This is a genomic window from Gammaproteobacteria bacterium (genome assembly GCA_030680605.1).
Classification (GTDB): Bacteria; Pseudomonadota; Gammaproteobacteria; order SURF-13; family SURF-13; genus JAQBXX01.
Map to the genome: position 1 here is coordinate 1 of JAUXUQ010000009.1, position 55992 is coordinate 55992.

Consider the following 55992-nt stretch of genomic DNA (forward strand, 5'->3'; position numbering starts at 1 on the left):
AGCCATGAAGATCGAAATTGGCTCATATGAGGCGAAAACAAGGCTCCCTGAATTGCTGCGGCAGGTAAAAACCGGCAAAAGCTTTACCATCACCAATCGCGGCGTAGCCATTGCGGATTTGGTGCCCAGTCTGGGCGCACGGGTGAAGGACAAGGTTGCGGCGGCAGAAAATCTCAAAGCCTTCATGCGGGCCGATCCGGTGCGTGGTGTAAACATCAAGGCTCTCATCGAAGAAGGGCGCGCGTGAGCTTCGTCCTTGATAGCTCGGTGACCATGCGCTGGTACTTTGGTGACGGCAGGCCACAAGAACTCGCCTACGCCGGCAAGGTGCTTGATGCGATGAAAAAGACCAACGCCCTCGTACCCGTGACATGGGGGCTGGAAGTGGCAAACGTCATTGCCAGAGCGGAAGCGAAAGACCTTGTGACAGAAGCGCGGAGCGGGGCGTTTCTTGAGATGCTGGAAGGCGTGGATATTGAGGTGGACGCGGCCACATTCCAGCACGCGCTGTCTGATACCCTGCAACTGGCGCGGCGCTACAAACTGTCTGCTTACGATGCCTCCTACCTCGAACTGGCCTTAAGACTGGGCATACCGCTGGCCACGCTCGACGAAGATTTGCAGAAGGCGGCAAAGAAAGCTGGCGTGAAAAAGCTTGCTTGAAACTCCAAACATAGTGATAAATAAGGGTAGCGTCCCCTTATCACTCGGTCGCTGGACGCTGCGCGATAAAGACGCGCAGCGCCGTTTAGCTTCACGTTCGGCGTCGCACACATGACCAAACCACAATGAACGCAGTTAACAATCCGGATTACCCAGGAGGTTCTAAAGCGCGGGTAAACCGTGCAGGCGATAACGTTCGCGCCAATATGCCTACGGTCGATGATCTTCAGGTTATTGATGACTGGCGCGCGGCTCACCGGGGCGTCCTTAATACGTTTCAGGCGATTTTGAGAAATCGTACACGTGGCACGCGAATAACCGTCGCACAGAGACATAAACGTAAGTTAACGATCTTCGATAAGCTCACAAGACTTCCGGGAATGAATCTTTCCCGTATGGATGACATCGCGGGATGTCGGCTGATATTCCGTAGCATAAAGTAACTGTATTTATTTCGAGATAAGTTTCATAAAGCCCGCTTCAATCACAAGCATCGAAATGACATTGACAAGTACGACTACATAAAAAGCCCCAAGCCTACCGGTCACCGCGGGGTTCATGATGTGTACGAGTACGATGTCAATTCTGAAGTTGGTAAAAGACTTGCCGGGCTATACGTTGAGATTCAATATAGAACGCTAGTACAACATTCATGGGCCACGGTGGTCGAAGTTATTGGTTTCATTACAGAGAGCCAGCCTAAATTTGAGAGAGGCGACAAACGCTACGAGCAAGCTATGGCGCTAGCAAGCGAAATTCTGGCTAGGGCTTATGAGAGTATGAAAGGGCCATTTCCTGCGCTGGAAGATCGTGAAATTGTAAAACAATTTCTTGCGCTCGATAACGAACTTTCAATGTTAGATACGTTGCGCGGGCTTAATGCGGCGGACAAAGCCATGTCGGACAATCGCAACGCGATTCTAATCTTTTCAGAATCAGGTGAACTTGAAATCAAGACATTCCGAGACTCTACCGATGCCGTACGTGCATTGTTCGAGCTTGAAAAGCAGATGCCTGGCCAAGATATCGTTCTGGTGCGCGCGGATACCAGTGACGAAGTGAGGTTGGCGTTCAAGAACTACTTCTCTGACGCGCGTGACTTTATTCGTATGGTTGAAGATGGGTGCGAAAAGCTCACAAAGGTCAGGCAACTTGTTCACCCCGCTCGTAGGCTAAAGAAGAAGAAGAAGCGTACATAATTCACGAACTTGCTTCTTCGCAGGAGATCGACCGGCTGGTTAGGGCCGAAACCGGCTATGCGCTAAAGGCCCTTCGACTTGTTTCAACACTGATCAGCCAGCCATCGAGGAAGCTTGGCGCACACGCAGATTCCGGATACCCTTTTTATTCGATACTAGTCACTAATCGAGCAGAAAGGTGATGCTGGCATTGATGCGGTATTTGGTGATCTTGTTGCCTTCCACCTTGGCCTCAAAATTCTTGATGTAGATTGACTTGATGCCATGCAGAGACTTGGAGGCGCGCGCGACGGCCTGTGCCGCTGCGTCTTCCCAGCTTTTTTCAGACTCTGCGAGCACCTCGATTACTTTCAGAACGTCCGGCATGGTGCGCTCCTCGTTTCCCGTGGTTGTATTTTATATCGTGATTGTAATATATCCGACGAAGGATGGAAGGAAATTGATCTATATCAAACTCGCGCGGAGAATATCTGGAGTATCTTAAGCAAAAGTATCTTCGAACCAAGGAGCAGCGCCCATGTCCACCCTGACCAATGCCCAATTGAAGCAACTCCGGCAACTGCTGAACAGCCGCCTCACTGAATTGCTCGAGGAGGTGCGCCAGGAGATGATCGCCTCGGGCGATCAGCACTATATCGACCTCGCCGCAGGCGTGATGGACGTTGGCGATGAATCCGTGGCGGACATGCTGACGGACATGAATGCCGCTCTTTTCGACCGTCATATTCAGGAAATACGCGATGTTGAAGCGGCACAACTGCGTATGGCCGACCTGAGCTACGGTGCGTGCATCGACTGTGGCGCCACGACCGGCTACGACCGGCTCGCGGCGTATCCGACCGCGAAACGCTGCTACGAATGCCAGAGCCAGCACGAAAAGCGCTATGCCCACGAGGCAACGCCGCGCCTTTAGCGATAGCGTCCCGCGCGGCACCTGCGCTCGTGCAGAGCCAGGTCGTCAATTTCTTTTACACCCTGCAGGGCGAGGCGGAGGGGGCGCAGGCCTTTTCCAATTTCGACACGCTGCTGGCGCCGTTCATCAGCTACGACGGCCTGGCCTACGCCGAGGTGAAGCAGGCGTTGCAGGAATTCATTTTCAACATCAACGTGCCGATGCGCGTCGGCTTTCAGGCCCCCTTCACCAACATCACGCTGGATTTGCAGGCGCTGAACTATCTTGCCGAACAGGGCGTCATCATCGGCGGTAAATTGCAGGACACCCGGTACAAGGATTTCCAGCGGGAAATGGACCTGTTCAATCGCGCGTTGTTCGAGGTGATGCTGGAGGGCGACGCCGCCGGCAGGGTATTTACCTTCCCCATCCCGACCTACAACATCACCAAGGGATTTGACTGGGACAATCCGAACCTCGACGGCCTGTGGCGCATGACGGCGTGCCGTATTTTTCCAACTTCGTCAATTCCGGCATGAAACTGGAAGACGCGCGCAGCATCGGGCTGATCATGAAGTCCGGCGTTGATTACGAATTTCGCACGACCGTGGTAAAGTCACAACTGGATATCACAGACATCGCAAGCATGGCGCGGCTGATTAAAGGCGCGCACCGGTATATCCTGCAGCGGTTTGCCAGCGGTGAGGTATTGGACCCGGCCTTTCGTGACCGGCAGACCTGTTCCGGCGCGGAGTTCGAGCAGATGCGGCGCGCCGTGCAGCCGTTTGTGGCACACTGTAGCGTGCGTTGAGTGCGGGCCGCAATGGGGAGGTGTGCATGGATATCGACGTGATCCAGGAGGTCTGCCAGCACTGCGCGCGCGGGCCATGACTTGATCAAGCTCGCGCGGTAATACTCAACGCCCGCATGCTCCGCTATGCCGATCTAGACAAGGGCATCATATTGCCCATGATGGAGAGGCAGTCATCCTCGATGTGCTCGGCGCATCCGTGCCCGCGCATATGTAAAGATTGGCAACCTGCTAATTGCACACGGTGCGAATCTGATGGATATCAGTGTTGCCTTGCAGGACTTTCTCTATCCCGTCCTGCTTCAGGGTGCGCAAACCCTCGGCAAAGGCCGTGTTTCGCAGTTCCTCTACGGTTGCGCGCCTCTGGACCAGTCGCTTAATCGTGTTGCTGCCGATAAGCAGTTCATGCAGGCCAAGACGTCCCTTGTAGCCGGTGTTTCCGCATTCTTCACAACCGCATGCCTTGTAAAGAATAAACTCACCCTTAACGGTGTAGGTGCTTTTCCAGTGTTGCAATACAGTGGCCGGATCGATAGGCATGTCCAGGCAATATTCCTGCAACAATTCATCAATTTCGTCACTGCTTGCGGTGTAGGATTCTTTGCATTTTTTACACAAGCGCTTGGCGAGTCGCTGCGCCAGAACGCCCAATAATGCATCGGAGAAATTGAAGGGATCCATGCCCAAATCGAGGAGCCGCACGACACTTTCCGGGGCGCTATTGGTGTGCAGGGTGGAAAACACAAGATGACCTGTAAGGGATGCCTCAATGCCGGTTTTGGTGGTCTCGGCATCGCGCATTTCGCCGACCATGATAACGTCTGGATCAGCTCGCAAGAATGCACGCATCGCAGCTGCAAAGGTTAATCCAATTTTTGTATTTACCTGCACCTGCCGCAGTCCTTGCTGCGTGATCTCGACGGGATCTTCCGCAGTCCATATCTTGCGCTCCGGCGTGTTGATGTAGCTGAGTACGGAGTGTAGCGTAGTGGTTTTGCCTGAGCCTGTGGGACCGCATATCAGAAATAAACCATGCGCCTTGACAGCGATATTTTTAATGGCTTCCAGGAGTGTTGAGTTAAGTCCAAGATCATCTATGGGAACCGGTTTGGCCCCGGCCAATAGTCTCATCACCACGTCTTCCATGTTCCTGGTGGTTGGTATGGTGGCCACACGTAATTCTATTTTTGCCGGGCCAAATTGCTGAAAATCGATCTTGCCATCCTGTGGCTTGCGCCGCTCGGAGATGTCGAGCCCACACATGATCTTGATCCTGGAGACCACGGCATTTCTATAATTAGCTGGAATTTCAAAATAATCAGACAGCGTGCCGTCGTTGCGAAAACGGACACGGGTATTTTGTTTGCCTGGGTAAGACTCAATATGGATATCGGAGGCTCCCTGTTGCAGGGCGTCCATTATCATTTTGTTGACTAGCCTGACGAGGGTGTTGTCAGATTCCGCAATGGTCTCATCAGGTTCGTCGTTGTCAGATTCGGACACCAGTTGTGATGTGAGTTCACCAATATCCCCGCCGCCTCCGTCATAACCATAAAAATTATCTATCGCAAGAGAGAGGTCTTCCTCGGTTGCCATGACAGGCTCAATCGCTAATTTTGTATAGAAACGTAATGCGTCCAATGGCTCCCACTTCATGGGATCCGATACGGCTACCACTAATGTTTCTCCCGCCCGGTACAGCGGCATAATCTTGTGCTTGCGCAGGATATTTTCGGGGATCAGCTTAATGACATTCGGGTCAACATTGAATTTGCGCAGATTGACAACCGGAATGCCAAGCTTTCGCGCCAGCGCACGTTTGATGGTGTCCCTGTCCACAAGGCCCATGTTGACCAGAATTTCACCCAGGGGCATTTTGCGGTCTTTCTGCTGGCCACCCAGTGCCTCATCCAGTTGCTGCTGGGTAACCAACTTCTCGTTAACCAGCATTTCACCCAATTTCAGGCTGGGCTTGCTCTTCTGCTCTTGTAGCGCCCGGATGATCTGCTCTCGTGTGACGAGTTGTTCGTCGGCCAGGTAATCACCTATGCGCTGGTTGCGCAGTTGCTGTTGTTTCTTCAGACCGAGATCAATATCTTTTGAAGTCGCGGACTTTTCCTTGACGAGCAACTGGCCTATGGGTGTGCCAATCTGACAGTTTTTAATGGCATGGCTGGGGATGAAGTAGCGAATGATTTTCCCTTCACGGTTCAATATGAATAAATATAGGCCGGCCTTTTTCCGGATGGACCCCATGGTCTCACCAGTAAGCTTGTCGCCGTCCGTAAACTCTATATTGCATTTTTGCTTGTCTGAGCCAGAAATTACCTCATCCCCAAGTTGCGTCTTGAGCAGGTCATCCTGTTTTTTTGGGGGGAGTGGCTGGGCCAATCGCAGGTATTTGAGGCTGTTCAGGTCAACGGTGGAGTTGGCGCCGGATTCGCTGGCGCGTATTTCAAGCGCTGATTCATCAGGGGAAAAGCGGATCAACTCACCTGATATTTGTTTGCCATTGGCAAGAAAGGCGATACAGGACTCGGGGGCATCGCCAGCTGCCTTGGGCGGCAATGTAAAGTGCAGTGGGGTGGGCCAATTCACTTGTTTTGTCATGACATTGTCCATGCGAATGGAGGATGTGTGCCTGCAGTTATACACGAACTCGAGGGGCCAAGCCTTGTACTGCAGCGTCGCCAGGGCCCAAATCGGTCTGCCCAGCCGAGGCCCTGGTGGCGGCAGCGGCTATTTTCGTTAATTGTGAGCTCTAGTTTTGGTGACGACATATGGCGGTCTTGGTTGAGGTGGCGTATATGCCATGGTTTCTTGTCGGCAGCATGGTGCTTATACAAGTCACGTTAACATTTTATTGCGTCGGGCCTGGCGCATTATTCGGGACTTATCGGAACAGGTAGACGACGTAACGATGTTCTTGATTGCGCAGTGGCGTGCACTGCAGGCAGGGGCAGCGCGTTGCAGGGCCTGCTGGATCAAAATCTTCCATCTATTTATTAAGCATCCCGTAGTTCGACACGTTTTCCGGCTCTTTCGATTTCATCGGCAAGCGGGAGTGGCGTGTCGAAATAGTAGCGCTTTTCAGGAAAATAGGAAAGTCCCGTTATAAGGAGCTTCCGGCCTCGGGTTGAGTTCCCGGCTGATCCATTTGCCGGTCCCCGTGTGTGTGCGTCCCCGCCAAGGGTGCCTCAGGGCGACGTGAGGTTTGCAGCAGTATCCCGCGTATCAGCTGACAGTACGGTTTTGAAATGCTGCGGTCATGTCGCTGTGGTCGGGGTTCGGGGTGACAAGGGGCTGACGGCCAGCATGCGCTCCACCGCGCGGCGCGCGGCGTGGATGATGCTTTCATCCACTTCAACTTGCGGTGACAGGGTTTCGAGGGCAGTCAGTATTTTTGGCAAGGTGATGCGCTGCATGTGGGGGCACAGCACGCAGGGCCGCACAAAATCCACGGCGGGATTTTCTACGGCGACATTATCCGCCATGGCGCATTCGGTCACCATGACGACCTTCGCTGCGCCGGAGTTTTGCACATCACGAATCATGCCGGAGGTGGAGCCGACAAAATCGGCTTCGTCGCAGACCTCGGGTGGGCACTCAGGATGCGCCAGCACGCGTACGCCGGGGAATTGTTCACGCAAGGCACGGATCTGGTCGGGCGTGAAGCGCTCGTGCACCATGCAGGCGCCATGCCAGGCGATGATTTCGACAGCGGTTTGTCGCGCGACGTTGGCGGCCAGATAGCGGTCGGGCAGAAAGATGACGCGTTGTACACCAAATGCGCGCGCCGCCGCTTCGACCACGCGCGCCGCATTACTGGAGGTGCAGCAGTAGTCGGATTCCGCCTTCACTGCGGCGGAGGTGTTCACATAGCTCACCACCGGGACACCGGGATAGCGCTGTTTGAGGAGGCGCACGTCGGCAGCAGTGATGGATTCGGCGAGCGAGCAGCCCGCCGCAGTGTCGGGTATCAGCACGGTGCGTTCGGGCGCCAGCACCTTCACCGTCTCGGCCATGAAGTGTACGCCACACATCACCACCACCGGCGCATCCTCCTGGTTGAGGGCGGCCGCATACTGGGCCAGTTGCAGTGAATCACCCACCTTGTCGGCCACGCCATAGGCGATCTCCGGCAGCTGGTAATTGTGCGCCAGAATGAGTGCGCGCTTTTCCTGTTTGAGCTGGTTTATGCGGTAGATGAGTGGCGCCTTGAGCAGCCAGTCCACGTCGGCGATCAGGCCGTGCAGTTGCTCCCACACCGGCTGGGTTGCGTGCGCAACTTCATCGGTGAACTGATCGTCGCGCCAGGTCAGCACCGGTGCCGTGCCACGCCCACCCTGCGCTACGCGGGTAGTGATTGCAGTAGGCGCTGTGGTTGCGGTGGGGGTCATTGCTCGTATTCCCGGGCCGATAAGCATTTGACCCAAAAGCTAGCGTGTCAGTTCAGGCTACGGCACTGTGCCGTCAGGTTGCGGCAGGCCTGGGCTGACGGTCATTCGGGCGCAATTGGATAGAGAGTTCACGCAACTGTGCTTCCGAGGCGGGCGATGGTGCGCTGGTGAGCGGGCAGGCGGCCGTCTGTGTCTTGGGGAAGGCCATCACCTCCCTGATCGAGCTGGCGCCGGCCATGAGCATGGTGAGGCGATCGAGCCCGAAGGCGATGCCGCCATGTGGCGGGCAGCCGTATTGCAGGGCATCAAGCAGGAAGCCGAATTTTTCCTGCGCCTGCTCATCGCTGATGCCCAGCAGGCGGAAGACCGCGCTCTGTATTTCGGGCCGGTGAATACGTACCGAGCCGCCGCCAAGTTCGGTGCCGTTCAGCACCAGATCATAGGCGCGCGACAGGCATGCACCGGGGTCACGCTCCAAGGCACCAATGTCATCCACTGCGGGCGCGGTGAAGGGGTGATGCAATGCCTGCCAGCGCTGGTTGTCTGCATCGTGCTCGAACATCGGGAAGTCCACCACCCACAGCGGCCGCCAGCCATGTTGTAGCAGGTTGCAGTCGTGGCCGAGCTTGATACGCAGCGCGCCGAGTGCGTCGCAGACAACCTTGGCCTTGTCGGCACCGAAGAAAATGAGATCACCGTCGGCAGCGTGTGTGCGCTGCATGATCTGGCTGATAACGGTGTCCGGCAGGAATTTGAGGATGGGTGATTGCAGGCCATCACGGCCCTTGGCCCATTCGTTGACCTTGATGTAGGCAAGCCCCTTGGCGCCATAAATGGTGACGAACTGCGTGTAGTCGTCAATCTCCTTGCGCGTGAGTGCGCAGCCGCCCGGCAGGCGCAGTGCGGCTACGCGTCCGGCGGGGTCATTGGCCGGTCCGGAGAACACCTTGAATTCAACATCGCGCATGAGGTCGCCGATATCCACCAGCTCAAGCGGTATGCGCAGATCAGGTTTGTCGACACCATAGCGCGTCATGGCATCGCGCCAGGTCATGCGCGGGAATGGTTTGGGCAATGCGATCTCGAGTGTTTTCGCGAACAGCTCGCGCATCATGTCTTCCATCAGCGTAGTGATGGCGTGTTCGTCCATGAAAGAGGTCTCGATGTCGATCTGGGTGAATTCCGGCTGTCGGTCGGCGCGCAGATCCTCATCACGGAAGCAGCGGGCGAACTGGTAGTAGCGCTCCAATCCCGACATCATCAGCAGTTGCTTGAACAGCTGTGGTGATTGCGGCAGCGCAAAGAAGCTGCCCGGATGAGTGCGCGAGGGCACCAGATAATCGCGCGCACCTTCGGGCGTAGCCTTGGTGAGCATCGGTGTTTCGATGTCGAGGAATCCATGCGCATCGAGAAAACTGCGCAGGGTGCGGGTGATGCAGGCTCGTAGCTGTAAACGTCCCAGCATTTCCTTGCGGCGCAGATCGATATAACGATAGCGCAGGCGGGTTTCCTCGTGCACGCCCTCCTCATCGAGCTGGAACGGCAGTGGCTGGGCGGCGTTGAGTATTTCAACTTCCACGCTCAATACTTCAACCATGCCTGTCGGCAGGGAGGTATTTTCCGTGCCCGGCGGACGTTTGCGCACGCAGCCCTTGATGCGCAGTACGTATTCGTTGCGCACGCGCTCCGCCAGCCTGAAGGCCTCGACCTGCGCCGGGTCGAAGACGACCTGCACCAGTCCCTCGCGGTCGCGCAGGTCGATGAAGATCACGCCGCCGTGGTCACGCCGCCGGTGCACCCAGCCACAGAGGGTGAGATTCTGGTCGAGCAGGGCTTCGTTAACCTGCCCGCAATAATGGCTGCGCATGACGGGGTTCCTGATAATGTAGGGGCAGCGCGGTCTCAGGCGCCGGGTGTGGCGACCGGTGCCGTGCTGCCAAGGGGTTTGGTACGCGGGCCGGGTACGATCACGCCCATCGAGATGATCATTTTGAGCCCTTCGTCGACGCTCATGTCGAGCTCGATGGTGTCTTGCTTCGGCACCATGAGAAAGAAACCCGAGGTCGGGTTGGGCGTGGTGGGCATGTAGACATTGACCACCTCGTCACGGGTTTTGGTCTGTGCCTCACCTACCGTGGTGCCGGTCTGGAAGGCCACAGTCCACAGCCCACGGCGCGGATATTCGATCAGCAGCACCTTGCGGAAGGACTGGCCGCCGGGCGCAAACAGCGTTTCAGAAACCTGTTTGGCGCCGGAGTAGATGGAGCGTACCAGCGGGATGCGCGCAAGCAGACGCTCCCAGGCATCTACCAACTGTTGCCCGAAGAAGTTGGCAACTACGATGCCGGTGACCAGCACCACAGTGATGGTAAGTACGACCCCGAGGCCGGGAATGTGCAGGCCGAGAAGGACATCCGGATGATAGGCGGCGGGCAGCAGCAGCAGGGTGCGATCCATGATGTCTACCATGAGCTTGATGACCAGCACGGTAACCGCGAGTGGCACCCAGATGAGCAGGCCGGCGATGACGTAACGACGCAGATGTGACATGGTGCGCGAGGTCAGGCGGCAGAGTCGGTGCTGGGCGCCGACGGTTTGGCCGTGCTGTCAGCAGCGGACTTTTCGGCCGGCGTCTTGGTGGCTTCGGCAGTGTCGGAGTTTGTACTCGCTGGCTTCTCCGACTCAGATTTCGCAGGATCGGCGGGTTTTTTCTGCCCTGCGTGTTTGAAGTCGGTCTGGTACCAGCCGCTGCCTTTCAGGTGAAAGGAAGGCGCCGAGAGCAGTTTGCGCAGTGTGGGTTGGCTGCAGGCGGGGCATGCGGCGGGCGGGGCGTCACTGAATTTCTGCATTACTTCAACGCGGTGTCCGCACTGGGTGCATTCATAGTCGTAAATGGGCATAGGACGGGCCGCAGTTGCGTGTGTCGATTAAATAAACAGGTGATGAGAAAAGTTATTGCCGTATTATACTCTAAAGAAAGCCCCGGAAAATCCTCAGGTTGAGCTTTTCGGGGGCGGCAATAGAGGCAGGCCGGGCTTTTGCGGGAGCCGCCTTGCAGCCGCAGCCACAATGGAGCACGAGCGGGCCGCATATGGGCCACAACCACGATAGAGTGCGGGTAAGCCCGGAGACCCTCTCCGGCCCAATGGCGCGACGATAACAGCATGCACGGTTTTACCACCCCACCACCCCCCCCGGGGCACCGCTCTGACTGGAAGACGGTGCGCAGCCTGTTGCCCTACCTGTGGGAGTTTCGGGGCCGGGCGCTGTTTGCCATTGGCTGCCTGATATTAGCCAAGTTCGCCAATGTGGGCGTGCCGCTCATGCTCAAGGAGATCGTGGATCGGCTGGATGTGGCGCATAACCCGGTGCTGGTGTTGCCGCTCATGTTTGTGCTGGGTTATGGCCTGTTGCGCCTGAGCGCGGCATTGCTGGGCGAGCTGCGTGATGCCGTCTTCGCCAAGGTGACGCAACGCGCCATCCGTCGCATCGCGCTCAAGGTGTTCCGCCACCTGCATGCCCTGGCGCTGCGCTTTCATCTGGATCGGCAGACCGGCGGGCTGTCGCGCGACATCGAGCGCGGCACGCGTGGTATCAGCTTTCTGCTGTCGTTCATGCTGTTCAATATTCTCCCAACATTGCTGGAGATAACGCTGGTAGCGGCCATCCTGCTGGGGAAGTATTCGGCCTGGTATGCGCTGGTGACGTTCGGCACATTGGCGATGTATGTTGTATTCACGCTGGTCGTTACCGAGTGGCGGTTGAAATATACGCGCGCCAAGAATGAAATGGATTCGAAGGCGAACACGCGCGCCATTGACAGTTTGATCAACTATGAAACAGTCAAGTATTTCGGCAACGAAGAGTACGAGTCGCGCCGTTATGACGAGAATCTTGCTGCACTGGAGCGTGTGTCAGTCAAAAACCAGACCTCCATGGCGCTGCTGAATTTTGGCCAGAGCGCGATCATCGCAGTGGGCGTCACTGTGTTGATGTGGCTGGCGAGTGCCGATGTGGTAAGCGGCGCAATGACCCTCGGTGATCTGGTGCTGATCAACGCCTTTTTGTTACAGATATTTATCCCGCTCAATTTTCTGGGCTTTGTCTACCGTGAGATAAAGAATTCGCTCGTCGACATGGAGCGCATGTTTGGCCTGATGGCGGTTGAGACTGACATCAAGGACAAGCCCGATGCGACAGCACTGGCCGTGGGTGACTGCCGCGTCCGCTTTGAGGGCGTGAGCTTCGGCTATGACATGGAGCGCAATATCCTGTCCGATGTTGATTTTGAAATTGCCCCCGGCAGTAAGGTAGCTGTAGTAGGGCCGAGTGGGGCCGGCAAGTCTACACTGGCGCGGTTGTTGTTCCGCTTCTACGATGTCAGTGCGGGTCGCATCATGGTCAATGGTGTTGATATTCGTGATGTCAGTCAGGCCAGCCTGCGTGCGGCCATCGGTATCGTGCCGCAGGACACAGTGCTGTTCAACGACACTATTTATTACAACATCGCCTATGCCAAACCCGAGGCATCGCGGGAGGAAGTCGTGCATGCCGCGCAGCAGGCGCATATCCACGACTTTATCGAGACCTGGCCCAAGGCGTACGACACGGTCGTCGGCGAGCGCGGGCTCAAGCTTTCCGGGGGCGAGAAGCAGCGCGTCGCGATCGCGCGTGCGATTTTGAAGGGGCCGCAGATTCTTATCTTTGACGAAGCCACTTCGGCGCTGGATTCACGTTCGGAGCGCGCCATTCTCTCGGCGCTGGATGAGGTTGCTGCCCGCCATACCACACTGGTGATTGCGCACCGCCTCTCCACGGTGATAGATGCCGACGAGATACTGGTGATGGAGCACGGCCGCATTGTCGAGCGTGGCACACACCGCAGCTTGTTGGCGCAGGCTGGGCATTATGCGCATATGTGGGCGTTGCAGCAGGAAGAGCGGCGCAGACAGAGTGAACAACAAGCCGTACCCGATGCGGGATGAGTGTTTCCAACATGACAGGTGCCAGTGCGCAAACCATTCTGATTACAGGCTGTTCCAGCGGTATCGGCCTGTGCCTGGCGGAAAGCTTGCATGAGTTGGGCCACCGTGTGTTTGCCACGGCGCGTAAACCCGAAGATGTGGCCCGTCTTGCGGCACAGGGTATCGAAAGCCTGCAACTCGATCTGGACGATTCTGTTTCCATACGTTGCGCCGTGGACGAAATTCTGCGGCGTACCCACGGGCGCCTGGATGCGCTCATCAATAATGGTGCCTACGGCCAGTCCGGGGCGGTTGAGGATTTGCGGCGCGAGGTATTGCGCGCCCAGTTTGAAACCAATTTGTTCGGCTGGCTGGAGCTGACTAACCTGCTGCTCCCGGTCATGCGCCAGCAGGGTCATGGCCGCATCATCAATATCGGATCGCTACTGGGTTTTGTTGCCCTGCCTTACCGTGGTGCGTATAACGCCAGCAAGTATGCGCTGGAAGGCCTTACCGATACCCTGCGGCTGGAGTTGGCGGACACCGCCATCCATATTTCCCTCGTCGAGCCCGGCCCGATTAGCAGTCGCTTTCGCGCCAATGCTTTTGCCAGCTACCAGCGCAACATTGACGCCGAGCACAGCGCGCACCGCGAGCGTTATGCTGCACTTGAGCGGCGCCTGACCCAAGCCGGCCCGGTGGTGCCTTTCACACTGCCGCCCGAGGCCGTGCTGCGCAAGGTGCTGCATGCGCTGACCAGCCGCCGCCCGCGCTTGCGCTACTATGTCACCTTCCCGAGTTATCTTTTCGCCGTGCTGCGGCGGCTGTTGTCTGCACGGATGCTGGATAGGATATTGTTGCGTGTTGCCGGAGGTGAGCAGCGCTGAAAAAAGCCCTCCCGTGGGAGGGCCAAGATGCAGGGCATCGCTCTTAATTACGCGGTTGGCTGAAAACAAAACCTGATTTTTCCTGCGGTGCATGACAGGCGAAGCAGGACTTGCCGCCATCGGTGACCAGACGCTGGTCGTGACTGTTGCCGGCGAAGCCTTCAAAGCCCCAGCCGCCCGTCTCCTTGTAGCGCTTGGCGTTGCGTTGCATGACGCCCACCAGTTTGCGCTCACCTTCCTGCAGGGCATGGCCACCCTCGTTGTATTGCAGTAAATCAAACACCAGCACGGCACCATCGGCATAATTGCCGGTTTTCAGTCCCTGTTGAGCCTTCTTGTTGGCGTATACGTGATGGATGCCGCCGAACGGATTTTCCAGCGCGTGGCCGGGCTGAATCACCATGCTTTTGACGTGATGCCAGTCTCGATAGCCATCCGGGTAGCTTACGCCGGCATCACCCGCCCAGACGGCGGTACACATAAGTCCGGCAACCAGTACAGCGGGAATACGGTAGTTCATGACGGGAGCCTCCTGTATTATGGTATCGAGTCGATACTATAAGACGGGACATCAGCGTTTGTCAATACAGTATGGAGGCGCTACTATATCGCCATGAGCGGACTGCGTGACTATGAACTGGTGGAGCGTATCAGCAACCTGCTGCGGGTCGAGTTGCGGCAGGAGGGTGCGAAGCATGGTCTGCAACCGGCGCACCTGCAGGCGCTGGCGTATTTCGCGCGCGCCAACCGTTACAGCAATACCCCGGCAGCGCTGACTGACTACCTGGGTGTGACCAAAGGCACGGCCTCGCAGACCCTGATGGTGCTGGAGGGGCTGAGGCTGGTGACCAAGCGCGAAGACAAGGATGACCGCCGCGTTACCCGCGTGGCACTGACCCCCAAGGGCAGCAGTCTGCTGGATAAGCTGTTGCCACCTGCTGTCTGGGGGCGTGCCAATGCCAGTCTCGGTGTGGCGGCAACACGCCAGATAGATGAGGCCATGGTAGAACTGCTGCGCGCCCTGCAAGTGGCCAACCAGTCACGCACCTTCGGCGTCTGCAATACCTGTACCCACCTTCTCCGGGAGGGTGGCAGAAAATTCCGCTGTGGTCTGACCGGGGAAGCGCTGGATAACGAGGATATCAGCCTGATCTGCCGCGAACATGCCGTAGGCTGAGATGGCGATATATGCCATAGGTGATGTGCAGGGCTGCCATGTTGAACTGCAGGCTCTGCTGACGCATGTGGAATATGCGCCCGGGCGTGATCAGCTCTGGTTTGTGGGTGACTTGGTCAACCGCGGCCCGCAGTCATTACAGGTGCTGCGCTTCGTCAAGAATCTTGGCCCTACTGCCCACTGTGTGCTCGGCAATCATGATCTGCATCTGCTGGCCGTGGCGGCAGGGTGCGAGCGTTACCGGGACAGCGACACCTTCGCCGATGTGCTGGCCGCGCCAGACCGCGATGAGTTGCTGGACTGGTTATCTCATTTGCCGCTGCTGCACCACGATGCAGCGACGGGTTTCACCATGATTCATGCCGGCTTGCCACCGCAATGGGATTTGGCGCAGGCCAGTGCCTGCGCCACCGAGGTGGAAACCGTGTTGCGTGGGCCAGCACGCGAGGCGTTTCTGCGCCAGATGTATGGCAGCGAGCCGGATAGCTGGTCGGATGCATTGAGTGGTATGTCCCGGCTGCGGTTTATCACCAACTGCTTCACCCGGTTGCGTTATTGTGACGCGCAGGGACGCCTTGCGCTGCAGGTGAAAGGGCCGCCGGGCAGCCAGCCCGCGCCCTGGCTGCCGTGGTTCGAGGTGGCGGAGCGGCGCAGCCGCAATCTGAATCTCGTCTTTGGCCACTGGTCAACGCTGGGGGTGTCCAGCGCACCCGGTGTGCATGCGCTGGACACCGGCTGTGTATGGGGTGGCAGCTTGAGTGCACTGCGTATCGATGGACGGGAGCACAGCCGGGTGCACGTAGCGTGCGGTACACAGCGCCGCCCCCTGCCAGCCAACACAAAGTAGATTCTTAATGTAACACTGCGACCAGTGCGGCGGACGCGGATACGGCATCCTGCTGTTGCAGCGTGTGGCTGACCAGATAGGCCTTGTCATCCTTGAAGGCGACGTAATGCAGCCCTTCGCTGCCATCAAATCTGACGCTATTGAGAATCAGGTCGTACGGTGGGCCCGGGGTGCCGTCCACCACCACATACATTGTGGTGCCCGCCAGGGCACGGTAGGCAACATGTTTGCCGTCCGGACTGAAGGCCGGACTTTCCTCGCCGATGGCATCGTAGCCCTGTTGCTGCTCGCCATCCACGACCGCGAATACCTTGTCGCTGGCGCCTGCGCGATAGGCGAAGCGCGTGTTGTCCGGGCTGAAGGGCTCTGCCAGTGCGCCGATGTAATCGTGCGTGGCATAGGTTTTGCCATCCATCACCAGCAGGTGCTTGTCGCCGCGCTTGCCGACAAAGGCGACATGCTTGCTGTCAGGGCTGAAGGTCAGGCCGCCGATAGTGATGGTGTCGTATTTTCCGCCGGGCTGGTCATCCATTACGATGTAGTACTGCTCGTTGTGCTGGGCGATAAAGGCAATGTGGCGACTGTCGGGGCTGAACTGTGGCAAGGCACTCTGGATGCTGCCGTGGGCGGAGCCTTCCTTGCCATCCAGCACGACAAACTGACGACTACCCCGTTCAGCGATGTAGGCCACGTGTTTGCTGTCAGGGCTGAAGACCGGGTGGATGGTGTTGATACCGTCATAGCGCGGTTGTTCCTTGCCATCAATGACCGCAAATTCCTTTTCATTCAGCATGGCGCGGTAGGCCACCCGCTGTCCATCCGGGCTGAAGCTGAGGGTGTCTTCGCCGATGGCGTCATACGGGCTGCCTTCAGTGCCATCGACGACAACAAACTCTACCGGTGCTCGCCCTGATTCTTGCCGGCGCGCGACATAACCGATACGGCGACTGTCGGGGCTGAATACGATGGAGCGAATGACAATACTGTCATAAGGTTTGCCCGCCACCCCGTTGATGATGACCGAGATATTGCCGTCGGCGGTCATGGCCTTGTAGGCGACACGTTTGCTGTCCGGACTGAACAGCGGACTGACCAGCGCCTCGTAGGGGCCTTCTTCCTTGCCGTCGATTACGGCATACCATTTACCCTTTTGCTGCGCTATGTAGGCTGTGCGCCTCCTGTCAGGGCTGAAGAAGTTGGCGTATACCCCGATGTCGTCGTAGGCCTTGCCCCTGGCGCCGTCCAGAATCACCCGTTGTTTATTGCCGTCCTGCAACACATAGGCAATATGTCTGCTGTCGGGGCTGGCCCGGAATGAGCTCTGTTTCCAGGCGCGGGTGTTGATATTGTCTACCAGGACTTCCGTAACCGCCTGTGTGGCAGGCGCAGCAGACGTCGCATCCGCAGCGATAGCCGCGGATGCGAGTACGGACAGAAATATCACGACACAGGATGTGCGTAACACAATACCACCTCTGCAGCAGTTCGGACAGCGTTGAAATGCAGCGTCCAGCGTCTCAATTCACTCGTGCGTGCATTGTCCCGCCGGGCAGGTATTGATGCCCAGCAACTTCCAGGCTGGGCACCAGCGCACGGCGGCGGTGGCGAGTGGTATGAGACCGAGCAGCCCCCAGTAACTTGCGTTGCCTTCCAGAATAAATAACAGTGACAGCAGCGCAAGACCTAGGATGATGCGGATGAGTCTTTCGGTGTTTCCGATATTGGCCTGCATGAGACACCTCCGTGACCTGATGTAGTGGATGGGCGTGGCTATTGCGGTCAGCTTTGTAACATTTTCAGCATAGCGCCAACAGTAAGGCGGGGCAAGGGCCCTAAGGGTGGTCAGGCCCGCTCCAGCGTTAAAAAGCTGCAAGCATGCGGGTTCTCTGTATCCGCCGCATGCTCTGTGCGCTCGGTCTCTACCCAGGCATCGGTGTCAAAAGGGGGGAAAAAGGCATCGCCGTCAAAGTCGCCATGCACACAGGTGAGGTAGAGGCGCGCGGCATGCGGCAGAAACTGGGAAAAAATATCCGCCCCACCCAGCACCATGATTTCGTCACTGCCTCCGGCCGCCGTCAGCGCCTCGGCCACCGAGTGCACCACGCGGCACTCAGGCGCGGTGTAGGTCGGATCGCGGGTGATGATGATATTGGTACGACCCGCGAGCGGCTTGCCGAGCGACTCGAAGGTCTTGCGTCCCATCAGTACCGGCTTGCCCATTGTGACGCGGCGAAAATGGCGCATATCGGCGGGCAGTCGCCACGGCAAGGTGTTGTGCTGGCCGATGACGCGATTACGCCCCATGGCGGCGATGAGCGAGATCATGCCGTATCAGATCGCCACCGGCGCCTTGATGGACGGGTGGGCCTGATAGTTTACGATTTCAAAGTCATCGAATGTGTAATCAAAAATAGACGCCGGTGTGCGCTTGATGACAAGCTGTGGCAGCGGGTAGGGTGTGCGCGTCAGTTGTAGATCCACCTGCCCAAGGTGGTTAAGATAGATGTGGCAGTCGCCGCCACACCAGATGAAATCACCTACCGCAAGATTACATTGTTGCGCCACCATGTGGGTGAGCAGTGCGTATTCGGCGATGTTGAACGGCACGCCGAGCAGGGCGTCGCACGAGCGTTGCGTGAGCTGGCAGGAGAGCTTGCCTGCGGCTACGTAAAACTGGAAAAATGCATGACACGGCGGTAGCGCCATATGAGGCAGCTCACCCACGTTCCATGCGCTCACTATCAGGCGCCGTGAATCCGGGTTGGTCTTGATCTGATGGATGAGCTCGCTGATCTGGTCGATGCGGTCGCCCGCTGCGGTTTTCCACGCCCGCCACTGTGCGCCATACACCGGGCCGAGTTCGCCGTCAGGGCCGGCCCACTCGTTCCAGATGCGTACGCCATTGTCGTTGAGATATTTGATGTTGGTGTCGCCACTCAGAAACCACAGCATTTCATGGATAACGGACTTGAGGTGCAGCTTCTTGGTGGTCACCAGCGGAAAGCCGGCCTCGAGCGGAAAGCGCATCTGGTAGCCGAATACACTGAGCGTACCAGTGCCGGTACGATCCTCCTTGCGAATGCCGTGGGTGCGGATGTGCCTCAGAAATTGTAGATATTGCTGCATGGGGAAATCTTACCCGATCACGTCCTGCGCCGGGCAAATAACAGCATGCCTGCACCCGCGAGCAGCATGGGCAGCGATAACAACTGGCCCATCGTTACCCAGCCAAGCGCGAGATAGCCAAGATGCGCATCCGGCAGGCGCACAAATTCGACTGCAAAGCGAAACAACCCGTACAGCAGGAGAAACATGCCGGACACTGCCATTACCGGGCGCGGCTTGGCAGAATACAGCCACAGGACAATAAACAGCAGCACACCTTCCAGCGCCACCTGATACAGCTGAGACGGGTGGCGCGCCAGCGGACCGCCACCGGGGAAGACCATGGCCCACGGCACATCGCTCACCTTGCCCCATAACTCACCGTTGATGAAGTTGCCGATGCGCCCGGCGCCGAGACCAATGGGCACCAGTGGCGCAACGAAATCCGTCAACACAAAGAAGCCAAGTCGCAGCTTGCGCGCATACAGCCACAGGGCGAACAGCACACCGGCCAGTCCACCGTGAAACGACATGCCGCCCTGCCATAATTTGAGGATATTTAACGGTTCGGCAAGATGGCTCGCCAGATCGTAAAACAGGATGTAACCGATACGCCCGCCCAGCACCACGCCCAGCGCGCCATAAAAAATGAGGTCATGGACATGCTGGGGCGTGAGCGCCGAGCCCGGTTGCCGGGCACGGCGCATACCGAGCCACCAGGCCGCAGCAAAGCCGGTGAGGTACATGAGGCCGTACCAGTGAATCTTGAGCGGTCCCAGCTGCAGGGCAATGGGATCAATGGCGGGATAGGTCAGCATGGACTGGAATTATGACTCAGCCGGCCGGCGGCGTGAAGTGGAATACGCGTCAATCGCAGGTGACATTATGCACTGCTGGGCTCAGGCAGACGTGGGTGGGCAGGAGGAGTGCTGAAGAGCAGGCGCACCCGGGTGCCAGCCCGGCAATGGCGGGGGGTATCCCGAAACGGTTGTCACCGCGGGCCTGCACCTGCGGGCGTGACTCCAGCTCCTGCAATGCAAACGGCTTGACCAGATAATCATCCGCCCGCTGTCGAGCCCCTTGAGCTTGTCCGGGAGCGTATCACGCACAGTGAGCCTCAGAACCGTGGTGGATTTGCGCCCGTCATGGCACAGTTTGCGGCAGATCTCGGTGCCTGTCAGCTTGAGATCAAGCACGATAGCGTCGTAGTTATTGACAACCGCGAAATGCAGGCCTGTGACACCATCACCGGCGGTGTCTGTGACATGTCTCCTCGCTTGCCAAGGAAGTCGCGAACATTAGCTGCGATATGGGGTTGTCTTCTATAATCAGGACGCGCATGTTTACCCCGCATGCGTGTTACCCATGCAGGCGGGGCGAGCGCCCAAGCCCAAGCGTATAGTTAACTATAAGGTAGTACGAAAAGGTCAATGACCATGACAGCTCCGTCCGTAAACCGGCTGGCCCATGAAACCAGCCCCTATTTACTACAGCATGCCCATAATCCGGTGGACTGGTATCCATGGGGGCAGGAGGCGTTGGCACGTGCACGCCATGAGGACAAGCCGATATTGCTATCGATTGGATATTCCGCATGTCACTGGTGTCACGTGATGGCGCATGAGTCATTTGAAGACAGTGCCACGGCTGCTGTCATGAATGCGTTATTTGTGAATATCAAGGTTGATCGCGAGGAGCGCCCTGACCTTGACCGCATATACCAGGAAGCCCACCGCCTGCTCAACCGGCGTGGCGGCGGTTGGCCGCTCACCATGGTGCTTGCCCCCGACAGTCGCACGCCGTTCTTTGGGGGTACCTATTTCCCGCGTGAGGCACGCTATGGGTTACCAGCGTTTGCGGATCTGCTGCAACGCATCGCAGGCGCCTGGCAAGACCAGCGTGACGAGATTGAGGCGCAAAACAAGACTCTGCTGGCGGCGCTTACAGTAGTTCCGACACAGTGCGGGCAGGTGCAACTCAGCGCGGCACCACTGGCAGCCGCACGGCAGCAGCTGGGGTCGAGTTTCGATGAGCGTCACGGCGGCTTTGGTGCTGCGCCAAAATTCCCGCACCCACCACACATCGAGCGCCTGCTGCGGCATCAGGCATACAGCAGCGAGCCGGATCCTGAGGCGTTGCACATGGCCACCGCCACATTGCAGGCGATGGCGCAGGGCGGCATCTACGATCAACTCGGTGGCGGTTTCTGTCGCTATGCAGTCGATGAACGCTGGTTGATTCCACACTTTGAAAAAATGCTGTATGACAATGGCCTGCTGCTCGGGCTTTACGCACAGGCTTACGCACGTACACAGAATGACTTGTTCAAGCGCATTGCCATAGAAACCGCGCGCTGGGTAGTGCGTGAGATGCAGGCCGCCGAGGGCGGCTATTACTCCGCGCTCGACGCCGATTCGGAAGGTCACGAAGGGAGGTTTTACGTATGGACGCGGGAGGAGGTGCATGCCCTGCTGGATGAGCAGGCGTATGAGGTCATCGCGCGCCGCTTCGGGCTGGATCAGGCGGCCAATTTTGAAGGCAATGCCTGGCACTTCTACGTGGCGGAGGACAGCACCGCCATCGCGCGCGCTTTGAATTTGACCGAAGCACGGGTGGCGGAAATTATGGAGCTGGCGCGCAACAAGCTATTCACCGTGCGCGAGGCGCGCGTGCGCCCCGGGCGCGATGATAAAATTCTTACTGCGTGGAGCGCGCTTATGGTCAAGGGCATGGCGTTGGCAGGGCGTCTACTCAATGCGCCTGCGTGCATCGTCTCTGCTGAGCACGCCCTCGACTTTATTCGCACTACGCTCTGGGTCGATGGCCGACTGCTTGCCACCAGCAAGGATGGCCGTGCCCATCTGTCGGCCTATCTGGATGATTATGCATTTCTGCTGGATGCGCTGCTCGAGATGTTGCAGGCACGCTGGCGCAGCAGCGATCTGCATTTTGCGATCGAGGTGGCCGATGCCATGCTGGCGCATTTCAGTGACAAGGCGGATGGCGGATTTTTCTTCACGGCGGACGATCACGAGCAGCTGATTCAGCGGCCCAAACCGTATGCTGACGAGGCGACACCGTCCGGCAACGGCATTGCGGCCCAGGCGCTGGGGCGACTGGGCCATCTGCTGGGGGAGCCGCGCTATCTGGAGGCCGCCACGCGCACGCTTGAATCTGCCTGGGGGGAGATTGTGCGCATGCCCTACGCCCATGGCACCTTGCTCAGCGCGCTGGAAGATCATCTGTCACCGCCGCAGATGGTGATTCTGCGCGGCGATAGCGAGGCTATGCAGCCATGGGTGGAGTATTGCCGGGAAAATTACGCGCTGCGGCGACTCTGCTTTGCCATACCTGCTACCGAACAAAATCTGCCCGGCATACTGGCGCAGCAGTGTGCGGATACAGGCGTCACGGCCTATGTGTGCGAGGGCGTAACGTGTTCGGTGCCGCTTAAAACGCAGGCGGCGCTGGCGGCAAGGCTGGCGCTATAGCGCGTAACCGAAATTTTCCTTGAAACGCGCCGCAAATTCATCGCGGCTGTAACTGTGGTTTTGGGTGCCCGCCCACTCTACCTTGATGGCACCCATGAGTGCCGCCACCCGCCCGGTGGTTTTCCAGTCCATGCCGTTCATCAGGCCGTAGAGCAGGCCGGCGCGGTAGGCGTCGCCGCAGCCCGTGGGATCAACGACTTTACTCACCTTCGCTACCGGAATTTCCAGGTGGGTGCTGTCGGCATAAATGCTGGAGCCTTTGGCGCCGTGGGTAACAATGAGGGCATCGACGAGCCTTGAGAGTTCTTGCAGCGATTTTCCGGTGCGCTGCTGCATGAGCTGCAGTTCATATTCGTTGAATGCGGCCCAGGTCGCCTGTTGCATGAAGGTCATCAGCTCCTCACCGTTGTACATGGGCAGGCCTTGGCCGGGGTCGAAGATGAAAGGGATTGCGGCGGCGTGGAATTGCGCGGCATGTTCGATCATGCCCTCGCGGCCATCCGGGGCAACAATGCCGTGGGTTACCCCGGTCGCATCAGTCACACGGTTGGCATGGGCAAAGTTCATGGCGCCAGGATGGAACGCGGTAATCTGGTTGTCGTCCATGTCGGTGGTGATGAACGCCTGTGCGGTGTAGCTATGGTCAATGAGTTTGATATGCGTGCTATTGATGCCGCAGCGACCGAGCCAGTCCTCATACGGCCCGAAATCATTGCCAACCGTACCCATAGGTAATGCCTTGCCGCCAATCAGGCTGAGGTTGTAGGCAATGTTGCCAGCACAGCCACCGAGCTCGCGTCGCAGCTCCGGTACCAGAAAAGATACGCTCAGGATATGAACCTGCTCGGGCAGGATGTGGTTTTTGAACTGGTCCTTGAACACCATGATGGTGTCGTAGGCGAATGAGCCGCAAATCAGCGCAGACATATAAACCTCTTATAGTTAAAAATGCAATCGATCCAGCAGCACCAGCGCCCAGATCAGGGCTGCGTTGACAAGGGTGAGTAGTACCGCACCCGAGCCCATGTCCTTGGCGCGTCCGGCGAGCGTGTGCTGCTCGGTGCCGATGCGGTCGACGACGGCTTCGATGCTGGAGTTGATGACTTCCGCAATCAGCACCAGCATCAGGCTACCCAGCAGGAGAGCACGTTCCGTGCCATTATCACCCAGCCACAGTGCAAGTGGCGCCAACACGGTGAATAATGCCACTTCGAGCCGGAATGCGGCTTCGTTTTGAAATGCCGATTTAATGCCTGCCAGTGAATATCCGAAGGCGCGGATAAGGCGTGCGATTTCACCACCTTTCGATATTTTATTGTTCATGGCTGGGTGCTTGCATGGTTGACTGACGCAAATCAACACGTTGAACAGGGAGATAAAAGTGTAACACAGTGGAGGGTGCAGTCAGTTAACGCGCAGGCCAGAGGCCCTGTTACGGTGCTACCCGATACTGAATGCTCGAGGTGCCTTCAGAGAGGCATGTCAGGCGGGTGAGGTACTTGCCCGCTGTTCCCGTATTACGCAATCAGATACCGGCGGTCTTTACCGGGGCCGGTTACGGTTTCCAGGCGAGGTCGAGATCACGCGCTGCCTTTACATCATCGAGGCGGCGTACCGGTGTGGTATAGGGCGCCCCCTTGACGGTAGCCGCCGATGTGCGAGCTTCGTCCAGAATTTTTTTCATGGCGTCGATGAAGCCGTCCAGCTCTTCCTTGCACTCAGTCTCTGTCGGTTCGATCAACAGGCATTCCGGCACCAGCAGCGGAAAGTAGGTCGTGGGGGCATGGTAGCCATAGTCCAGCAAACGCTTGGCTACATCCATCGCGATGACGCCGGTCTCATCCTTGAGCTTTTTCAGGGTAAGAATGAATTCGTGTGTGGCGCGCCGATTGGCATAGGCGGCGGTGTAGCCTGCCTGGGTGAGGCGGGCCATCAGGTAGTTGGCATTGAGAGTCGCATAGTGGGCGACACGGGGCATGCCTTCACGCCCGAGCAGGCGCGCATACACATAGGCACGCAGCAGCACGCCCGCATTGCCCATGTGGGCTGACAGTCGGCCGATGCTTTGCGGGCAGTCTTTTTCGGTGAGCCAGCGGTAATGGCCGCTCGCTTCCTTGCCCACGATGGGGATGGGTAGAAAGGGTTTCAGGCGCTCGCTCACGCCCACCGGGCCAGCGCCGGGGCCACCGCCACCGTGTGGGGTGGAGAAGGTCTTGTGCAGGTTCATGTGGATGACGTCGAAACCCATGTCGCCGGGTTTGACCAGTCCGAGAATGGCATTGAGGTTGGCGCCATCGTAATACAGCAAACCACCTGCGTCGTGCACAATGTTACGTACATCCAATATGTCTTTTTCGAACACGCCGAGTGTCGAGGGGTTGGTGAGCATCAGGCCCGCCGTGTGCGGGCCGACGGCGGCGCGTAACAGCTCCAGATCGATGTCGCCGTCGGCGTCGGTCGGGATCTCGCGCACCGTGTAGCCGCACATGGCGGCAGTGGCGGGGTTGGTGCCGTGGGCGGCATCGGGTACCAGGATTTCGGTGCGTGCCGTGTCGCCACGCGCATCGTGATAGGCGCGGATCATGGCCACACCGGCGAACTCGCCCTGCGCGCCCGCCATCGGTGTGAGCGAGATGGCCTGCATGCCGGTGACGTCTTTCAGAATTTCCTGCAAGTCATACATGCAGGCGAGATAGCCCTGGCTGAAATTCTCCGGCGCCTGCGGGTGACGGCCCGTAAAGCCCGGCAGCAGCGCGAGTTTGTTGCAGGCGCGCGGGTTGTACTTCATGGTGCAGGAGCCGAGCGGGTAAAACTGGGTGTCGATGGAGAAGTTCTTCTGCGACAAACGGGTGTAATGGCGCACCACCTGCATCTCAGACAGCTCCGGCAGCAGCGGGCGCTGCGTGCGGCGCAGGTGTGCGGGTATGCCGCTGACCGCCGCCCTGGTGAGCGGCGACTGCGATGCATTGAAGCGACCGGGTTGTGACTGTTCAAAAATCAGCATGGTGTGTTCGCGGCCAGCTTGACCGCACTCCTGATGGCGCGTAGTGTGCTTAGTGGTTAATGGAGGTTATCTATCATGACGACTGATCGCATCGTGCTCGCCTTTGCAGGCAGTGTTATTCTTGTCAGTCTGGTGTTGTCGCAATGGCACTCGCCTTACTGGCTCTGGGTTACTGCATTCGTCGGGGCCAATCTGCTGCAAACCGCGTTCACGGGATTCTGCCCGCTGGCCAGAATCCTGGTCGCCTGCGGCGCCAAGCCCGGCCCCGGCTGCATGTAGGCGCTTACTTCAGCGCTGCCAGCGCCTTGTCGTAGTCAGGCTCCTGCCCGATCTCGGGCACCAGTTCCGTGTATGTCACCTTGTCGTTTTCATCCAGCACCACTACTGCGCGTGCGGTGATGCCGGCGAGCGGGCCGTCCTCAATCAGTACCCCGTAGTCCTTGGCGAAATGCCGGTCGCGCATCATGGAGAGGGTGACGACATTCCGGGTGTTCTCTGCGGCGCAGAAACGGTTCATGGCAAACGGCAGGTCGGCGGAGATCATCAATAGCACGGCACCGCCGTTGGTCTGGGCATGCTCATTGAATTTCTTGGTGCTGAGCGCACACACCGGGGTATCGAGGCTGGGCACGATGTTAAGCAGTTTTTTCTTGCCGCGAAAATCGGCCAGGGTCTTGTTGGCCAGATTGACATCGGCGAGGCTGAAATCAGGTGCCTTGGTGCCGACCTTGGGCAGGTCGCCATTGGTGTGTATCGGGTTGCCTTGCAGGGTGATGGTCGCCATCGTATGTTCCTCCTTTGTTGGGGTGAGGCAGAAGTGTCAGGCCAGTCTGCGCCGCAGACTGGCCGCATAGGCATCCAGATCGGTATCGAGTTTGGTTTCGGTGACACAGACCAGTATCGCTGACCCCAGCTCGGGGTAGTCGGTACTTAAATCGTAACCGCCGAGGATGTTGTCTGTGGTGAGCGCCTGCAGTATTTCCTGTGCCGGTTTGTCAAAGCGCAGCGCCGTTTCATGAAACGTCGGGCGCTGGAATACCCGGCTGACACCGGGGATGGCGCAGAGCATGTCCACCAGCCGTTGGGTATTGGCGTGGCTCTGTGCCGCGACGCGTTCCAGGCCTTCAGGTCCCAGCAGCGCCATGTGGATGGTAGCGGCGGTGACCAGCAGACCCTGATTGGTGCAGATGTTGGAGGTCGCCTTGGAGCGGCGGATATGTTGCTCGCGTGCCTGCAGCGTGAGTGAGTAACCCGGTTTGCCATCGAGGTCGACGGTACGGCCGATGATGCGCCCCGGCATCTGGCGCACATATTTTTTCTTGCAGCACATGAAGCCGAAATAGGGGCCGCCGGAGGACAGCGGTGCGCCCAGCGGTTGACCTTCACCACACACGATATCGGCGCCGGTTTCACCCCACGTACCCGGTGGCTTGAGCAGTGCGAGCGACACCGGGTTGACCACGGCAATGACCAGCAGATTGTGCTGGTGTGCCCAGTCGGTGAGCGCATCGACTTCTTCCAGTACGCCGAAAAAGTTCGGTTGCGGGATGACCAGTGCGGCGAATTCGTCCGGGTTAAACCGTTGCAGCGAATCCGGCACGGTGTAGCCGTCGTCTGTGCAATAGGCAAGCTCAACCAGCTCGATGTGCTGGTGCTGCACAATGCTGCGCACGACTGCCCGATAGGCCGGATGCACCGTGGCAGGCATCAGCACGCGGCGTGATTTGCCGTGGGTACGCACCGCCATGAGTACGGACTCGGCCAGTGCCGAGGCGCCGTCGTAGAGCGAGGCATTGGAGACCTCCATGCCGGTGAGCTGGGTCATCATGGTCTGGAATTCGTACAGCAATTGCAGTGTGCCCTGGCTCGCTTCCGCCTGGTACGGTGTGTAGGCGGAATAAAATTCGCCGCGCGTAGTAATCTCCCACACCGCAGCAGGGATGTGGTGCTCGTACGCCCCAGCGCCGATGAAGCACAGCGGTGCGCCATCCTGCGCGGCACGCGCCGCCATCAGGCGGCCGGCTTCCATTTCCGGGAGGCGCGTGGGTACCGTGTTCAAGCTTGAGTTGCGCAGCTGCGCCGGAATTTCCTCAAACAGTTCGTCGATGCTTTTCGCGCCGATGGCGTCGAGCATCGCGCTGACATCTTCCGGGGTGTGTGGAATGAAGGGCATGATGTGGCTGCTTAATGGGCGTCGGCGGCGATCAACGCTGCATAGCCCGCTGCGTCCAGCAGGCCATCGATGTCCGCTGCATTGGTGGGCGTGAGGTGCAGTATCCAGGCTGCACCGTAGGCATCTTTATTGACCAGCTCGGGTTGGTCGGCGAGTGCCGGGTTGGCTTCGATCACTTTTCCCGCAAGGGGGCTGTAGATATCCGAGGCGGCCTTGACCGACTCGACCACGGCGCAGGCGCCGCCGGCTGCGACCTGCTTGCCGACCGAAGGTACATCGATAAAGACAACGTCGCCGAGCAAGTCCTGGGCATGATCCGTGATACCGATGGTGGCCGTGCCGTCTTTGTGCAGCTCCACCCACTCATGGGTTTTGGTGTACTTGAGATGTTTTGGAATAGTGCTCATGTCTGATCCTCGGGAAATTTCAGATTAAGGATTTGCCGCCACGTACAAAAGGTGGTTTCACCGCGCGCGCCGGATGCAGCGTGCCGCGAATGTCGACGGCCACCTGTGCGCCAGTGGTGGCGGGTACACGCGCCAGTGCGATGGCCTGGCCCAGGGTGGGGGAGAAGCTGCCGCTGGTGATTTCACCTTCGCCAACACCCTCGACGATGACCTTTTGATGGTTGCGCAGTACGCCTTTGTTTTCCAGTACCAGCCCCACCAGTTTACGTGTAGCACCTTGTGATTTTTGAGCTTCCAGTGCACTGCGCCCGATGAAGCCCCGCTCTTTGGGTTCCCACGCCACAGTCCATTCCAGCCCGCACTCCAGCGGTGAGATAGTTTCATCCATATCGGTGCCGTAGAGATTCATGCCGGCTTCCAGTCGCAGCGTGTCGCGCGCGCCCAGCCCGACAGGCTTCACACCCTGGGCCAGCAATGCGCGCCACAGTGGTACTGCTGCCTGCCCCGGCAGCAGTACCTCGAAGCCGTCTTCACCGGTATAGCCGGTGCGGCCGATGAAGATATCGCCGCTGCAGGCGGCATAAAAAGGTTTAAGTTGCAGGGCAGCATCACGCAGGGTGTGCTCGCCACTGTCGGCCAGCACGTTCGCCACGCGTTCGCGCGCCTGCGGGCCTTGTACGGCAATCATGGCCAACTCGGGTCGTTCCGTTACGCTGACGCCGAATGCCGCCGCCTGGGTGTTAATCCAGGCCATGTCCTTGTCGCGGGTGGCGGCATTCACCACCATCCGGAACCACTGCTCTTCCATGAAGTAGACGATGAGATCATCGATGACACCTGCCTGCTCATTCAGCATACAGGTGTAAAGTGCCTGTTGTGGTTTGAGCTTGTCGACGTTGTTGGCGATGAGATGTTGCAGAAAGGCACGTGTCCTGGCGCCGCGCAGGTCAACGATAGTCATATGCGAGACATCAAACATGCCGGCATCGCGCCGTACCTGATGATGCTCTTCGACCTGTGAACCATAGTGGATGGGCATGTCCCAGCCGGCGAAATCAACAATCTTGCCGTGCAGCGAGAGATGCTCGTTGTAAAGCGGTGTCTGATGGCCCATGGCAGTAGTTGTCCGTACGCAAAATAAAAAAGGCGATGGCCGCGCGCGGAATGCGTGCTGCCATCGCCCCTCTGTCCTGTGACCTGAGAGATTGAACCCCTTCGGTGTCAGTCAGGTGTGCACCTGGCCGAGCTCTCCAGAATTGTGGGATGCCTAAGATTGCGGCGGCATCCTGTTGTCTCGCGGTCCTTTTGCCTGAGCGTTTCCGGGCGGTTTGCGCCGTCGGCGGTTGTCGCTGCTTGTGCCGCGACAACTCTCTCCCGCAAGACCTCACTACTATACCGTGCGCTGTGGGTGAATCCAAGCCAAATTGCGTGGTTTGATGTGAACAACGCACCACCTTGGGCGCTGCCACGCCGGGCCAGCGTTGACAGACGCCAGCTCGCCGTTGATGATGGATGAAATTCTGCCTAGGGGGCTCTCTAAATGGATATGCAGCGGCCGGCATCGCGTCGGGTCATGCGCTCTTTGCACATCATTGAGTGGGTCGGCCTGCTGCTGATCACTATGGCCACCATGGTGGCGGTGTGGCAGGAAGTCATGCTGATGGTGCACCGGCAGGAAGTGCTGTTGCAGGACATCCTGCTGCTGTTCATCTATCTTGAAATCTTTACCATGGTTGGCCTCTATTTCAGCAGCGGCAAGTTGCCGGTGCGTTATCCGATTTATATCGCCATGGTGGCGATAGCGCGTTATATCATCATCGGCCTCAAGGATTTGGACGGTTGGTCGATGGTGGCGCTATCGCTCGCCATTTTGGTGCTTGCACTCGCGGTGCTGGCCATACGTTACGGCCACACGCGCATGCCTTATGCGGAGTAGCTGCGCGGTGACTCAGCCCTGAGGGCGGGTGGCGCGCATCAGCAGTCGCACCGGCACCAGGCCGACCAGCACCAGCGCCAGCGCGGGCAGTGCCGCGCGCTCCCACTCGCCTTCCGAGGTCAGTTCGAATATGCGTACCGCCAGTGTGTCCCAGCCGAAGGGGCGCAGCAGCAGTGTCGCCGGTAGCTCCTTCATCACCTCCACCAGCACCAGCAACGCGGCCGACAGCAGGCCCGGACGCAGCATCGGCAGATAGATGCGCCAGAGAATTTCCTTGTGCGCCGCACCCAGGCTGCGCGCGGCTTGGGCAATGGACGGCGTGATGCGTTCCAGCCCGCTGTCCACCGGGCTGTGTGCTACGGCGAGAAAGCGCACCAGATAGGCAAACAACAATGCTACCAGCGAGCTTGCGAGCGCGAGCCCCACTGGGCCGCCAAACCACGCCTCGCTGAGGCTGTCGATGCCTTGATCAAGCCAGGTCAGCAGCAGCATGATGCCGACGGCGAGCACGGTGCCGGGCAGGGCATAGCCCAAGGTGGAGAGCCGTAGCAGCATGTCGCTCAGGCGGTTTTGCGGCTGGAGCCGCCGCACGGCGGCCAGCAGCAGCGCAACGCTGACGGTAATAAGCGCAGCCAACGCGCCCAGTGCCAGGGTGTGCAGCACAAACTCAAGGTAGCGTGCATCCAGATCGTCCAGCGCAGATTCTCCCGCCCACAGCAACAGTTGCCCCAGTGGAATGAGAAAGGCGACCAGCAGAACAGTGGTGGCCGCCGCCGTGGCACCCCATGCGCGGGCGCCGGTGAGTTGCAGCCGCCGCTCGTGGGCCGGTTTGCCACTGTTGTAATAACGCGCTGCGCCCCGAAAGCGCCGTTCCAGATACAGCGCGAGCGCGACCAGTAGCAACAGCAGCGTAGAAAGCTGGGCCGCCGCCTCGAGACTGAACAGCCCGAACCAGGCCTTGTAGATCGCGGTGGTAAAGGTGTCGTAATTGAAGATGTACACGGCGCCAAAATCGGCCAGTGTCTCCATCAGCGCCAGCGCCACGCCTGCGGCCAGCGCAGGCCGTGCGGTGGGCAGCGCCACCCGCAAAAAGGCCTGCCAGGGCGTGAGCCCCAGCATGCGGCCGCACTCCATCATGGTGCGGCCCTGGGAGAGAAACGCAGTACGGGCCAGCATGTAAACGTACGGGTAGAGTGCCAGCACCATCACCGTGATGACGCCGCCGGTTGAGCGGATCTGCGGTAACCGCAGATCATCGCCAAACAGGCTACGCAAGGCAGTTTGCAGCGGACCGCTGAAGTCCAGCAGGCCAATGGCGACAAAGGCCAGCACGTAGGTGGGCACCGCCAGCGGCAACATCAGCGCCCACTCGAACAGGCGGCGGCCGGGAAACTCGCACAGGGTGGTGAGCCAGGCCAGCCCCGCGCCCAGTACCAGCACGCCAATCCCGACACCCAGTGAGAGCACCAGCGTGTTGTAGAGCAGTTCGCCCAACACGGTGTCTGTCAGGTGGCGCCAGACCTCGGCCTCCGGCGTCAGCCAGGCGAAGAAGGGGACCAGAATGGGCAATACCACCAGCGCCGCAATGCACAACGATGCCACGTGCCAGCGATTGCACCGACTGCGGCGGCGTGCCGTATGTGTGACGGCGGTGCTGGACAGGGCACTCATGCGGGTCTATGGAGGCAGAATAAGCGTGCGGTTGAGGTTATCAGTCGCCCATACCTGCCGACTTACTTGTACCCGGCACGATCCATCAGTTTTACCGCTGCCACCTGACGCTTGCCGGCCTCGGCGACGTTGATGGTATTGTGCTTGAACTCACCCCAGGACGCCACCAGTGAATCGGGTGCTACGTTCGGGTTGGCGGGAAACTCCAGGTTGGAATCGGCAAACAGGTGTTGCGCCTGGTCGCCCGACAGCCACTCGAGGAACTTGACGGCGGCCTGTGCGTGTTTGGCGTGGGCGGTCACACCGGCGCCGGAAATGTTTACATGCGCACCTTGCTGATCTTGGTTGGCCCAGAAGATGGACACGGGCGCGTCGGGCTGGTTGCGCTTGAGGCGGCCAAAATAATAGCTGTTGACGATACCCACATCGCATTGACCGGCAATAACGGCATTGAGTACGCTGTCGTCATCTGAAAATGCCGGTGCGGCAAGATTGGCAACCCAGGCCTTGACGGTGGCCTCGGTCGCGGCTTCGCCTGACTGGGCGATCATCATGGCAACCAGCGACTGGTTGTACACCTTCTTGGAGCTGCGCAGGCACAAACGCCCCTTCCATTGTGTGGCACCCAGGGCTTCATAGGTGGAGAGCTCGCCGGGTTTCACCTTGTTGGGGTTGTAGACGATGGTGCGTGCGCGCACCGAGAGGCCGTACCAGTAGCCATCAGGGTCGCGCAGGTGGGCGGGAATATTGCTGTTGAGCGTCTGGGAGTTGACCTTGGCCAGCACCCCCTCCTGCACAGCTTGCCACAGGTTGCCAGCGTCTACTGTGATCAGCAGGTCGGCAGGGGTCTTGGCGCCCTCGGCCTTGAGGCGCTCGAGCAGGGGGCCTTCCTTGCCGGTGATGAATTTTATGGCGACGCCGGTTTCCTGGGTGTAGGCATCAAACAGCGGTTTGATGAGTTGCTCGTTGCGCGCCGAATAGACCACGATCTCGTCGGCGGCCTGCACCGGTGGCAGGGCGAGTGGCAGCAAGGCCAGTAGCGACAACAGGGTACGATACACAGATTTCATTTTCGGGCTCCAGGCAGGAGGTCTAATGTTTAGTAATGATAATTATTATCATTTAAATGCGCAAGTGCCGCCTGAGAATTTTTTTACAGCCAATTCCCCTTGATCAGTTTGAAGCCTGCCATCAGCAGCACCAGCGCGAGCACGCGCAGCAAAACAGGTGATGACAGGCGGAAGGCCCCACTGTAAGAGCCCAAGGCCCCACCGAGCAGCACGGCCGCGCCAAGCCACCCAGCCAGGCTCCAGTCGGGCAGTACCTTGCCCGTTTGCGCCAGCAGGCCGGCGGCTGAATTCAGGAAGATGAAGGCGGCGGAGAGGGCGGCTGTTTTTTTTGCATCCGCCCAGCCCAGCACCAGCAGCAGCGGGCTGAGGAAAATTCCACCGCCGATGCCAAGCAGCCCGGCCATAAACCCCAGCAGCAAGCCCACCGGGACACCCACGCCATACAGGCGTGCTGGCGTAATGGCGGTCAGGGTCGCGATGGGGCGGGGTAGCAGAAAGCGCAGGGCGGCAGCCAACAAGGTGAAACCCAGCAGCAGCGAGAAGGTCTCGGGTGTCAGCTGTGTGGCGCCGCCGACATAGGCGGCCGGAATGGAGGCGATGATAAACGGCAGCAGCAGCCGTGGTTCAAAATGCCCGGCCCGCTGATAGTTGAGGAAGGCCAGCCCGCTCACCAGCAGATTGAGCGCCAGCACCGTGGGTACGATATCCGCGCGCGCAAAGCCGAACAGGGCAAAGATGGCGAGGTAGGTGGTGGCACCGCCGTGGCCTACCGAGCTGTAGGCCAGCGCAGCAAGGAAAAACAGCGGCACCAGCCACAGTACGGCATCATGATCCATAACGCAGGGTGGGCAACTGGCGGCTAATCGTCGTCACAATGTAGCATGCCTGTGTCTACCTGCGACATCCGCAGAACCCTTCGCTACGCTCTTCCCTGCGCAGCCGTCGCTCCTGCGCATCCATGCGCCCGCGACATTCGCACGTCCATGTGCAGCACAAAAAAAAGCCAGCGGTTAAGCTGGCTTTTAGTACCGGATGGAGCGGTGTGACTATTTGGCCAGGGAGATAATGAAATCAGCCAGGGCGTCGATGTCGGCATCGGCAACGCGCGGCGAGTAGGCCGGCATCACACCCATCTGCCAGCGGCCCGTGCCGCCCTTCTTGGTCCACTCGACCAGGCTGGCCTTGGCGCCGGCATCGCCTGCGTACTTGGCGCTAATATCTTTCCAGGACGGTCCGACACGCTTCTGGTCGATGTTGTGGCAAGCAAAGCAGCCGCTCTTCTTGGCCAGTTCCGAGCCTGCTGCCATGTCCAGTGCGGCGCTTGCCTGGCCTGCGAATAACAGGGCGGCGGCAGCGGAAGCAATCAACAAATGTGACTTCATGAATCTTCTCCTTTTACGTGATGAATTAAACAAATGTAAGGGTTCTGTTTACAGGGTTGTGGCCCTCGGCAAGCACCCGACGCCGTATTATCTCATTCATTAACGCAGAAATAGCAAGCGCGTAGCAAAAAATGCTGGCGCATGTACTGCGCGCAGGTGATAGTCTTGGGCACGCAAGAACTATGCCGTTTGCAGATTGGCATAGGCCACCATCAGCCATTTGCTGCCCGCGCGCGCAAAACTTACCTGAACCCGTGCCTGCTCGCCTCGCCCCTCATAATTCATGATCACACCTTCGCCGAAAGCGGCGTGACGCACATGCTGGCCCAGCCGGAGACCGGTAGGCGTAACTTGGTTATCGGTCGTGGCGGAGAATACTTGAGTGGCAGTGACCGGAGTGGAGGCAGCCACTGTGCCGTGCAGGCGTACCTCGCGCATGAGTTCGGCAGGAATCTCGTTCACGAACCGGGACGGATTGGGATAGGTGTCGGTGCCGTGCAGGCGGCGGCGTTCGGCGTGGGTGACGTAAAGCTGGCGTTTGGCGCGTGTCAGCCCGACATAACACAGGCGGCGCTCTTCTTCCAGGCGGCGGTCTTCCTCAATGGAAAGCCGGTGCGGAAACAGCCCCTCTTCCATGCCGCAGAGGAACACCAGCGGAAATTCGAGCCCCTTGGCCGAGTGCAGCGTCATGAGCTGCACACAGTCATCCCAGGCATTGCCCTGGCCTTCGCCTGCTTCCAGCGCGGCATGCGAGAGAAAGGCCGACAGGGGATCCAGGCCCTCCTCCGGCTCATGGCTGAACTGGCGCGCGGCGCTGGAAAGCTCTTCCAGATTTTCCACCCGCGCCTGGCCCTTTTCGCCCTTGTCCTTGCGGTGATGGTCAAGCAGACCGCTGCACTGCACCACGTGATCAGTCTGCTCATGCAGTTCAAGATGGGCTGTGTCACGCGCCAGTGCTTCGATCAGATTGAGAAAGGCCGCCAGCGCCGAGGCCGCGCGCGCACTCAGTTTGGCTTCCGTGGTGAGTGCAAGTGCCGCCCGCCACAGCGGGATTTGCTGGCTGCGGGCATGAGCGCGCAGTACCTCCAGCGTGGTGTCGCCGATGCCGCGCGTCGGCATGTTGACCACTCGCTCAAACGAGGCATCGTCATCGCGGTTGGCAATCAGGCGCAGATAGGCCAGTGCGTCCTTGATCTCGGCGCGCTCGAAGAAACGCAGGCCGCCATAGACCCGGTACGGCATGCCGACCTGTAGCAAGGCCTCTTCAAAGTTGCGCGACTGTGCATTGGATCGGTAGAGAATGGCGGCCTCGGCGCGTTGCCCGCCCTGTGCTACCCACTGGCGGATCCGTTCGACCACGAAGCGCGCCTCGTCCAGATCATTGAATGCCGCATAACGCAGGATGGGCTCGCCGTCGGCATCGTTGGTCCACAGGTTTTTGCCGAGACGTCCGCTGTTGTTGGCAATGAGCGCGTTGGCGGCCTTGAGGATGGTGCCGGTGGAGCGGTAGTTCTGCTCCAGCCGCAGTGTTTGCGCGCCATGGAAGTCGCGTGCGAACTGCTGGATATTTTCGATGCGTGCGCCGCGCCAGCCGTAAATCGACTGGTCGTCATCGCCGACTGCAAACATGCGCCCGTGCGCGCTTGCGAGCATGCGCAACCAGGCGTATTGAATCGCGTTGGTGTCCTGAAATTCGTCCACCAGAATGTGCTGAAAACGATTCTGATAGTGCGCCAGCACCTGCGGCTGTTTGAGCCATAACTCATGTGCGCGCAGCAACAACTCGGCAAAATCCACCAGGCCGGAGCGCTCACACAATGCTTCATAAGCCTGATAGATGCGGATCATCTGGCGTGCATAGGGGTCGCCGCGGTCATCGATGTGCTGCGGACGCACGCCCTCGTCCTTGCGGGCATTGATGAACCATTGTGCTTGACGCGGTGGCCACTTGGCCTCATCAAGGTCGAGCGCCTTCAGTACACGGCGCAGCGTACGGTATTGGTCATCGCTGTCGAGAATCTGGAAGGTCTGGGGCAGGCGCGCCTCGCGCCAGTGCGCGCGCAGCAGGCGGTGTGCCAGCCCGTGAAACGTGCCTACCCACATGCCGCCCGCCGGGCGTTGCAACAGGCCTTCAATGCGTCCACGCATCTCGGCCGCAGCCTTGTTGGTGAAGGTGACGGCGAGGATGGAAAACGGCGTGGCGTGTTCCACCTCCATCAGCCAGGCGATGCGGTGCGTGAGTACCCGCGTCTTGCCGCTGCCTGCGCCAGCCAATACCAGCAGCGGGCCTTGCGGGGCGCACACCGCCTCGCGTTGCGCGTCGTTCAGCGGGTCAATCAGGCGGGAAACATCCATATTTCAATTTTAACATAAGCGCCAGTACTGGCCGGGGTGTAAAATGCCGCGCATGTTCAATGCGCACGAAGTTGAGGGTTTTCGCAAAGACGGCTATGTGATTGTGCGCCAACTCGCCGCACCCGAGACGGTGCGCGCCATGCGCTCGCTCGCTGCAGCAGCGCTGGAAGCCGAAGTGGGGCCGCTCGAATATGAGGCCGATCTGCATTATCCCGGTGCGCCGCCATCCCGCACCGCGCCGGGTGGCCACACGGTACGGCGCTTATTGCAGGCCTATGCGCGTGCCCCGGTATTTCGTGACTGGGCGCTGAGCGCGCCGGTTACCGGGCGTCTGCAGCAACTGCTGGGGCCGGATATCCTGCTGGCGCAGGCGCATCACAACTGTATCATGACCAAGCAGCCGCGCTACAGCAGCATCACCCACTGGCATCAGGACATCCGCTACTGGGCGTTTGAGCGCCAGGAACTGGTGAGTGTCTGGCTGGCACTCGGGCCGGAGCGCGTGGAGAACGGCTGTCTGCTGCTGGTGCCCGGTAGCCAGGCCATGGCGTTTACCCCGGCACAATTTGATAAGACGATATTTTTCCGTCCCGAACTGCCACAGAATCAGCAACTGATCGCTACCGGTATCCCGGCAGAACTCGATGCGGGCGATGTGCTGTTCTTCCACTGCCGCACGCTGCATGCCGCCGGTCGCAATGAGACCGATGCGACCAAGTTTTCAGTAGTATTCACCTATCACGCGGTTGACAATCACCCGCTCGCCAACACGCGCTCGGCCAGTACGCCTGAGGTTGCGGTGGCCTGACTTAAGAGTGCCTTTGGCCATTTACCTTGACGCATGCAGCGGCTGACGCGGTACAATACGCGCCTTTCCGCAGTATCAGGCCAGGTAGCTCAGTCGGTAGAGCAGGGGACTGAAAATCCCCGTGTCGGCGGTTCGATTCCGTCCCTGGCCACCACACAGATACCTTAATGAGCGGTTGCTGTATCACTATAAATAACTTGGGTGGGCCGGAATCTCACAGCATTCAGGTCGGGGTTGATGCGCACCGTCCTTGGCGTGCACCCTGCGGGCATGCTTCGCACGTCCCGTTTTGCTCCGGGCAAAACGGTCGATTCCGTCCCTGGCCACCAATAATCAATAAGGTACAGGTCATGCTTTGGCGTGCGCACAGCGTGTTCCCCGTTGCACGTACCGGCCTACGTCTTCGCTGTGTGACGCTCGGTACTCGAGCGGATGCCCGCAGTCACGACAAACTTCATTGCTTCCTCGCGTGACATGTTGACCGGTGTGACCGACGCGCGCGGCAGGAATACGGTATAGCCGCCGATCATGTAGCTCATCGGCAGATAAACCGCCACTTCGCTGTCGCGTCCGATGCCCTCAGGAAGGCTGGAGAAATCGGTGCGTGTGATGAAGCCGAGCAGACGCATGCCGCTGCCGGGCAGCTCCACCGACACCACCTGCATGGGCAGGTCATCGCCGTGCCGCGCGAACAGGCCGAGCAGGTCACGCAGCGCGGTGTAGATTGAGCGTACCAGCGGGATTTCGAGAAGGACACGCTCGGCGCGATTGAACAGCTCCCGAAACAACCACATGTGCATCAGTATGCCAATGAGAAATACACCCACGAGCGCAACCGCGATACCCATACCTGCGAGGTAGCGTTCGTCCGGGATCAGCCATCGAACTTGTGCGCCAATCAGCCGCTCAGCACCGGAGAAGAACCACACGATCAGGTATGCGGTGGCGAGGATGGGTAGCACAGTAAACAGGCCGGTGATAAAAATCTTGCCGATCATTTTCATGGCGAGGCTCCTGCAGCAGGCAATGGATAAGGGGATTCATGGCGTACCACACCGGCATAGCGGAAAACGTTGCCTGTCATGGCTTGGTCTCCGCTGCCCGCACCAGCAGCACGGTCAGGGTGACCACTGTGAGCGGCAGCACGAAGCCAAGCATGGCAGTGCTGAACGCCGGCAGCGCCGCGTGTTGCGTGGCCGCCAGGATCAGGTACAGCACATAGGCTGCATAGTAGCCGAGGAACAGCGCCCCCTCCCAGCGTGCGATCAGGTGGCCGGTGGCGAAGATCGGCAGACACGCGAGCGCCACCGCGATCATCACCGGGATGTCGAAGCGAATCAACGCGGGCGCGACCTCGAGCCCGCCCGGCGTGACCACGGCGGCGATGCCGGCGATGGCGAGGATGTTGAACAAGCTGCTGCCAATCACATTGCCGACGGCAATGTCGCGCTCGCCGCGCAGCGCCGCCACGATGGAGGTCGCAAGCTCGGGCAGTGAGGTGCCGGCGGCGACGATGGTGAGGCCGATGATCAATTCGCTCACGCCAAACATGCGCGCGAACGCCACCGCCCCTTCCACCAGCCAGTGAGCGCCGAGCACGAGCAGCGCGAGTCCGGCGATGATAAGCGCGATCTGCAACGGCAGCTGCCCGCGTCCGGCGGTAGCACTGCCGCCGAATTCCTGTGCGTACTCAGTCTGTACCGCCACGGCCTCTTTGCGGCTCTGGTGCAGCGCGAACACCGTATAGGCCACGATGCCGGAGGCGAGCAGCACGCCGTCATACCCGCTGATGCGTCCATCGAGCGCCATAACCAGCAGCAATACCGAGACACCGATCATCAGCGGCACCTCGATTCTTACCAGTTGCTGGGACACCGCCAGCGGCGTAATGAGTGCCGCGAGGCCGAGGATGAGCAGCACGTTGAAGATGTTGCTACCGACCACGTTGCCCAGCGCGATATCCGCCTGACCTGCGAGCCCGGCCTTGATGCTCACCGCGAGTTCCGGCGCGCTGGTGCCGAACGCGACCACGGTGAGTCCGATCACCAAGGCCGAGATGCCGAAGCGTGCCGCCAGCCGCGAGGCCCCGCGCACTAACAGCTCAGCGCCGCCGACCAGCAGGATCAGTCCGATCACAAACAGAGCCACCACTGTGAGACTCATTGGCTGAACTCCAGAAAAATAAACGCGCCGGATTTAATCGGGCCGATTACATGCCACATGCTGTTCATTGCTACACCTTTTTGCGCTGAATTTTGAGCTCGATTTTCTGTGTGATTGGGTTGCCGGTCATCGTCACACCACGGTTTGTTCGGCGTATAATCTCACTTAATACTACCCTTGGCTTTGTTTTTATACTGGAGGTCGGTCATGTCTTCCATTCTTGTGACAGGTGCAAATCGAGGCTTGGGCCTGGAATTTGTGCGCCAGTATGCCAAGGAGGGTTGGGACGTGCTTGCCTGTTGCAGGTATCCCGACCAGGCGCGCGAACTGAAGCAGTTGGCGGGACGGCACGACACGGTGAGCGTGCATGCACTTGATGTGGCGGATCATAAGCAGATCGATGCGCTGGCCCAGACGCTGCACGATAGGGCGATTGATGTCCTGCTCAGCAATGCGGGTGTGTATGGCGGCGCGGAGGATGAGAGTTTCGGCAGTCTGAGATACCCGGTCTGGGAGCGCGAGCTGCGTATCAATACCCTGGCCCCGGCAAAAATGGCCGAGGCGTTTGTAAGTCATGTCGCGCGTAGCGACAAGAAGTTGATTGCGTCGGTCAGCAGCCTGATGGGCAGCATGGCCGACAACGGCAGCGGCGGCAGTTATCTGTACCGCTCCAGCAAGGCTGCGCTCAATGCCGTGATGGTGAGCCTGGCGCGCGACCTCGCGCCGCGCAAGATCGGGGCGCTGGTGTTGCATCCCGGCTGGGTGAAGACCGATATGGGCGGGCCGAATGCTGAAATTACGCCGGAGACCAGCGTGCGCGGCATGCGCGGGGTGATAGAGGGTTTCAGGCTCAAGGACTCGGGGCGGTTTATGGCCTACGATGGCGCCGAACTGCCCTGGTAGCTGGTTGCGCTAGGGCGCGGTGTAAAGCTTGTCGCGCACGATAAACAGCGCGGCGATGGAGCGCGCCTCGGTGCATTCCGGATGCGCGAGCAATTCTCCGAGCTGCGACAAGCGCCACGGTATGACTTCAATCGGCTCCGGTTCATCACCCACCAGTTTTTGCGGGTAGAGATCTTCCGCCAGCACTACGTGCGTGGTGTGGTTGAGATAGCCCGGCGCCAGCGTCATGGAGGTGATGTGCCTCAGGCGGCGGGCGCCATAGCCGACCTCTTCCTTCAGCTCGCGGTCGGCGCCAGCAAGCAGATCTTCGTCGGGTTCGAGGCGGCCCTTGGGCAGTGCCAGTTCGTAGCGTCCTGCCCCTGCGGCGTATTCGCGGATGAGCAGCACGGTGTCGGCGTCGAGCATCGGCACCACCAGCACCGCGCCACGCGGCGCGCTGTGCAGGCGCTCGTACTGTACCTCAACGCCGTTGGAAAAGCGCAGGTCTACCTGCTCGACGTGAAAGATGCGCGTTTTGGCCAGGGTTTCGACGCGCAGAATCTCCGGTGTTTTAGGCATGCGCCCATCATACTCATAAGTCAGTAAGTAAGACTACACTTCCCGTTGCGTCCCCGCCCCTGTTTAGGGGTGAGGCCGTGAAACGGCCGAACGCCAAGCCAGGACGGCTTGGCTGGACTTTTGCGCGGGGCATGGATAGCGCAGCGCAAAAGGGGGCAGGGTGGGGGTAGAGTAAACAGGGTTTTTACTCAGGAGTCACAGCATTATTGTTGTAGCTTTATTTACTGGCTCCTGAGTAGCAGTGTGGCGCCGCCGGTTCGACTTTTAGGGAGTCCGGCCTTAGAATTACGGGCTTAACGTGCTCGCAATGGGTGTGGGGCAGGATAAATCAGTGACAGCGGGGGCGGGAATGGAGAGTTTGCAGTCGGGCAGCGATGTATTGTTTGTCTTGGTCGGCGCCGTGATGGTGTTGGCCATGCATGCCGGTTTTGCCTTTCTGGAGGTGGGGACGGTACGGCACAAGAACCAGGTCAACGCCCTGGTCAAGATCATCTGTGATTTCGCTGTTTCCACTATTGCCTATTTCTTTATCGGCTACGGCGTGGCCTATGGCGTGTATTTCATGCAGGGAGCAGAAGAGCTGGCGGCGAAAAACGGTTATGAGCTGGTGAAGTTTTTCTTCCTGCTCACGTTTGCCGCCGCCGTGCCTGCCATCATTTCGGGCGGCATAGCCGAGCGGGCCAAGTTTAACCCGCAACTGGCAGCGAGCTTCGTGTTCGTGGCGCTGATCTACCCGTTCTATGAGGGCATGGTATGGAACGGCCATTACGGCGTACAGGACTGGCTGGCGGCCACCTTTGGCGCCAGCTTCCATGACTTCGCCGGCTCGGTGGTGGTGCACGCGATGGGCGGCTGGATGGCGCTGGTCGCAGTCGTGCTGCTGGGCGCGCGCCGAGGGCGTTACGGCAAGGACGGGCAGGTGTCCATGCATCCGCCGTCGAATATCCCCTTTCTGGCGCTGGGCGCGTGGGTGCTGACCGTGGGCTGGTTCGGCTTTAATGTCATGTCGGCCCAGTCGGTCGCGGCGGTGAGCGGGCTGGTGGCGGTGAATTCGCTGATGGCCATGGTAGGCGGCATACTGGCGGCGCTGTTCATCGGCCGCAACGACCCCGGCTTTGTGCACAACGGCCCGCTGGCCGGTCTGGTGGCAGTGTGTGCGGGCTCAGATATCATGCACCCGCTGGGTGCGCTGGTGACCGGGGTGCTGGCCGGTGCGCTGTTCGTCTGGACGTTCACGCTGACGCAAAACAAATGGAAGATTGATGATGTGCTCGGCGTGTGGCCGCTGCACGGGTTGTGCGGCGCGTGGGGCGGCATCGCGGCAGGCATTTTCGGGTTGGAGGCGCTGGGCGGCCGTGGTGGGGTCAGTTTTACCGCGCAGTTGATCGGTACGGCAGGCGGCGTCGCGATCGCAGTGATTGGCAGTTTTGTGGTGTATAGCGTGCTCAAGAAAGCTGTCGGGCTACGCCTCAGCGCGGAAGAGGAGTTTGCCGGCGCTGACCTCAGCATACACAAGATCGGCGCTACCCCTCCCTATAATGATTAACACGCTGGGCGACGTATGACGCGCAAGCTGTACATCCATACTCACGGTTGTCAGATGAATGAGTATGATTCCGCCAGAATGGCGGACGTACTCGCGGCCTCCCATGGCCTGGTACCCACGGCCACGCCGGAAGAGGCGGACGTGTTGCTGCTGAATACCTGCTCCATTCGCGAGAAGGCACAGGAAAAGGTATTTTCACATCTGGGGCGCTGGCGTGAGTGGAAGCTGGCGCGGCCCGAACTGGTCATTGGTGTCGGCGGCTGCGTGGCGAGCCAGGAGGGTGAGGGTATCCGCGCCCGCGCGCCCTATGTCGATATGGTGTTCGGCCCGCAGACCCTGCACCGCCTGCCCGAGATGGTGGAGAGTGTGTGGCGCACACGCACGCCTGTGGTCGATGTTTCATTTCCTGAAATAGAAAAATTCGACCGGCTGCCTGAGCCGCGCGCCACAGGCCCCGTCGCCCTGGTTTCCATCATGGAGGGTTGCAGTAAATATTGCACCTTCTGCGTGGTGCCCTACACCCGGGGTGAAGAGATCAGCCGTTCACTCACCAGCGTGTTGCAGGAGGTCAGCCAGCTCGCCGCGCAGGGCGTGCGCGAGGTAACGCTGCTGGGACAGAATGTGAACGCCTATCGGGGCGTGATGGATGACGGCGACTGCGCCGACCTCGCATTGCTGATTCATCATGTGGCTGCGGTCGACGGCATCGAGCGCATTCGCTTCACAACCTCCCACCCGGTGGAATTCTCCGACAGCCTGATCAACGCCTACGCCGAGGTGACGAAACTGGCCAATCACCTGCATCTGCCGGTGCAGAGTGGTTCTGACCGCATCTTGGCGCTGATGAAGCGTGGCCACACCGTGCTTGAGTACAAATCGAAGCTGCGCAAGTTGCGTGCGTTGCGCCCCGGCATCTGTATTTCATCGGATTTTATCGTGGGCTTCCCGGGGGAGACCGAAGAGGATTTTGCGGCGACACTGAGGCTGATTGATGAGGTCGGCTTCGATCACTCCTACAGTTTTATCTACAGCCCGCGCCCCGGCACACCGGCGGCAGGGCTACCGGACCCGGTGCCACTCGCAGTGAAGCAACGTCGCCTGGCTGAGTTGCAGGCACGCATTAATGTGCAGGCCGCCGACATCAATCGCCACATGCTCGGCAGCGTGCAGCGTATTCTGGTCGAGCGCCCTGCACGCAAACATGCGAATCAGTATGCCGGGCACACCGAAAACAACCGGGTGGTGAATTTCTTTAGCGCCGAAAACATCATCGGCCAGTACGTCGATGTGCGCATCACTGAGGTGCAGCCAAACTCGTTGCGGGGCGAATTGTTGGCAGGGCATGCGTTGCCAGCACAGCAGACTGTAGTACCGCTGCACGCACAGGCCTGACGTCTTCGTGGCCAAACGTCTTACACCCCGCATCGTCAAGGTCGAGCCGCCGCACCAGATTGATATTACGCTCGAGCCCGCCGACAACCAGCGGCTTGCCAATCTGGGTGGCCAATTCGATGAGCACCTGCGCCAGATGGAGCGCAGACTCGGGGTGGAGATCAACAGCCGTGGCAATGTGTTCCGCATTATTGGTGACGCAGCTGCAGCGCAGGCCGGAGCCAAGGTGCTGAAAGAACTCTACGCCGAGACGCTGCGCGAAACACTGACGCCGGAGCGCATACATTTGTTGCTCAATCGCGGCGAGATGGATACGCTGTCAGCGGCTGGGGCGAGTGCACCAGTCACGCTCGCGGAAGTCAGTATCCGTACCCGCCACGGCCTGATTCAGGGTCAGAATCCGAATCAGCGGCGTTACCTGCAACACATCCTGGCGCACGACATTAACTTCGGCATCGGCCCGGCGGGCACCGGCAAGACCTATCTTGCGGTGGCATGTGCGATCGAGGCGCTGGAGAGCGAACGCGTGCGACGGCTGGTGCTGGTGCGCCCGGCGGTTGAGGCCGGTGAGCGGCTGGGTTTTCTGCCCGGTGATCTGGCGCAGAAAATCGATCCCTATCTGCGTCCACTTTATGACGCACTCTACGAGATGCTCGGTTTTGAGCGTGTGGCACGGCTGATCGAGCGTAACGTGATCGAGGTTGCGCCGCTTGCCTACATGCGCGGGCGTACGCTGAACGAGGCGTTTATCATACTGGACGAAGCGCAAAACACCACGGTCGAGCAAATGAAGATGTTTCTCACCCGCATCGGTTTTGGCTCCACCGTTGTGGTGACAGGCGATGTCACCCAGATCGATCTGCCGCGTGAACGCAGGTCGGGACTGCGTCATGCAGTTGAAGTCTTGAAAGGTATAGATGGTATCAGTTTCAGTTTTTTTCGCGCCCAGGATGTAGTACGTCATCCGCTGGTGCAGCGCATAGTCACGGCCTATGAAAACTACGAGCGCAACACAGACGCGCCGGAAAAATAGCATCCAGGTGCAATACGCAGTGCCACGTCGTGGTCTGCCGCTGGTCAAAGACTTCCGGCGCTGGGTGCTCGCTACACTGAATGGGCGTCCGGCGGTGGAAGTGACGCTGCGCATTGTGGATGAGGCAGAGAGCGCGTTGCTCAACAGCACCTATCGTCATAAGCACGGCGCGACCAACGTGTTATCCTTCGCATTTGAAGCGCAGGCTGCCGGAGATTATCTGGGCGACATCGTGATCTGTGCGCCGGTGGTGGTGCGGGAGGCCCGCTTGCAGGGCAAGTCGACGCAGGCCCACTGGGCGCACATGGTGGTGCATGGTATCTTGCACTTACTGGGCTATGACCACCGTAACACTGCCGAGGCCAGTGTCATGGAACGGCTGGAGACGCGCCTGCTGGCGGATGTTGGCTACCCCGACCCTTATCAAACAGATAAAAACGTATGAACGACGACAATACCTCCGAACCCCCGCAACGATCCTGGCTTGACCGCCTGAGCAAGGTGTTGCTCGGCGAGCCGCATGACCGCGAGCAGCTGGTTACGCTGTTACGTGATGCTGAAAGCCGTAATCTGCTCGATGCCGACGCGCTCGCCATGATCGAAGGTGTATTGGCGGTATCCGAGCTGCAGGTGCGAGACATCATGGTGCCGCGTTCGCAGATGGTGGTCGTGCCGCGCGATCAGCGGCCGGAAGAGTTCCTGCCGTTGATTATTGAGTCTGCCCACTCGCGCTTCCCCGTGATTGGCGAAAGCCGGGACGAGGTGACGGGCATATTGCTGGCCAAAGACCTGCTCGCCTATTTTGCCGAGGGCGGCAAGGATACATTTCAGCTCAACGACGTATTGCGACCAGCGGTATTTATACCGGAGAGCATGCGCCTGAACGTATTGCTCAAGGAATTCCGCAACAGTCGCAATCATATCGCCATGGTGGTGGATGAATATAGTGGTGTGGCGGGCCTGGTGACTATTGAGGATGTGCTGGAGCAGATCGTGGGCGAGATCGAGGACGAGCACGATGTTGAAGACGAGACCTTTATCGTCAAGAACAGTGATTCCAGCTACACAGTGAAGGCATTGATGCCGGTGGAGGACTTTAATCGTGAGTTCGGCACCGAGTTCAAGCAGGAGGAGTTTGACACCTTGGGGGGCGTACTTACTCATCATCTTGGTCGTCTGCCCAAGCGCGGTGAAACCATCAGCATAGGACGCATGCGCTTCAAGATATTGCGCGCCGACAGTCGCCGCCTGCATTTGCTGCAGTTGATGCTGCGCGCGCCAGCCGAGGGCAGCACGCCCGCCGCTTCCTCGCAGGTGTGACGCAGTCCCAGTGGGTTGATAAAGGCTGGCGCGACGACCTGTGCGCGCTGGTGGCAGGTGTGTTATTCCCGCTGGCCTTTGCCCCCTTTCACTGGTTTCCACTTTCCATCCTGGCGTTGGCGCTGTTGTTTGGTGTATGGCGGGGCACGACGCCGCGCCGGGCCGCCTGGCGCGGCTGGCTGTTTGGCGTGGGCCAGTTTGGGGTGGGCGTGTCATGGGTGTATGTGGCCATCCATGACTTTGGCTATGCCAGTGTAGCGCTGGCGGGTTTCATGACGGCGTTATTCGTAGTGCTGCTGGCGCTGTTTCCTGCGCTGCTCGGATACGCCATGGCCCGCCTGCCCCCGCTGGCGGGCATTGTGCAAGCCCTGCTGGTGTTTCCTGCGGGCTGGACGCTGTTTGAGTGGCTGCGTGGCTGGGTACTGACAGGCTTTCCCTGGCTCCATGCCGGCTACAGCCAGATAGATGCACCGCTCGCCGGACTGGCCCCCATCGTCGGTGTGTACGGTGTGTCGTGGGCGGCGGCATTCTCCGCCGGGGTGTTGCTCATGCTGGTGCAGACAACGGGCAGGGCCAGGTACTTCAGCGCCGCCGTGTTGCTTGCGCTGTGGCTGGTTGCACTGCTGGCGGGACGGGTGGTGTGGACCCAGGCCGAGGGTGTACCGCTGCGCGCTGCCCTGGTGCAGGGCAATATCCCGCAGGACATCAAGTGGCAACCGGAGCAGGTGCAGCGCACGCTGGAGCGCTATCTTGAGCTTACGCGCCAACACTGGGACAGCGATCTGGTCGTGTGGCCGGAGGCCGCACTGCCGGTGTTTTATGATCAGATTGCGGACAATTATCTTGCCCGGCTGCAGGATGAAGCGCGCGCAAACCATACGGATATGTTGATCGGTATTTCAGTGCGGGAGCAGGGCTCACGCCGTTATTACAACAGCATGTTGAGTCTGGGCAGCAGCACGGGTTTTTACCATAAACGCCATCTGGTGCCATTTGGTGATTACGTGCCGCTAGAGGCATGGCTGCGCGGGCTGATCCGCTTTTTCGATCTGCCCATGTCAGGTTACAGTCCCGGCCCGGCCCAGCAGCCACTGCTGGAGGTGGCCGGCCACAAGGTCGGTGTATCGATCTGCTACGAGGATGTGTTTGGTGAAGAGGTGATTCAGTCGCTGCCGCAGGCCGCGCTACTGGTGAATGGTACCAACAATGCCTGGTACGGCGATTCCTTCGCCCCGCATCAGGCCTTGCAGATGTCGCGCATGCGGGCGCTGGAATCCGGACGGTACATGCTGCGCGCCACGACCAACGGCATCTCGGCGGTGATCGACGCCCGCGGCAAGGTCGTGGCGCAGTCCGAGCAGTTTCAAGAGGATGTGGTGGCGGCGACCTTTCAGCCGCTGACCGGCGCCACACCCTATGCGCGCTGGGGCAACTACCCGGTGGTGATCGCACTGCTGCTGGTGCTGGCGTGGACTGCGCTGCGCGGCTGGCGCGGGCAACAAAACCCGACCGATTCCGCGTAAAATAGCCCATCTTCGTTAACAGCTGTACTGGATTCAAGCGCCATGGATGAGCACTATCCGCCAAAAAAAATCGAATGCGAGGCCCAGCGCTATTGGGAGCAGCAGCAGGTATTCAAGGCGCAGGAAGACCCGGCGCGGGAAAAATTCTACTGCCTGTCGATGTTTCCGTACCCGAGCGGACGCCTGCATATGGGCCATGTGCGCAACTACACCATCGGCGACGTGATCGCCCGCTACCAGCGCATGCGTGGCAAAAACGTGATGCAGCCGATCGGCTGGGACGCCTTCGGGCTGCCGGCAGAAAATGCCGCGATGCAGAACAAGGCCTCGCCGGCCAACTGGACCTGGGACAACATCGCCTACATGCGCGACCAGTTGAAAAGCCTGGGCTTCGCCTATGACTGGTCGCGCGAGCTTGCCACCTGCGATCCGCAGTATTACCGCTGGGAGCAGTGGCTGTTCACGCGTTTGTTCAGCAAGGGCATCATCTACAAAAAGAGTGGCGTGGTGAACTGGGATCCGGTGGACCAGACCGTGCTTGCCAACGAGCAGGTGATCGACGGGCGTGGCTGGCGCAGCGGTGCGCTGGTCGAGAAGCGTGAGATCCCGATGTACTACTTCAAGATCACCGCCTATGCCGACGAGTTGCTGGCCGGGCTGGATCAGCTGCCGCACTGGCCGGAGCAGGTGAAGGCCATGCAGCGCAACTGGATCGGCAAGAGTCGCGGCATGGAGGTGCACTTCCCATATGCCGACGGCAGCGACGTGTTAAAGGTGTTTACCACGCGCCCCGACACCTTGATGGGCGTCACCTATGTCGCGGTCGCCGCCGAGCATCCGCTGGCCACGCAGGCCGCCGCAAACAATCCCGCTCTGCACACCTTTATGGAGGAATGCAAAAAAGGCGGCGTAACTGAGGCAGAGCTCGCCACGCAGGACAAGAAAGGCATGGCGACCGGCGCATTCGTCATCCATCCGTTTACGGGCGAGAAACTTCCGGTGTGGGTGGCGAATTATGTACTCATGGGTTACGGCGAAGGGGCGGTGATGGCGGTGCCGGCCCATGACGAGCGCGATTTTACATTTGCAGTTGAATATCAGCTACCCATCAAGGCGGTAATACGCCCGGCGGACAGTGCGCTCGCCGAGCCACTCACGGCGGCGTGTACCGACTGCGGCATCTTGTTCAACTCCGGTGAATTCGATGGACTTGATTTCGAGCAGGCCTTTAACAGAATGGAGGCCGTATTAAAGCAGAGAAAACTCGGTGAATCGCGTATCCAGTTCCGTCTGCGCGACTGGGGCATCTCGCGTCAGCGCTACTGGGGCTGCCCGATTCCGATTATTCATTGCGCCGATTGCGGTGACGTACCGGTGCCGGACAAGGATTTGCCCGTGCAGCTGCCGGAAGACATCGTGCCGGATGGCAGTGGCAACCCGCTGGCCAAGCTGCCCGCATTTTACCAAACGTCCTGTCCGCAGTGCGGCAAACAGGCGCGACGAGAGACCGACACCATGGACACTTTTGTTGAATCGTCCTGGTATTACGCGCGCTTCTGCGCGCCGGATACCGCCACCGGCATGGTAGATGACCGCGCCCGGCACTGGCTGCCGGTGGATCAATACATCGGTGGCATTGAGCACGCGATTCTGCATCTGCTGTATGCGCGTTTTTTTCACAAGCTGATGCGTGACGAAGGCCTGGTAACCGGCGATGAGCCCTTCACCCAGTTACTTACCCAGGGCATGGTGCTGGCCGAGACCTTCTACCGTGTGCAGGCCAACGGCAAGAAGGACTATTTTTTCCCGCATGAGGTTGTGGTTGAGCGGGATGACAAGGGGCGGATGGTGGCCGCGACGCTGCAACGCGATGGTCAGCCGGTGACCGTGGGAGGTATCGAAACCATGTCGAAGTCGAAGAACAACGGCGTGGATCCGCAGGCGCTGATAGACAAATACGGTGCTGATACCGCGCGCCTGTTCATGATGTTCGCCGCGCCGCCGGAGCAGACCCTGGAATGGTCGGATGCGGGCGCGCAGGGTTCTTACCGTTTTCTGAAGCGGTTGTGGGCATTCGCCTCTGAGAACAATTCTTTTCTGGCCACTGCATCTGAATGGGGAAGCAAGACAATATATTGGGGGAACGCCGCCCCGGAACATGTGGCCGTGCGTAGAGAGATCCATCAGACACTGAAGCAAATAAACTACGACATGGGCAGGCACCAGTTCAATACGGTGGTGTCCGGTGCAATGAAAATATTAAATGCGCTTGTGCACATACCGGAGCCTAAGATGCGGTCGGGAGAGAAGATGCCGATCCCGACGTATACTGAGCTGATCAGTGAAGGTCTGGGTATCCTGCTGCGCCTGCTGGCGCCGATCACCCCGCACATTACGCACAGCCTGTGGAAGGAATTTGAGTTCGGCGGGGATATCATTGATGCGCCGTGGCCCGAGGTTGATGAGGCCGCTCTGGCGCAGGATGAAATAGAGCTGGTGGTACAGGTAAGCGGCAAGCTGCGCGGCCGGATCAGGGTGCCTGCGCAGGCAGACCAGCCGCAGATAGAAGCCGCCGCATTGGGAGATGTCAATGTCCGGCGTTTCACCGCGGGAAAGATGGTCAGGAAAATCGTCGTCGTTCCGGGTAAGCTGGTAAATATTGTCGTGGCCTGACCAATTGCAGGGAGTGAAAATGACATTACAGATACGGATGGGGGCGTTGGGGCTGGTACTGCTGCTGGCGGGTTGCGGCTTCCATTTGCGCGGCAGCGGTGTGGACGATATTGCACTGTCGGATATGCCGATGGTCTATCTGCAAAGCGGTAATCCGCAGAGCGGCATGCTGGAGGAATTGCGGCGCCGGGGCGGGCTGCAGGGGGCTCGCTTTACGCTGGACAGCGCCGCCGCCGATCTGGCGCTGAACATCACGTCCGAGCGTTTCGATCGTCGCGTGCTGTCTGTGGGTGGCGCCGGTAAGGTGAGCGAATACGAAGTGCACTATGCAATTTCGTACAGCGTGCTCGACAATAATGGCGAGGAAAAGCTGGCCAACAGGATCAGCCTGGTGCGGGATTACCGCTTTGATGAAACGCAAGTGCTGGGCAAGGAAGCAGAAGAAAAGCGATTGCGTCAGGATATGGTGCAGGACGCGGCACAACAGATCATGCGCCAGTTACGCACCATACGCTAATGCCTGGGCGGCTCCTGCCACGATGAAGCTGCGCACCGACCAGCTGGCAGCACGCCTCGCTCGGGGGCTGGCGCCGGTGTGGCTGGTGTCGGGTGATGAGCCATTGCAGTTGGAGGAGGCATGCGACGCGATCCGCAGTGCGGCGCGGGGGCAGGGGTACTCCGAACGCATCGTGTTTCAGGCCGCCAGCAGCTTCGACTGGGGCGCGCTGACGGCGTGCGCACAGAACAGATCACTGTTTGCCGAGCGCAAGCTGATCGAGTTACGCCTACCCACCGGCAAGCCGGGCGAGGTCGGTGCTGCCGCGCTCATACAGTATGCCGCGCAAGCGGCGGGTGACAGCGTGTTGCTGGTCATCTGTCCCAAGCTGGATGCCGCTACTCAGAAAACAAAATGGGTGAGTGCGCTGGATGCGGTGGGCTTGCTGCTCCAAGTCTGGCCGGTTGAGGCACGCCTGTTGCCGGAATGGATCCGCCGTCGGCTGGCTACGCGCGGCATCAAGGCGAGCGACGAGGCTGTCGCGCTGCTGGCAGAGCGCGTGGAGGGCAATCTGCTTGCCTGCGCGCAGGATATCGAAAAGTTGTATCTGCTGCATGGCGCTGCCGAAATTGACGCTGCTGCAGTGGCCGCAGCAGTGGCGGACAATGCCCGCTTTGACATCTATGCGTTGGTAGACAGCGCACTTGCAGGCGATGCTGTGCGCAGCACACGCATACTTGAGAGCCTGCGCGCCGAGGGTGTTGATCCTGTGTTGGCGCTGTGGGCGCTGGCGCGTGAGGTGCGCGCACTGGCGCGGATGGCGTATGATTGCTCCCAGGGCATGGGCGTCGATCAGGTGCTGGCGGGGCACAAGGTGTGGGAGAAACGCAAGGGACTGGTCAGGGCCGGGCTGGTGCGCCACAAGCTGCGCGCATGGCGACACTTGCTGTTGCTCGCCGGGCGCATTGAACGCATCATCAAGGGTGTGCAGGCAGGCAATGCCTGGGATGAACTGCTGAAGTTGGCGCTGGGCATCGGTGGAGTACGACTGTTTACAGGTATGCGCACGTAATGGACATTAAAAACTACATGGCGGATGTTGGCCAGCGTGCCCGTGCAGCGGCACGTCAGATGGCGCGCGCCGATACGCAAGCCAAGAACGCCGCGCTGCTGGCCATGGCCGAAGGCATGGAGCGTGAGAGTGCGGCGCTGTTGGCTGCCAACCGCAAGGATGTCGAGGCCGGGAAAAAGGATGGGTTGGATGCCGCCATGCTCGACCGGCTGACGCTGAATCAGGAGCGGGTTCAGGGCATGGCCGAAGGTCTGCGCCAGATCGCAGCGCTGGCGGATCCGGTCGGCGAAGTCACCGATCTCAAATACCGCCCTGCCGGTTTTCAGGTGGGCAAGATGCGCGTACCGCTCGGCGTGATCGGTATCATCTATGAGTCGCGCCCCAACGTCACTGCAGACGCCGCCGGGCTATGCCTCAAGTCCGGCAATGCCGCGATACTGCGCGGCGGCTCCGAGGCGCTGCACTCCAATCAGGCCATCGCTGCCTGCATACGCGCCGGCTTGCAGAGTGCGGGCCTGCCGCAGGACGCCATACAGGTCATTGAAACTACCGACCGCGCTGCGGTGGGTGAGCTCATACGCATGAAGGACTCAGTCGATGTCATCGTGCCGCGCGGCGGCAAGGGGTTGATCGAACGCATCAGCAACGAGGCCACAGTGCCGGTCATCAAGCATTTGCATGGTGTGTGCCATGTGTATATCGACGACAAGGCCGATATTGAAAAGGCAGTGAATGTGGCCTACAACGCCAAGACCCAGCGCTACGGCACCTGCAATACCACTGAGACGCTGCTGGTGGCCGAGAGCATCGCACCGCGCGTGTTGCCGCAGCTCGGCAAGATGTATCAGGAGGCCGGTGTCGAGCTGCGCGGTGATGCCGCGGCGCGCGCGCAGATGCCGGGTGCCAAGGCCGCAACCGCAGAAGACTGGGATACCGAATACCTCGCGCCGATACTCTCGGTGCGGGTGGTGAAAGACTTGAGCGAGGCGATAGAGCATATCGCGCAGCACGGTTCGGCGCACACCGACGCCATTGTCACCGAGGACTTATCGCACGCGCAGCGGTTTCTGCGTGAAATAGACTCAAGCTCGGTGATGGTGAACGCCTCGACCCGACTTGCCGATGGCTTCGAGTACGGCCTTGGCGCCGAGATCGGCATCAGCACAGACAAGCTGCATGCACGCGGCCCGGTTGGGCTGGAAGGGCTTACCACGCAGAAATTCATCGTGATCGGCGATGGGCATATTAGAAAATAGTAGCGAGGGACGAGCGGCGAGTAGCGAGGTAAAAAATACCGGTCTTTACACGCCCCTCACCACTCGCTCCTCGCCACTGCCTTAACAATGATCGGTATTCTCGGCGGCAGCTTTGATCCTGTGCACTACGGCCATTTGCGGCTGGCTGTCGAGTTGTATCAAGACCTGGGTTTAAGCGAAATGCATCTGATGCCGTGCGGCGTTCCGCCGCATCGAGCACCCCTGGCAGCGAGCGGTGCGCAACGGCTTGCCATGTTGGAGGTGGCAATTGAGGGTGAGCGGGGGCTGATTGTGGATCAGCGCGAATTACAGCGCACAGGCCCGTCGTATACCGTGGATACGCTGACCTCCCTGCGCAACGAACTGGGCAGTATTCCGCTGTGCCTGGTGATGGGCAAAGACGCCTTTCTCGGCCTGCACACCTGGCATCGTTGGCGTGAGCTGATGGGTTTGGCCCATATCGTGGTGGCGGAGCGGCCGGGATGCGACAAGCCGATTGCAGGTGAGGTAGCGCAGATATTCTCAGAACGCCGCGTGGATAGCCCGGCGCCACTCAGCAAGTCAGCTGCAGGCTGCATTCTGCCATGGCCGGTGCCCGCGCTCGATATATCCTCTTCGCGCATACGGGCGCTGTGTGCGGCAGGCAAAAGCATTCGCTATCTGGTGCCGGACGCAGTGAGGGGAATCGTGCAATCGCAACAGATTTACAAACAGTCACAGTGAGGGCAGCAGCATAATGCAAAGGAACCGGTTACAGAGTCTGGTCGTACACACGCTGGATGAGATGAAGGCGCAGGACATCACGGTGCTGGATGTTCATGGCGTGAGTGATGTTACCGATGTCATGGTGATTGCCAGCGGTAGCTCCAACCGTCAGGTCAAGGCCATGGCGGCTGCCGTGGTCGAAAAGGCGAAGGAGCATAAATACCGCCCGCTTGGCATGGAGGGTGAGCAGGCCGGCGAGTGGGTACTGGTGGACCTGGGGGACGTGGTAGTGCACCTGATGCTGCCGCAGGTGCGCGATTTTTATAACCTCGAAAAACTGTGGGGTGATGCCGTACATGGAAGTACCAATGTCGCGAGAGGCAGGAAGCCGGGAGCGACTGTAGCGCAGGCCCATCGTGCTGAGAGCGCGGCAACTGCCGATAAAAATCCTGCCAGGAAAGTCGTGAAAAAATCTGCAACCAAGACTGGGAAAAAGGCCGCGGCTGCCATGGGCCCAGCAGAAAAAAAGAAGTCGGCTACCAGCAGCAAGAAGACAATAAAGCCAAAGCCAGCAAAACCAGTGGCCCACAAGCTGGCCATCGCCAAGCGCAGCCGCAAGATCGGGGAGTAAAGCGCTGCGTATTCATCTGCTCGCGGTCGGAAACCGCATGCCCGCGTGGGTAACCAGGGGCTACGAGGAATACGCACGCCGCCTGCCGCCCGAGTGCCGTTTGCAACTGGTCGAGATCGCCCCCGGGGCACGCACCAAGGGCGCTGATCCTGCGCGCAGCGTACGCGACGAAGGCGAGCGCATGCAGGCCGCGATTCCGAAGGATGCCCTGGTGATTGCGCTTGATGTGGGCGGTGTGCAGTGGGCTACCGAAAAACTGTCGCAACAACTGGAGCAGTGGCTGGGCTGTGGGCGCGATATCGCGCTACTGGTGGGCGGGCCCGACGGCCTGAGCGAGGCCTGCCGCAAGCGCGCTGATCAGGCATGGTCACTCTCCAAGCTTACCCTGCCGCATCCACTGGTGCGAATTGTCCTCGCCGAACAGATTTACCGTGCGTGGAGCATTCTCAAGAAACATCCCTATCACCGCTAAGGCTCTTTACTTTGGCAGCCCTGATTCTTTAGATCTGCCAAATCGGAGAGTCTGTCTGAAAGGCGTTGTTAACCATCAGCCCTCAATTAACGTAATTGCTATCAATTTTCTTCGTTGCATATGACGTGACAGGAGTAACCTCAACATGATTTTACCCGCTTTCGTAGCCATGTATCAGCTTCCGGGTTGGTCGTTGTTCGAACGCCATTGGGCTCATCTGACCGAGATGGCTGCGCAGGCGAAGTATTGCTGTAGTCTTGATTAGTATGGTTATTTCCCACAAAAGCGTTTTCGGCGGGGGCAGGGTTGGGTTATAGTAACGCGCTTACCGTATATTCTCAGACGACAAAAGGAACCCCCATGAAAACTGCCGACGACATGGTTGTGACGCTGAACTACACGCTCACCGACGACAGCGGAACCGTGCTAGACAGCAGTGCGGACGGCATGCCGCTGAGCTACCTGCATGGCCATGGCAACATCATCCCGGGTCTGGAACGCGCGTTGGAGGGGACAGATGTGGGCTACAAGTCACAGGTGACAGTGCCCGCCGTGGAAGGCTATGGCGAGAAAGACCCCAAGGCCGTGTTCGAGGCGCCCCGGGATCAGTTTCCGCCAGATATGGATATCGCCCCCGGCATGCTGGTAACTTCCGAGGACGGGAAAGCCCCGCTCACGATCGTGGAGATCACTGACAGTGTGGTGGTGCTGGACGGTAATCACCCGCTGGCGGGCAAGACGCTGCATTTCGATGTAGAGATCGTCGATATTCGCGCCGCGACCGAAGCAGAGCTGACCCACGGCCACGCACACTCCGGCGACGGCCACCATCACCATTAAATAACTCTGGAACTCTTGATTACTGATAAGTCAATAAGTAAGACTACAGTCACACCCTGAAGTAATGTAGCCTTGCTTTGTGACTCCTGATTAACTCAATAAAGCGCCGCCGGGATAAATCCGGTAGCGGAGAAATACCTGTTACTGCAAACGGGCGTGCCTGGCTT

55 protein-coding genes, 1 tRNA gene, 2 pseudogenes and 2 riboswitches are annotated in these 55992 nt (G+C 59.3%); of the genes and pseudogenes, 30 read left to right on the top strand and 28 right to left on the bottom strand.

From position 1 onward, the window contains the following. The first annotated feature begins 4 nt into the window (after window positions 1-4). The 3 genes from Q8L89_04345 (at window position 5) to Q8L89_04355 (ending at window position 1862) form a co-directional block, all read left to right on the top strand. Window positions 5-247 carry a type II toxin-antitoxin system prevent-host-death family antitoxin gene (locus Q8L89_04345; protein ID MDP1708278.1) on the top strand — a complete coding sequence of 81 codons (243 nt, stop codon included), beginning with the start codon at window positions 5-7 and terminating at the stop codon, window positions 245-247. Next, a complete protein-coding gene (locus Q8L89_04350) occupies window positions 244-663 on the top strand; it encodes a type II toxin-antitoxin system VapC family toxin (protein ID MDP1708279.1) in 420 nt (139 codons plus the stop codon). Before Q8L89_04345 ends, Q8L89_04350 begins: the two co-directional genes overlap by 4 nt. A 503-nt stretch (window positions 664-1166) precedes the next feature. After that, on the top strand, window positions 1167-1862 hold the full coding sequence (locus Q8L89_04355; protein ID MDP1708280.1) for a hypothetical protein: 696 nt from the start codon (window positions 1167-1169) through the stop codon (window positions 1860-1862). A gap of 162 nt (window positions 1863-2024) precedes the next feature. On the opposite strand, the gene Q8L89_04360 is transcribed toward Q8L89_04355, so the two are convergent. After that, the gene (locus tag Q8L89_04360; GenBank protein ID MDP1708281.1) at window positions 2025-2228 is read right to left on the bottom strand and encodes a dodecin family protein; all 204 of its coding nucleotides are present in this window, start codon (window positions 2226-2228) and stop codon (window positions 2025-2027) included. 151 nt (window positions 2229-2379) lie between these two features. Here Q8L89_04360 and Q8L89_04365 point away from each other — a divergent pair, with 151 nt between their 5' ends. The 3 genes and pseudogenes from Q8L89_04365 (at window position 2380) to Q8L89_04375 (ending at window position 3565) form a co-directional block, all read left to right on the top strand. Further along, window positions 2380-2775, top strand: a complete 396-nt coding sequence (locus Q8L89_04365) for a TraR/DksA family transcriptional regulator (protein ID MDP1708282.1) — start codon at window positions 2380-2382, stop codon at window positions 2773-2775. A gap of 38 nt (window positions 2776-2813) precedes the next feature. Further along, a pseudogene (gene nrdD / locus Q8L89_04370) lies at window positions 2814-3316 on the top strand (anaerobic ribonucleoside-triphosphate reductase). Continuing rightward, entirely contained in the window at window positions 3290-3565 is a 276-nt protein-coding gene (locus Q8L89_04375; GenBank protein MDP1708283.1) for a hypothetical protein, read from the top strand. The pseudogene nrdD and the gene Q8L89_04375 overlap by 27 nt, the downstream one beginning before the upstream one ends. Before the next feature lie 231 nt (window positions 3566-3796). Here Q8L89_04375 and Q8L89_04380 read toward each other — a convergent pair whose 3' ends face one another. The 5 genes from Q8L89_04380 to Q8L89_04400 form a co-directional block, all read right to left on the bottom strand. Next, window positions 3797-6175 carry an ATPase, T2SS/T4P/T4SS family gene (locus tag Q8L89_04380; protein ID MDP1708284.1) on the bottom strand — a complete coding sequence of 793 codons (2379 nt, stop codon included), beginning with the start codon at window positions 6173-6175 and terminating at the stop codon, window positions 3797-3799. Window positions 6176-6831: 656 nt separating this feature from the next. After that, complete coding sequence (gene nadA / locus Q8L89_04385) at window positions 6832-7965, bottom strand: quinolinate synthase NadA (GenBank protein MDP1708285.1); 1134 nt, start codon at window positions 7963-7965, stop codon at window positions 6832-6834. A gap of 73 nt (window positions 7966-8038) precedes the next feature. Further along, on the bottom strand, window positions 8039-9832 hold the full coding sequence (aspS, locus tag Q8L89_04390; protein MDP1708286.1) for an aspartate--tRNA ligase: 1794 nt from the start codon (window positions 9830-9832) through the stop codon (window positions 8039-8041). A gap of 35 nt (window positions 9833-9867) precedes the next feature. After that, window positions 9868-10515 (bottom strand): DUF502 domain-containing protein, encoded by a 648-nt coding sequence (locus Q8L89_04395; protein MDP1708287.1) that lies wholly within the window; start codon window positions 10513-10515, stop codon window positions 9868-9870. Window positions 10516-10526: 11 nt separating this feature from the next. Further along, window positions 10527-10865 carry a zinc ribbon domain-containing protein gene (locus tag Q8L89_04400; GenBank protein MDP1708288.1) on the bottom strand — a complete coding sequence of 113 codons (339 nt, stop codon included), beginning with the start codon at window positions 10863-10865 and terminating at the stop codon, window positions 10527-10529. 264 nt (window positions 10866-11129) lie between these two features. On the opposite strand from Q8L89_04400, the gene Q8L89_04405 reads away from it, so the two are divergent. Beyond that, window positions 11130-12950 carry an ABC transporter ATP-binding protein/permease gene (locus tag Q8L89_04405; GenBank protein MDP1708289.1) on the top strand — a complete coding sequence of 607 codons (1821 nt, stop codon included), beginning with the start codon at window positions 11130-11132 and terminating at the stop codon, window positions 12948-12950. 11 nt (window positions 12951-12961) lie between these two features. Continuing rightward, the gene (locus tag Q8L89_04410; GenBank protein ID MDP1708290.1) at window positions 12962-13816 is read left to right on the top strand and encodes an SDR family NAD(P)-dependent oxidoreductase; all 855 of its coding nucleotides are present in this window, start codon (window positions 12962-12964) and stop codon (window positions 13814-13816) included. Between the two features lie 43 nt (window positions 13817-13859). Here Q8L89_04410 and Q8L89_04415 read toward each other — a convergent pair whose 3' ends face one another. Continuing rightward, window positions 13860-14336, bottom strand: a complete 477-nt coding sequence (locus Q8L89_04415) for a cytochrome P460 family protein (protein MDP1708291.1) — start codon at window positions 14334-14336, stop codon at window positions 13860-13862. Between the two features lie 93 nt (window positions 14337-14429). On the opposite strand from Q8L89_04415, the gene Q8L89_04420 reads away from it, so the two are divergent. Both Q8L89_04420 and Q8L89_04425 read left to right on the top strand, forming a co-directional pair. Next, window positions 14430-14993, top strand: a complete 564-nt coding sequence (locus Q8L89_04420; GenBank protein MDP1708292.1) for a MarR family winged helix-turn-helix transcriptional regulator — start codon at window positions 14430-14432, stop codon at window positions 14991-14993. A 1-nt stretch (window position 14994) separates the two neighbouring features. After that, window positions 14995-15840 carry a symmetrical bis(5'-nucleosyl)-tetraphosphatase gene (locus Q8L89_04425; protein MDP1708293.1) on the top strand — a complete coding sequence of 282 codons (846 nt, stop codon included), beginning with the start codon at window positions 14995-14997 and terminating at the stop codon, window positions 15838-15840. A 4-nt stretch (window positions 15841-15844) separates the two neighbouring features. On the opposite strand, the gene Q8L89_04430 is transcribed toward Q8L89_04425, so the two are convergent. The 6 genes and pseudogenes from Q8L89_04430 to Q8L89_04455 form a co-directional block, all read right to left on the bottom strand. Further along, the gene (locus Q8L89_04430) at window positions 15845-17305 is read right to left on the bottom strand and encodes a hypothetical protein (GenBank protein MDP1708294.1); all 1461 of its coding nucleotides are present in this window, start codon (window positions 17303-17305) and stop codon (window positions 15845-15847) included. 57 nt (window positions 17306-17362) lie between these two features. Then, entirely contained in the window at window positions 17363-17572 is a 210-nt protein-coding gene (locus tag Q8L89_04435; GenBank protein ID MDP1708295.1) for a DUF2892 domain-containing protein, read from the bottom strand. 110 nt (window positions 17573-17682) lie between these two features. Then, complete coding sequence (gene folA, locus Q8L89_04440; protein ID MDP1708296.1) at window positions 17683-18165, bottom strand: type 3 dihydrofolate reductase; 483 nt, start codon at window positions 18163-18165, stop codon at window positions 17683-17685. 6 nt (window positions 18166-18171) lie between these two features. Further along, window positions 18172-18966 (bottom strand): thymidylate synthase, encoded by a 795-nt coding sequence (locus tag Q8L89_04445; GenBank protein MDP1708297.1) that lies wholly within the window; start codon window positions 18964-18966, stop codon window positions 18172-18174. Window positions 18967-18983: 17 nt separating this feature from the next. Then, window positions 18984-19763 (bottom strand): prolipoprotein diacylglyceryl transferase, encoded by a 780-nt coding sequence (gene lgt / locus Q8L89_04450; protein ID MDP1708298.1) that lies wholly within the window; start codon window positions 19761-19763, stop codon window positions 18984-18986. Between the two features lie 196 nt (window positions 19764-19959). Further along, window positions 19960-20286 (bottom strand): annotated as a pseudogene (locus tag Q8L89_04455) (response regulator). 95 nt (window positions 20287-20381) lie between these two features. Here Q8L89_04455 and Q8L89_04460 point away from each other — a divergent pair. Then, a complete protein-coding gene (locus Q8L89_04460) occupies window positions 20382-22436 on the top strand; it encodes a thioredoxin domain-containing protein (protein ID MDP1708299.1) in 2055 nt (684 codons plus the stop codon). Here Q8L89_04460 and Q8L89_04465 read toward each other — a convergent pair. From Q8L89_04465 to gcvPB, 3 genes are all read right to left on the bottom strand, one after another. After that, window positions 22431-23363 carry a carbohydrate kinase family protein gene (locus tag Q8L89_04465; protein MDP1708300.1) on the bottom strand — a complete coding sequence of 311 codons (933 nt, stop codon included), beginning with the start codon at window positions 23361-23363 and terminating at the stop codon, window positions 22431-22433. The two genes, Q8L89_04460 and Q8L89_04465, sit on opposite strands and share 6 nt — an antisense overlap. A gap of 15 nt (window positions 23364-23378) precedes the next feature. Continuing rightward, on the bottom strand, window positions 23379-23759 hold the full coding sequence (locus Q8L89_04470) for a diacylglycerol kinase (GenBank protein MDP1708301.1): 381 nt from the start codon (window positions 23757-23759) through the stop codon (window positions 23379-23381). Window positions 23760-23991: 232 nt separating this feature from the next. Further along, the gene (gene gcvPB, locus Q8L89_04475) at window positions 23992-25440 is read right to left on the bottom strand and encodes an aminomethyl-transferring glycine dehydrogenase subunit GcvPB (GenBank protein MDP1708302.1); all 1449 of its coding nucleotides are present in this window, start codon (window positions 25438-25440) and stop codon (window positions 23992-23994) included. Between the two features lie 75 nt (window positions 25441-25515). On the opposite strand from gcvPB, the gene Q8L89_04480 reads away from it, so the two are divergent. After that, window positions 25516-25719, top strand: a complete 204-nt coding sequence (locus tag Q8L89_04480; GenBank protein ID MDP1708303.1) for a DUF2892 domain-containing protein — start codon at window positions 25516-25518, stop codon at window positions 25717-25719. 4 nt (window positions 25720-25723) lie between these two features. Here Q8L89_04480 and tpx read toward each other — a convergent pair whose 3' ends face one another. Genes tpx through gcvT form a run of 4 tightly spaced genes read right to left on the bottom strand, consistent with a single transcriptional unit; the run spans window position 25724 to window position 29134 of the window. Continuing rightward, on the bottom strand, window positions 25724-26224 hold the full coding sequence (tpx, locus tag Q8L89_04485) for a thiol peroxidase (protein ID MDP1708304.1): 501 nt from the start codon (window positions 26222-26224) through the stop codon (window positions 25724-25726). 36 nt (window positions 26225-26260) lie between these two features. Next, complete coding sequence (gene gcvPA / locus Q8L89_04490; protein ID MDP1708305.1) at window positions 26261-27613, bottom strand: aminomethyl-transferring glycine dehydrogenase subunit GcvPA; 1353 nt, start codon at window positions 27611-27613, stop codon at window positions 26261-26263. 11 nt (window positions 27614-27624) lie between these two features. Then, complete coding sequence (gene gcvH / locus Q8L89_04495) at window positions 27625-28020, bottom strand: glycine cleavage system protein GcvH (GenBank protein MDP1708306.1); 396 nt, start codon at window positions 28018-28020, stop codon at window positions 27625-27627. Between the two features lie 19 nt (window positions 28021-28039). Beyond that, the gene (gene gcvT / locus Q8L89_04500) at window positions 28040-29134 is read right to left on the bottom strand and encodes a glycine cleavage system aminomethyltransferase GcvT (GenBank protein ID MDP1708307.1); all 1095 of its coding nucleotides are present in this window, start codon (window positions 29132-29134) and stop codon (window positions 28040-28042) included. Window positions 29135-29195: 61 nt separating this feature from the next. Continuing rightward, a riboswitch (glycine riboswitch) is annotated at window positions 29196-29284 on the bottom strand. 23 nt (window positions 29285-29307) lie between these two features. Further along, window positions 29308-29407, bottom strand: a riboswitch (glycine riboswitch). A 153-nt stretch (window positions 29408-29560) separates the two neighbouring features. Between gcvT and Q8L89_04505 the strand changes: the two genes are divergently transcribed. After that, window positions 29561-29956: a phosphate-starvation-inducible PsiE family protein gene (locus Q8L89_04505; protein MDP1708308.1), complete on the top strand. Its 396-nt coding sequence runs from the start codon at window positions 29561-29563 to the stop codon at window positions 29954-29956. 12 nt (window positions 29957-29968) lie between these two features. Here the strand turns inward: Q8L89_04505 and Q8L89_04510 are convergent, their stop codons facing one another. The 5 genes from Q8L89_04510 to uvrD all read right to left on the bottom strand — a co-directional run bounded on the left by Q8L89_04510 (window position 29969) and on the right by uvrD (window position 36434). Then, window positions 29969-31627, bottom strand: a complete 1659-nt coding sequence (locus Q8L89_04510) for an iron ABC transporter permease (GenBank protein MDP1708309.1) — start codon at window positions 31625-31627, stop codon at window positions 29969-29971. A gap of 62 nt (window positions 31628-31689) precedes the next feature. Continuing rightward, a complete protein-coding gene (locus tag Q8L89_04515; GenBank protein MDP1708310.1) occupies window positions 31690-32697 on the bottom strand; it encodes a Fe(3+) ABC transporter substrate-binding protein in 1008 nt (335 codons plus the stop codon). An 83-nt stretch (window positions 32698-32780) separates the two neighbouring features. Next, a complete protein-coding gene (locus tag Q8L89_04520) occupies window positions 32781-33533 on the bottom strand; it encodes a sulfite exporter TauE/SafE family protein (protein MDP1708311.1) in 753 nt (250 codons plus the stop codon). A 210-nt stretch (window positions 33534-33743) separates the two neighbouring features. After that, window positions 33744-34079 carry a c-type cytochrome gene (locus Q8L89_04525; protein MDP1708312.1) on the bottom strand — a complete coding sequence of 112 codons (336 nt, stop codon included), beginning with the start codon at window positions 34077-34079 and terminating at the stop codon, window positions 33744-33746. Between the two features lie 180 nt (window positions 34080-34259). Beyond that, complete coding sequence (gene uvrD, locus Q8L89_04530; GenBank protein ID MDP1708313.1) at window positions 34260-36434, bottom strand: DNA helicase II; 2175 nt, start codon at window positions 36432-36434, stop codon at window positions 34260-34262. A gap of 43 nt (window positions 36435-36477) precedes the next feature. Between uvrD and Q8L89_04535 the strand changes: the two genes are divergently transcribed. Together Q8L89_04535 and Q8L89_04540 are read left to right on the top strand one after the other, a co-directional pair. After that, a complete protein-coding gene (locus Q8L89_04535; protein ID MDP1708314.1) occupies window positions 36478-37242 on the top strand; it encodes a phytanoyl-CoA dioxygenase family protein in 765 nt (254 codons plus the stop codon). Window positions 37243-37320: 78 nt separating this feature from the next. Then, a tRNA-Phe gene (locus Q8L89_04540) sits at window positions 37321-37396 on the top strand. Window positions 37397-37637: 241 nt separating this feature from the next. On the opposite strand, the gene Q8L89_04545 is transcribed toward Q8L89_04540, so the two are convergent. Next, window positions 37638-38246 carry a DUF502 domain-containing protein gene (locus Q8L89_04545; protein MDP1708315.1) on the bottom strand — a complete coding sequence of 203 codons (609 nt, stop codon included), beginning with the start codon at window positions 38244-38246 and terminating at the stop codon, window positions 37638-37640. A gap of 76 nt (window positions 38247-38322) precedes the next feature. Then, a complete protein-coding gene (locus tag Q8L89_04550; GenBank protein MDP1708316.1) occupies window positions 38323-39405 on the bottom strand; it encodes a calcium/sodium antiporter in 1083 nt (360 codons plus the stop codon). Between the two features lie 207 nt (window positions 39406-39612). On the opposite strand from Q8L89_04550, the gene Q8L89_04555 reads away from it, so the two are divergent. Further along, the gene (locus tag Q8L89_04555) at window positions 39613-40308 is read left to right on the top strand and encodes an SDR family oxidoreductase (protein MDP1708317.1); all 696 of its coding nucleotides are present in this window, start codon (window positions 39613-39615) and stop codon (window positions 40306-40308) included. Between the two features lie 9 nt (window positions 40309-40317). Here the strand turns inward: Q8L89_04555 and nudE are convergent, their stop codons facing one another. Beyond that, on the bottom strand, window positions 40318-40866 hold the full coding sequence (gene nudE / locus Q8L89_04560; protein MDP1708318.1) for an ADP compounds hydrolase NudE: 549 nt from the start codon (window positions 40864-40866) through the stop codon (window positions 40318-40320). A 349-nt stretch (window positions 40867-41215) separates the two neighbouring features. On the opposite strand from nudE, the gene Q8L89_04565 reads away from it, so the two are divergent. From Q8L89_04565 to Q8L89_04630, 14 genes are all read left to right on the top strand, one after another. Next, a complete protein-coding gene (locus tag Q8L89_04565) occupies window positions 41216-42412 on the top strand; it encodes an ammonium transporter (protein ID MDP1708319.1) in 1197 nt (398 codons plus the stop codon). A gap of 15 nt (window positions 42413-42427) precedes the next feature. Further along, window positions 42428-43804, top strand: a complete 1377-nt coding sequence (gene miaB, locus Q8L89_04570; protein ID MDP1708320.1) for a tRNA (N6-isopentenyl adenosine(37)-C2)-methylthiotransferase MiaB — start codon at window positions 42428-42430, stop codon at window positions 43802-43804. 7 nt (window positions 43805-43811) lie between these two features. Next, a complete protein-coding gene (locus tag Q8L89_04575) occupies window positions 43812-44837 on the top strand; it encodes a PhoH family protein (GenBank protein MDP1708321.1) in 1026 nt (341 codons plus the stop codon). A 19-nt stretch (window positions 44838-44856) separates the two neighbouring features. Then, complete coding sequence (gene ybeY / locus Q8L89_04580; protein MDP1708322.1) at window positions 44857-45282, top strand: rRNA maturation RNase YbeY; 426 nt, start codon at window positions 44857-44859, stop codon at window positions 45280-45282. Beyond that, complete coding sequence (locus tag Q8L89_04585) at window positions 45279-46157, top strand: transporter associated domain-containing protein (protein ID MDP1708323.1); 879 nt, start codon at window positions 45279-45281, stop codon at window positions 46155-46157. The genes ybeY and Q8L89_04585 overlap by 4 nt, the downstream gene beginning before the upstream one ends. Then, window positions 46154-47680, top strand: coding sequence for an apolipoprotein N-acyltransferase (gene lnt / locus Q8L89_04590; protein ID MDP1708324.1), 1527 nt, complete (start codon window positions 46154-46156; stop codon window positions 47678-47680). The genes Q8L89_04585 and lnt overlap by 4 nt, the downstream gene beginning before the upstream one ends. A gap of 42 nt (window positions 47681-47722) precedes the next feature. After that, window positions 47723-50353 carry a leucine--tRNA ligase gene (leuS, locus tag Q8L89_04595; protein MDP1708325.1) on the top strand — a complete coding sequence of 877 codons (2631 nt, stop codon included), beginning with the start codon at window positions 47723-47725 and terminating at the stop codon, window positions 50351-50353. A 19-nt stretch (window positions 50354-50372) separates the two neighbouring features. Continuing rightward, window positions 50373-50870 (top strand): LPS assembly lipoprotein LptE, encoded by a 498-nt coding sequence (gene lptE / locus Q8L89_04600; GenBank protein ID MDP1708326.1) that lies wholly within the window; start codon window positions 50373-50375, stop codon window positions 50868-50870. 22 nt (window positions 50871-50892) lie between these two features. After that, window positions 50893-51921 (top strand): DNA polymerase III subunit delta, encoded by a 1029-nt coding sequence (gene holA / locus Q8L89_04605; protein MDP1708327.1) that lies wholly within the window; start codon window positions 50893-50895, stop codon window positions 51919-51921. Continuing rightward, window positions 51921-53177, top strand: coding sequence for a glutamate-5-semialdehyde dehydrogenase (locus Q8L89_04610; protein MDP1708328.1), 1257 nt, complete (start codon window positions 51921-51923; stop codon window positions 53175-53177). The genes holA and Q8L89_04610 overlap by 1 nt, the downstream gene beginning before the upstream one ends. A gap of 87 nt (window positions 53178-53264) precedes the next feature. Further along, window positions 53265-53900, top strand: coding sequence for a nicotinate-nucleotide adenylyltransferase (nadD, locus tag Q8L89_04615; protein MDP1708329.1), 636 nt, complete (start codon window positions 53265-53267; stop codon window positions 53898-53900). A 13-nt stretch (window positions 53901-53913) separates the two neighbouring features. Then, entirely contained in the window at window positions 53914-54513 is a 600-nt protein-coding gene (gene rsfS / locus Q8L89_04620) for a ribosome silencing factor (protein ID MDP1708330.1), read from the top strand. A gap of 4 nt (window positions 54514-54517) precedes the next feature. Continuing rightward, complete coding sequence (gene rlmH, locus Q8L89_04625) at window positions 54518-54985, top strand: 23S rRNA (pseudouridine(1915)-N(3))-methyltransferase RlmH (protein MDP1708331.1); 468 nt, start codon at window positions 54518-54520, stop codon at window positions 54983-54985. Between the two features lie 360 nt (window positions 54986-55345). Continuing rightward, window positions 55346-55825, top strand: coding sequence for a peptidylprolyl isomerase (locus Q8L89_04630; GenBank protein ID MDP1708332.1), 480 nt, complete (start codon window positions 55346-55348; stop codon window positions 55823-55825). Window positions 55826-55992: the final 167 nt, after the last annotated feature.

Coding starts and splice junctions, on each gene's coding strand:
- Q8L89_04345 (MDP1708278.1), top strand. CDS start 5: ATGAAGATCGAAATTGGCTCATATGAGGCGAAAACAAGGCTCCCTGAA.
- Q8L89_04360 (MDP1708281.1), bottom strand. CDS start 2,228: ATGCCGGACGTTCTGAAAGTAATCGAGGTGCTCGCAGAGTCTGAAAAA.
- Q8L89_04365 (MDP1708282.1), top strand. CDS start 2,380: ATGTCCACCCTGACCAATGCCCAATTGAAGCAACTCCGGCAACTGCTG.
- Q8L89_04375 (MDP1708283.1), top strand. CDS start 3,290: ATGAAACTGGAAGACGCGCGCAGCATCGGGCTGATCATGAAGTCCGGC.
- Q8L89_04380 (MDP1708284.1), bottom strand. CDS start 6,175: ATGACAAAACAAGTGAATTGGCCCACCCCACTGCACTTTACATTGCCG.
- nadA (MDP1708285.1), bottom strand. CDS start 7,965: ATGACCCCCACCGCAACCACAGCGCCTACTGCAATCACTACCCGCGTA.
- aspS (MDP1708286.1), bottom strand. CDS start 9,832: ATGCGCAGCCATTATTGCGGGCAGGTTAACGAAGCCCTGCTCGACCAG.
- Q8L89_04395 (MDP1708287.1), bottom strand. CDS start 10,515: ATGTCACATCTGCGTCGTTACGTCATCGCCGGCCTGCTCATCTGGGTG.
- Q8L89_04400 (MDP1708288.1), bottom strand. CDS start 10,865: ATGCCCATTTACGACTATGAATGCACCCAGTGCGGACACCGCGTTGAA.
- Q8L89_04405 (MDP1708289.1), top strand. CDS start 11,130: ATGCACGGTTTTACCACCCCACCACCCCCCCCGGGGCACCGCTCTGAC.
- Q8L89_04410 (MDP1708290.1), top strand. CDS start 12,962: ATGACAGGTGCCAGTGCGCAAACCATTCTGATTACAGGCTGTTCCAGC.
- Q8L89_04415 (MDP1708291.1), bottom strand. CDS start 14,336: ATGAACTACCGTATTCCCGCTGTACTGGTTGCCGGACTTATGTGTACC.
- Q8L89_04420 (MDP1708292.1), top strand. CDS start 14,430: ATGAGCGGACTGCGTGACTATGAACTGGTGGAGCGTATCAGCAACCTG.
- Q8L89_04425 (MDP1708293.1), top strand. CDS start 14,995: ATGGCGATATATGCCATAGGTGATGTGCAGGGCTGCCATGTTGAACTG.
- Q8L89_04435 (MDP1708295.1), bottom strand. CDS start 17,572: ATGCAGGCCAATATCGGAAACACCGAAAGACTCATCCGCATCATCCTA.
- folA (MDP1708296.1), bottom strand. CDS start 18,165: ATGATCTCGCTCATCGCCGCCATGGGGCGTAATCGCGTCATCGGCCAG.
- Q8L89_04445 (MDP1708297.1), bottom strand. CDS start 18,966: ATGCAGCAATATCTACAATTTCTGAGGCACATCCGCACCCACGGCATT.
- lgt (MDP1708298.1), bottom strand. CDS start 19,763: ATGCTGACCTATCCCGCCATTGATCCCATTGCCCTGCAGCTGGGACCG.
- Q8L89_04460 (MDP1708299.1), top strand. CDS start 20,382: ATGACAGCTCCGTCCGTAAACCGGCTGGCCCATGAAACCAGCCCCTAT.
- Q8L89_04465 (MDP1708300.1), bottom strand. CDS start 23,363: ATGTCTGCGCTGATTTGCGGCTCATTCGCCTACGACACCATCATGGTG.
- Q8L89_04470 (MDP1708301.1), bottom strand. CDS start 23,759: ATGAACAATAAAATATCGAAAGGTGGTGAAATCGCACGCCTTATCCGC.
- gcvPB (MDP1708302.1), bottom strand. CDS start 25,440: ATGCTGATTTTTGAACAGTCACAACCCGGTCGCTTCAATGCATCGCAG.
- Q8L89_04480 (MDP1708303.1), top strand. CDS start 25,516: ATGACGACTGATCGCATCGTGCTCGCCTTTGCAGGCAGTGTTATTCTT.
- tpx (MDP1708304.1), bottom strand. CDS start 26,224: ATGGCGACCATCACCCTGCAAGGCAACCCGATACACACCAATGGCGAC.
- gcvPA (MDP1708305.1), bottom strand. CDS start 27,613: ATGCCCTTCATTCCACACACCCCGGAAGATGTCAGCGCGATGCTCGAC.
- gcvH (MDP1708306.1), bottom strand. CDS start 28,020: ATGAGCACTATTCCAAAACATCTCAAGTACACCAAAACCCATGAGTGG.
- gcvT (MDP1708307.1), bottom strand. CDS start 29,134: ATGGGCCATCAGACACCGCTTTACAACGAGCATCTCTCGCTGCACGGC.
- Q8L89_04505 (MDP1708308.1), top strand. CDS start 29,561: ATGGATATGCAGCGGCCGGCATCGCGTCGGGTCATGCGCTCTTTGCAC.
- Q8L89_04510 (MDP1708309.1), bottom strand. CDS start 31,627: ATGAGTGCCCTGTCCAGCACCGCCGTCACACATACGGCACGCCGCCGC.
- Q8L89_04515 (MDP1708310.1), bottom strand. CDS start 32,697: ATGAAATCTGTGTATCGTACCCTGTTGTCGCTACTGGCCTTGCTGCCA.
- Q8L89_04520 (MDP1708311.1), bottom strand. CDS start 33,533: ATGGATCATGATGCCGTACTGTGGCTGGTGCCGCTGTTTTTCCTTGCT.
- Q8L89_04525 (MDP1708312.1), bottom strand. CDS start 34,079: ATGAAGTCACATTTGTTGATTGCTTCCGCTGCCGCCGCCCTGTTATTC.
- uvrD (MDP1708313.1), bottom strand. CDS start 36,434: ATGGATGTTTCCCGCCTGATTGACCCGCTGAACGACGCGCAACGCGAG.
- Q8L89_04535 (MDP1708314.1), top strand. CDS start 36,478: ATGCCGCGCATGTTCAATGCGCACGAAGTTGAGGGTTTTCGCAAAGAC.
- Q8L89_04545 (MDP1708315.1), bottom strand. CDS start 38,246: ATGAAAATGATCGGCAAGATTTTTATCACCGGCCTGTTTACTGTGCTA.
- Q8L89_04550 (MDP1708316.1), bottom strand. CDS start 39,405: ATGAGTCTCACAGTGGTGGCTCTGTTTGTGATCGGACTGATCCTGCTG.
- Q8L89_04555 (MDP1708317.1), top strand. CDS start 39,613: ATGTCTTCCATTCTTGTGACAGGTGCAAATCGAGGCTTGGGCCTGGAA.
- nudE (MDP1708318.1), bottom strand. CDS start 40,866: ATGCCTAAAACACCGGAGATTCTGCGCGTCGAAACCCTGGCCAAAACG.
- Q8L89_04565 (MDP1708319.1), top strand. CDS start 41,216: ATGGAGAGTTTGCAGTCGGGCAGCGATGTATTGTTTGTCTTGGTCGGC.
- miaB (MDP1708320.1), top strand. CDS start 42,428: ATGACGCGCAAGCTGTACATCCATACTCACGGTTGTCAGATGAATGAG.
- Q8L89_04585 (MDP1708323.1), top strand. CDS start 45,279: ATGAACGACGACAATACCTCCGAACCCCCGCAACGATCCTGGCTTGAC.
- leuS (MDP1708325.1), top strand. CDS start 47,723: ATGGATGAGCACTATCCGCCAAAAAAAATCGAATGCGAGGCCCAGCGC.
- lptE (MDP1708326.1), top strand. CDS start 50,373: ATGACATTACAGATACGGATGGGGGCGTTGGGGCTGGTACTGCTGCTG.
- holA (MDP1708327.1), top strand. CDS start 50,893: ATGAAGCTGCGCACCGACCAGCTGGCAGCACGCCTCGCTCGGGGGCTG.
- Q8L89_04610 (MDP1708328.1), top strand. CDS start 51,921: ATGGACATTAAAAACTACATGGCGGATGTTGGCCAGCGTGCCCGTGCA.
- nadD (MDP1708329.1), top strand. CDS start 53,265: ATGATCGGTATTCTCGGCGGCAGCTTTGATCCTGTGCACTACGGCCAT.
- rsfS (MDP1708330.1), top strand. CDS start 53,914: ATGCAAAGGAACCGGTTACAGAGTCTGGTCGTACACACGCTGGATGAG.
- Q8L89_04630 (MDP1708332.1), top strand. CDS start 55,346: ATGAAAACTGCCGACGACATGGTTGTGACGCTGAACTACACGCTCACC.